The organism is Mesorhizobium sp. Root695, assembly GCF_001428185.1.
Classification (GTDB): Bacteria; Pseudomonadota; Alphaproteobacteria; order Rhizobiales; family Rhizobiaceae; genus Mesorhizobium.
On the sequence record NZ_LMHO01000014.1, the window covers coordinates 1 to 54,183 of the forward strand.

Sequence of the window (54,183 nt, forward strand, 5' to 3'; positions counted from 1 at the left end):
CGCCTGTCGCGCGGCAACGGCCCATCGAAATCGACAAAATTTTATTATCCGGCTAAAATATTCAACCTAGGGTCCGGACTCATAACCAGAAGCTGACGGTCGCGGCGATGCAGACTGCGGCGAGGAAATTAGTTTCGAGGCGGTCGTATCTCGTTGCGATCCGGCGGAAATCCTTAAGGCGGCAGAACATGCGCTCGATTGCGTTCCGGTCGCGGTAGAGGAAGGGTGAGAAGCAGTTTTTCCAGATGCGATTGGCCTTGGGCGGGATGTTGGCGAAGGCTCCCCGTTCGCTGATCTGGCGGCGGATGGCGTTGCTATCGTAGCCCTTGTCGGCATTGACGAGACCGGTTTCTGGCATCTGTCCGAGAAGCACCTCGCCCGCCTTGCAGTCCGCGACCTGGCCGCCGGTGAGCATAAAGGCGACGGGCCGCCACAGGCCGTCGGTCAGGGCGTGGATCTTGGTGGTGCGTCCGCCGCGTGATCGGCCGATGGCCTGATTGTGCTCCCCCCTTTACCCCCGGCCGCGCAACGATGCGCCCGCACGGCCGAGGAATCGATGAGAAGCTGGGCCGGCGGTCCATCCGCACCGGCAAGTGCATGGAAGATATCGCTCCATACGCCCTTGGCCGCCCAGCGCTGGAAGCGGTTGTAGAGTGTCTTTCTCGGGCCATACGCTGCTGGCGCATCGACCCAACGACCGCCGCTCTTGATGACATGGATGATGCCGCTGATGACGCGGCGGTCGTCCACCCGCGGCTTGCCGCGCGTGTCGGTGGGCAGGTGCGGCTTCAGCTTCGCAAATTGCGCATCCGTCAGCCAGAAATAGTCGCGATTCATCAATGACCTCCATCTGGAGACCGTGAATCACGATAGCCGCATCAATGGAAGCCCTTTATGGGTCCGGGCCCTAGGTCAGCCAGAAATAGTCGCGATTCATCAATGACCTCCATCTGGAGACCGTGAATCACGATAGCCGCATCAATGGAAGCCCTTTATGGGTCCGGGCCCTAATGCAACAAACAGAGCCGGCGCGAAGGCAAGGCCGATTGCCATGATAACGACGACGACGATGCCAAGTCTCTCCGTTCGTCTGACACGGTCCTCAATGTTGTCGTCCTCCGTTGAAAGGATGAGGTCGAGCGCGGACGAGATATCGGGAGCAGGGGTATTGTTATCATTGGCTGCTTGATTTGCGACGTCGCGGACTGTCGTTCTCTCTACAACGGCCGCCGTCTGCCTCGCCTCTAAGAATCTCAAGACGTCACCTCAAAGTCTGCTCCAGCGCCCTCCACGAGCGAGGTGCTCGGGTGCGGTCGTAACGTGATTGCCATGCTTCAGTTGCGGGGCAGGGACTTCAGTCGGGGGATCGCCGGACCTTAGCCTCACAGCGGAACGCAAATGCGTGCGTGCCATTGCTCGTCGCCTTCATGGTTCTGGTTTTTGGTTGCCGACGGTTTGGGATTGTGGCCGATCTGTTTTCCAGCCCCACCAAGGCGCTATCTTCGGACGCCCGGGAACATAATGATTGTCGCGCCGTCTTCGGGATCCAGGGGTTTATGCCCAGGTTCTTCATGGTAGAGGACCTGGCGTAGATCGCGCTGATCGACCAACTGTCCGCAGTAGGGACAGGAATAGAAATGGTCTTCTTCTCGTGCTGGCTCGGCGCCATGTCGCTTGCCGTGAATAGGCGGGCCAAGGTCTGAAAGCTTGGTCATAACGCGTCAACCCGGTTCATCGATCAGCGCCTTTTTCCGCTTGGGTGGGACGTAGCTCTGGACCAAACGCAGCTTGTGCAGATCAACCGTAACCATCGTCCCCAACGTGACCGTGACCTTGTCACCGTCAATCCGCGTAACGTGACCGGTTAGCTCGATCTGCTGACCCTTCACCAGGTTGGTGGCCGGATCGATTATCGAATGGGGGAAATTGTAGCTCGGGATCGAGACGCTGACGCGGTCTTCCGTGACGCGCTTCAGCACCGTCGCCATCATTGCTACTTCGTCGCCAACCTTTATTGCCATGCACTGATTCTGGCGCGGCGTCCGATGGCGTCAAGGATTAGCGGACGCTAAATTAATCTCTTTCGACCGCGAACTTGAAAACGTCCCGGCGGCACTGATCCACCACCCGGAACCAATGAGCCTGCACGGTTCGGATCACGAACGGCCCGGCCGTGACCTTGTTCATGGCCTCCAAAGCACTGGTTCCGTGGGCGATGTGTAGGGCCAGCAACTTTTCGCCCTGCATTTCGTCGATATGGTACTTGGTCGTCATGGCTTCACCGCCGTGTTCTAACCCTAACTTCATCGACCAGTAGAGGTTCCTCACGGCTCGATTGCCCGCCAAAAGTTCCGGAACTATTTTAGCCAAAGCTTATTTAACTGCCGGCTTGTGTGAGTTACGTGCATGCGTTTGAAGTTCGTCGCGCCGTTGATGCCGACCATGGTGGAGAAGCCACCGGAGGGCGACGGCTGGAGTCACGAAGTCAAGTTCGACGGCTACCGCTCGCAACTGATCATCGATGAGGACGGGACACGCATCTACACGCGCAAGGGTCACGATTGGACACGCAAATATTCCGACCTGGTGAAAGAGGCGGCGAACCTCGGCGCCGACAATGCTATCGTTGACGGTGAGATCATCGTTTTGAACGAGGCCGGCCTGTCCGACTTCCGCGAGCTGCGAAAGGCGATCACTAGGCGGCAAAATGACCTGTATTTCGTGGCCTTCGACCTTCTGCACCTCAACGGCCACGACCTGCGCGAAATGGCGCTGGAGGAGCGCCGCGAGATCCTGGCCAGCATGATCGAGCCCGGCAGGCGTATTCAATTCAGCGAGCCGCTGCCGGGCGAAGCCAAGGCCATCGTCCACCTGCTTGACCAGGCAGGGCTTGAGGGAATGGTATCGAAGCGGCGCGACAGCAAATATCGCAGCGGCCCGTCGACGAACTGGTTGAAGGCGAAATGCTACTCGGTCGACGAATACGAACTGCTCGGCGTCGAGCGTGAAGCCGGCAAGCCGGCCTTTGCCTTGATGGCCGATCGGGCGACCGGTCGCTACGTGGGATCGGCCTTCATCAATTCGCGCGGCGCGATCCGCGAGCGGCTATGGAAGCGTGTCCAGGAGCATGCCGGGCCGGCGCCGAAGGGGATGAAGCGGCCGGCGACGCAGTGGGTGAAGCCGGGCATCATCGGCCGCGTGAAGCACTTGCGCGGCGAAGAGGATCTGCGGCACGCTTCGCTGCAGGATTTCCGGGAGGAGAACTATGCCAATTCGGACAAAGGCAAATGAAGCCGGGATTTTCGATCCATCGGAGTTGGCTCTGCTCGGCAGGGTCTTTGAGCAATTGAAGCTACAAGGCCAGTCGCCGGAAGCGCGAGACGCCATCGCCTCACGGATCATTGCCAATTACATGGCCGGAATAAAGGATGAGGCCGAACTCGTCTTACTGTCGAGACAGCCGCTGGGGCGTTAGCCCAAGGCATAACAACTTGATCGTCGTCAAGGCGGTGGAACCTAATATCGATACCGAACTTAGCGGTCATGAGCACACGCGGAATCAACTTCCTCGACCAATGGCTGGCCAACAACGTGCCTGAGACGACGAAGGCGGATGTCATCTCGGTCGACGAACTCACGCACAAGCTGATCGCAGACGCGAAGTCGCTCGGCATCAAGCGGGTCGAGATCGACGAAGAGGTCGACAGTCTCTATAGGACCATCCTCGACGCGATTGTACATTACGATCCCGGCCTGCCTGAATAGCTACCGCGTAAAAAGGCCCCGCGCAGGGTGAATCGCCGGGGCCTTAGCCATGTACGCAACGAGTGTCCTGCATGAGACGCTGTTGAAGACCGTCCGGGAAGTCACCGAAAAGGAAAGCGAGTTCATCCGCTGGTTTGGTGGTGGTTCGGCCCAGCGTTTAGCGCCAGCCGATTGAAAACATTGCCGCATTGCGCGATTGTTGCCGACCGAAATTGAGTCAGCACGGTCGAGGATGACAGTGGCCTACTCGGCATCCTTTCGATCCAGACCACACCGGGCATCTTGGCCTTAGCCGTCGATATGACGACCGCAGGCGCCATCGCTAACGCTGTCAACGAAATCCGCTCGAAGCTCGCCCAGCACACGTAAAAAGAAAGCCCGGTTTTTAGCCGGGCTCTGGAGGTTAGTCGGGAACACCGAACTTGGGAGGACCTCGGCCCATCCGGCTAGCTAATGTTGCCTCTCCAGCATGACGGCTTCATGAAGACCTAATATGCTGATTAGCTAACTTAATGGAACGTCCAATGAATGTTACCGGAACCAAAACGGTAACGCCAGACCTTCGTTGACGAGGCGCAAGACTTTAGTCCTGCCATTATTTAGAAAGAAATATAAGAACGTTAGCGCCTTCCGAAGCTGAAGACCCGCTCAAAGGGCTTGGCGCAGTCGGCGACATATCCTGTGATAGATCGGCGAAGAGTTTGCAGGTTTTGTGCTGCGTGCGTAAACAGCAACACGACAAAGAGAACCACCACTGCTGACGCGAACCCGATAACTAAAGCCATCAGAGAAAACGTCTCTGATGTCGGGGATGTTCCCTTGAAAATGGCCGACACCTCGTTGGGCGGGGGCGTTGGGGGTAAAAGGCGCCGGCCAGGCGGAAATTTGTCCGCCGCGCCGCATGCATGCCCGATTTGTCAGCCTGGGGTTATGGTGTGATCGCGGAAGGACTCACCCGAACTAGGGTTCTTCATCCTCTTCACCCCAATGTCGCAGTGAGTAGGCACCAATCAACCAGGTGTATTGCATCTTACCGTCCGTCGACAGAGCGTTTGCAACGGAACACGAGCGCGTCACGGCCTCATCCAGAACAGCCAGTTCCAGTCTGTGAAAAAGGGGGCATTGAGTAAGCCGGTAGCGAATTTCTCTACCATTGGATATCGGACCATTTCGTCGACGACCTTATCTCTGACCCCGTGCCGGCTGATCATTGAAATGCCTGTGGATGCGAAGCGGGCCGCTGAGGCCCAAGGCATTTCTGGATAAGAGATCGATGAAGAAATTGGCAATTGGCACGATCTACAAATTTATGATGCAGGGATTGCGCTAGTGGAGCGATGGGAACCGAGTTCCGTAATCCACGTTTTTCCGAAGGTCATGCTGCATGACCCAACGACGGAGGAAACAATGAACATCAAGAAGCTTACAACAGGCGCGATGGCGCTTGCGATTATGACCGGTTCGGCTCTTGCCGCTGGCAACACATCTGCACTCGACGATCCGGCAAAGATGTCGCCGTTCTTCACCGATGCCGGCATGAAAACATTGAAGACGGAAAAGGATTTCAAGACAGCATGGGCGGCTATGAAACCCGATGAACAGAAAGCGGTGCTGAAGGATTGCGGCGATACCACGCTCAACAAGTCGCACGCAGATTTCTGCGCCATGGCAAAGAAGATGGGCGGCTGAATCTAGGCCGGACGTCGAAGGCGGGCTCAAGGTCCGCCTTCGACTATAGCAGAGGACGCGCTGCACTAGAGCATCATGAACCCTCTCATATTGCCTACATGAAGACGGTGCGAGAAGTGACCGGCAAGGAAGTCGAGTTCATTCACTGGTTTAGAGGCGGTTCGGCATCCGGTGGAATGGGAACATGAATTGGCGCGGTCGCCTGCGGCGTAGGTCAACAGGCTTAATTGCGGGATGGCATACGTTGGGCTAAGTCAATTACGCGGGGAGGAACCCGAGCCCCACCGCAATGGCCGGCACGGTGTCCGTCGTGCCCCAACGCCCGCCACCGCACCGGCCATTCCCCAACGTTGGCTACAGCCGATCGGAGACAGGAAGCCCGAGGTGTCGTCGTTGGCCCTAGGCATACGCCAGGGCGATGAATCCAATTCGAATGTTCGGGTTAGTTCTTCGTCGCCATCGCAGGAATCAGCCAGAGAAACATCTGAACGAACGAGCGGTTTATCGTTTCCTCAGGTGGCGCTCAAAAATCGCCAGCTTGTCTTCATAGCCAATCCTCACCTTCGTCTCGCAGCTTTCGCATTTGAAGCTGCCGACCGTTCTCAGCCAGGATCCCTTTCTCACCGTCGGATATGAACAGGCCGGACAGTGAAACTCGATCGCTACATCTCGCAGTTCATCGGACAAGGGCATGGCACTTCGTCTCTTCCACTCGGGCAACACCGGCGCTCAAAACGAATGGAAGAGCCGATGGTTTCGTCGGAATCAGCATTTTCATACAAGCGCTCGCACCAGCCAAGAAGATCGGCGACAGGTGCGGGTCGAAAAGATCAAGCCGACGCCGAAGAAGCGTTGACGGTGAGCGATGAAACATTAGGCGCCGCCTATGGTTTCTCCGGCGGCCGAGGCCACCCGCGTAGGCAAGACCATGACCGTTACCCGTGGGACGCCCGTGGCTGTCGTGAATGGGGCGACGGGCCTAAAATAGGCTTCAATCGCCGCCCAGCCTTGAAGGGGCACTGTTGCCGGACTTAGGGTTTTGGTCGCCTGGTACGCCATTGAACGCCGAGCCGTGGCTATATTCCGCCTGACTGTTCCATTGCGTTTTTGGCAGTTCGATGAACAATTCAAATACAGACCATCCCACCGCCATAACAAAAAGGGTAGTCGCGATGATTGGAAGGATGCCCATCCGTGGGGGTTTCTCTTCTGAACCATCGGGGGTTATCGAAATCACACTCTAGTCCTGCCACCAACCAAACGGATGCCGTGTTAATCGAGCACGCGTCGAAATGTTCCAAGGGCAAGCTAAAGGCTCCCTTTCGGAAGCGCCTGACGATTTCAGGCAACTTTTTGGAGGGCGGGCTCGTAAAGCAATTTAGTCGCCCTGTTATGTCCCTCATGCCGGGGCGGCTGGCTCGCTGAGATTTCGTTGGGGTTATTCTCGGCGAGCCTACGTCAATTTTCGATGATGCCTGCTTCACCGTCGAGCTTCGATCAGCCGCTTTAGTGACCGAAGAGTTGCGCCGCGCGACCATCCGGCTTCCAGCATTCAATCAACGATGGCCTGGAAGCCGGGCTGCATCGCCTCCTGGCAGTCGATGGCTCGGTCTGGATAATCGCTCGCTTCTCTTGGTCGACTGATCATCTCACCCCCGCCAAATAGCTGTCGCCGTGTTCGCGATGTTCGAAACAGAACCAGTGCGATGACTGTCTCGGCTTGGCAAATCCGAACGGCGCGCGCTTCCCGCATCCTTCAAACTCGCAGACGTGATTTTCGACCCGCCCGCCTCGCCGCGGCGCCGCCGTCATGCTTTCGGCGAGCTTAATCGGTTCGTCGCTCATAGCGGATTGATCGCCCCAACCAGGGCAGGGTGGTCATTCGGCTGCTTGTTGATCACGGTCGAATTGACGTCGCGGCCGACACGGTTGAATTGCAGCTGGCCGTCGATGTCGTGGCTGAGAATGTCTTTCAGGTATTCCTTCGGCGTCGCCGGATAGAGCCAGGCGTCATAGTAGGCTTGGTCGAGAATGAGCGGCTGCCGGTCGTGCAGGTTCCTCATCGGCTCGCCTGCAGGCTCGGTGATGATGGTGCAACTGGTTATGTCGAGGTTGGAGTTGTGCGCCCAAAGCCCGGCGAACGAAAAAGGCGCGTGGCCGGGCAGATAGATGTGCCACGGATCCTTCTTGCCGTCGGCCGGCGAGATCGTCCACTCAAAGAAGCCGTCAGCCGGGATCAAGCATCGTTTCGACTTGAAGGCATCCCGGAAGGCCGGCGCGGCGTCGATGCCTTCAATCCTGGCGTTGAACATGGCCGCCTTGGGCATTTCCTTTGCCCAGAACGGAACGAGCCACCATCGCCCCTCCCGCAGGCGGTGGTTGCCGTTCTCGCCGGCGGTGACGAAAGGCACGTCTTGCGTCGGCGCGATGTTGTATCGCGGCTCGTCATTGCGGCCGATTTCCGCCGGCCCCGTGAGCCGGTAGAGTCGGTGGATTTCCGACCACGTCAGATATCGGGTGTAGCGGCCGCACATGACATTTCCTTGATCGACAGGCTTCCCGATCCTTTGGTGTGGTTATCCTGCCGACAGTGAACGAAATGAGAACAAAATAGTCAAACGCCTCTTGACCGGACAGGAATATGTTCCTTATTCCTGATCTATCTGAGCAGGAAAAGGGCCATGGGAAAGCGCCAAAATGCGCCGATAGGCGAAGCTATGTCCGAATTGGAGTTGGCGGCACAGCAGGCCCTCGCTGCAGCCAGTGGCGATGCTGTGGTCGCCTTGCTGACGGCTCTGGCCAGGAACGCCGAACTTGAGCGGGAACTCGCTTTGTCACGGGCTGCGGTTTCGAATGGCTTTTCTCGCGGCTGGCACAAGGCGCGCCCCTAAATGGTGGACACTGCCGAAGACAATTTCCGGATCGAGGTTTGGGATCGGGAGGAGAAGACGCATCTCGAAACCATCTGTCGATCGCCGGACGCGGTGGTGAGCCAAGCGGCCTGGCACGCCGCCATCCGGCGCCGGCCAGGCATGCTGCTGATCCACTACAACAGCCGCCACGTTATGGAGAAGATCATTACCCCCGGCGAGGTGAAGGTTCCGCCGCAGACGATCATCGACGGCAGTATTCACGCCGGACTAGACGTCGCGCTGGGCGACCTGCGCAGCTGGCACACGCTGCGAGCGTGGTGCACGACCTGCTCGCATCATGCGGAAGTGAAGCCGGCAAGCTTGATCAAGCGCTACGGCAAGGAAGCTCTGTTCAGCTCGGTGGAGCGCGCTCTTTTCTGCACGAGTTGCAAAAAGGGAGGACCGGTTCGGATGGAGATACACAGCATGCCGCGAAACTAAGGGTGATGACCGACCGCTCACGACCCGGCCTGCGGCGGGTGTTTCTTGTATCGAGCCTCGCGGAAGTCGAGCAAGTTCTGAAACACCTCCAGTTGCCTCGCGAAATTGCGCGCTAGATATCGAACCAGCTTGGGGTTGTTCAGCAGTCGGTCGAAATAGCTCGTAGCGGCGATCAGGTTTAGCATTTCTGAGCCGTGGGTGCTGGCAGCGCTCAGATAGTCATGGCTGACCTCGGCAATGTCGGCTTCCATGGCGGCCATTTGCGCCGGGGAAATACCCTCGTATCTTTTTCTGCGAGCCAAGGGATTGGTGAGTTGTGATCGTGGGGTGAGCTCGATCAAGAGCCTCGCTACTCGGAATTCCACGCGGTTCATCGCCAGCATCAGCCGGACAATTTCAACCTGCCGACCCGGCACGACCTCTCGTAACAAGCCGAAAATCTTCAAGGGGGCGCCGAAATCGTTCAGCATGTCGAGAGCTTCGAGGCAGATGCCTTCGACAAGCGGCTCGTCGACGCGCGGAAAGGAAATCTGCCGGTCTTCGCAGATACCTGCTTTCACCCCGGCCTCTGGCGAATTTTGCATCAAGATCGAAGGAGCCGTTGCGAAGCCATTCGATTGAAGCAACCCTTGAAATGCGGCGATGCGCAGGACATGACGAAAGGCATCGACGACGCTTTCCATCTGGTGTTTCACCGCGTCGGCTTCCCTGATGAATTCCTGCATATTGTCGACTTGGCGCCTGAAGGTCTTCAACAAACCGGAGACACGCAGCGGGTTCATCGGCGCCCGCGAATCTACCGTCAGCCGAATGGCATGCCGATTGTTTGTGACGAAGTCGCGATGCCCGGCTTTCGTAGTTCTCATATATTTGCCGGCATTGGTTCTCGTCTCGCCATCTCAACCACAGGATCAAGCGAAGCGAAGAGGAAGGCATCAAGGCGCACGCCATTGTCGGCCTTGAGCATGTGAAGGGCAGACTGCGCTTCATGAGCGGGTGCGATCAGGAAGTCACGAACGGTCTGATTATCGGACTCCATCCTGATCAAAATCGTTACCTCTGGCCCGATGAGACCCCGCTTCCAGAACGGCCAGCGTGGAAAACCGGCGACGTTCATCCGATATTGCGCAGTCCAAATCGCCACGGAGAATTCATCATTGACACGCATAATCTTTGTTTGGGGATCGTACAGCGCTGAGCCACCGACCCCGTCGATGTCCGACATCAAGTTTTCGATTGTTTGCTGCCGAATCTGAATGAGCCGCCTTCTGATGTCGAGTTTCCGATAGTTCGCCGACCCGTCGTATCCGATCAACTGGTAGGCGGCGTTCATGCTTCCAAAGCGATGCGCGTAAATGCTGGCTGAATGACAGCCTGGAGCGGCATCAATGATTGGGCTCGACAGCCTTCCCCGTTCTTTCAAAAGCTTGGTCAGATCGGCCAGCAACTCTTCATCGGGTCTGAGGTAAGTGCGTGCCCGCCTGATAGCTTGCGCACGATCGAACAGCGCCCGGGTTACGAGCGGTTCGATGACGTTGTCGGCGCGAACAAATGCGCTTGGCGGATTTCTCAGCCGGTTTTGCAGAAGCCTGTGGGATATTCGGTTCCATACAATGTTGCCGACATATTTCTCGCTGGCCAGTATCGTGCCTACGCACGCTCCGGTCCAAGGCCGGCCAAACTCGGTGACCAAGCCGCGCGCGTTTAGAGCTGACGCAATTTCGACTGCCGTTTTTCCTTTTTTCACGAACTGGTTGAATATCCATCGGACGGTTGACACCTCATTTTCAGGCCCGGGGACGAGAACGACGCGGTCGCTGGCCAGGCCTTTTCGCTCATTATGATGGAGGATTGCCTTGGGATTTCCAGAGCCGTCGACGAGAAGGCGCCTCAACCCATAGCCTGCAGGGCCGCCTCCGCTGAAACCCAGTTTGACTATTCGGCTTTGACCTGCAAAGACCCTATTCGACAGCATTCGGCTGTACTCCGCAGCCATGCTGCGCTTGATGGCCTTCAGAACATCGGACCCAATGCTCCCATCGTTGACGAATAGCTCAGCGCAGAATTCGATCCGCACTCCGGCTCTTTGGCATCGGTATTCATATGAGGCGCTTTCATCAGTATTCTGAAAGCGTCCCCATCGGCTGACGTCATAGACCACGACAGTTTCGAAATCGGCCCGCCGGCTTTCGATATCTTCGATCAGCCGCTTCAAGCCCGGGCGCCCCAAGATGCTGAGCCCGCTTCGGCCTGGATCTTCATACGTGGCAACGATGTCGTAACCCATGACCTCTGCATAGTTACGGATCGCGTCCCTTTGATTGTCGATGGAGTAGATCTGCCTCTCCGTCGACATGCGCAGGTATTGAGCAGCGCGAGCCCTTCGCCTTTCAAACTCGGGGGGTGTGGTTGCTTTGTCCATCGCGCGGGCCATGGTACTCAGACCTGATAATAGGGGCCTGTACCGCCTGCTATTTGGTTAGGAAAGCATGTCGAGTTTGCTTCGAATGCGAGCCGTCGGCCGCATCCAGATATATATACCCGTGCGCAACTATATCGGCCGGTGAGATCAGCGGGTATGCCCGTTTCCTTTGCGCTTTGGAAACCATGGCTTTCAACTCATGGGAAACCCTGACTCACTTCGTGAGAGTGTGCGCCCCCGTTCCGCCGCAATGCGCCCGCACGGGACGATTGATAGGGATTTCAGACTTTTAAGGGAGACGTCCATGACCTTTCACAAAGCTATAGCCGCCCTGCTAGTGACCGCCGCACTTGCCGGCTGCCAGTCGCAGACCGAAGGCCAGCAGCGGGCCACCACCGGCGCGCTCATCGGCGGCGCCGGCGGCGCGCTCGTCGGCCAGGCGATCGGCGGCAACACCAAGAGCACGGTGATTGGCGCCGCCAGCGGCGCGCTGCTCGGCGCGGTCGTCGGCTCGGCCACTACGCCGCAGCGCCGCGGCGAAGAAATGTGCCGCTACCAGGACCGCTACGGTCGCGTCTACACCGCGCCCTGCGATGACCGGTATTACAACGGCAATTACTAAGCAGATCCAATGTGCCCTTCTCCCTTTGCGCGAGAAGGGCACAGGTCATCTCTGGGCATTCGACGATAAATAGAGCTGATGCAGAGGCTGAGAGGGTCACCATGACCACGACAAGCGTTGTAGGCACTTTTAAAAAAGCAGCAAAAAGGTGGCAAGCGCCTGCTCGGCTATGATCCCGGTAACTGCTGTCGCAACTCCCGGTCGGGCGGCTTACGGCCGTTCGACTACCAGGGACCGCTCCTGGGAACAATATTCGATCATCATCGCCGACACACCGCATGCCGCAATGCGGAACGTCCCCGCCATGACCAGGCCCGGCGTCAGGGCGATGGCAGCGGCACCGCGTTTCGGGTGCACGCGAAGCCGCACGACTACAACATAGGCCCGCCCGCGGCCCTCAATCAGCTGATGGCCATCGCTGAGGTAAGCGTCTTGCCGTAGGAATGACACCTCTGCGGCCCGATGGCGGCTGCGCGGATGTTGCGCCCCGTGGTGCCTTTCTCCCTCGCGAAGGTGAACAGAAGAGAACCAAAGTCGAGTGCAAGCTTGACGTGTGAGGAATATCGTCCTATTTTTAGATAGGGAGTGCAGAGAATCCGCTTAGCCCGGGTTGGGCGGGTTCGAGATTCACAAGCATCCCGGCCATTGAAGCGAGTTGGGCCAATGCAAAATCTGATCGATTTCTTCCAGACCAATTCGGCACTGGTGCTGGCCAATCCAATTGCATTTGCCTCGTCCGCCGTACTTTTCGCGAGCTGTGGCTTCACTGTTGGCCGCTACTTTTTGGCCGAGCGCATTGCAAACCTGGAGAGCAGGATCGCCCGGCGCGATGATCAGATTGAAGAACTCAAATCTCGGAGCGCAGCGAGCAAGTTGGAGATCCAGATGGTGCCTGTCGTAGGAACTACGGCGATCGGCGAAAATGAACGGCCGCCGTTGGAAAGGTGGCCGGACCGGCGCGGCAATGCGCTGGTTGAAGCCGATTGCGCGGGGTAGGGCGGAAAACTAGTCGCGGCAGCGAGACGCTGACCATTCAGGGAAGTTTCGATGACGGTTTCATTTGTGGCAATCACCTCACGTCTAGGATTGACCGCACGGGACAGCACGCAGGCTACTATCTCCGAAATCGAAATTCTACTTAGAGATGCCACCACTTCGTTGCGGCTTTAATACATCTTCTACCTTCCATAAGCCCAGACAGCAATGCGCGGGCAATTCTTACCCCCGCCGCTTTGAGCACAGTTCGCATCTCTCGCGCTCGCAGGAAGAGTTGCCAGATAGGTTGCTCCGCGCGAACCTCCAGCGGGCGTGCGCCTTGATTTCCGCTGAGGTCACGCCGATCGCGCCATTAGGTCCGTGCGGCCCTGCGGGGTCGACCTTTCCAACGTCTTGCATAAGAACGGGTTCGATATCGCTGACGACCAAGCACTGCGAGTTTGTCCATAGACGGCCGATATCTTCCTGAGACGTCGTCGCGGCCGAACGTTGATAAGCGTTTACCGTATATTTGCGGGTTCTCATGATCGCGGCGCCCGAAACGCCGCTTTTGCGGTCAGCTTGGCGCGAGTGCCTGTGCGAGCAGCGCCGCCGCCGGCGAGCGCGAGGCATCATCCGTCTCTTGTCGCATCGCCTGGGCGTCAAGGTGCAGCGACGCAGAGACGAGAGTGCCGCCAATTGGGCATGGCATCTTCGGCGGCTACACGACGGCAAAAGGCGCGATGCTTGATTTGCATGACAGCGGGCTGGAAAGTGTGCCAGCCGACCAAGCGGCAGCAGCGATCGACGATCCCGGCAGTGGATGACTGAAAGCGAGAAAATCGCGGCAGCGATTGTACGTCCAGAACCGGTGCGCTCGGCCAGTGGAGCTGCCCTGCTGACCAAGGACTATGAAACCACCGCAACCAACGCAGCTCGATCGCAACCCGTTCTGGCGGCGGAGCGTCTTGCCAATCTCATCAACAGGCCCTGCAGTAGCGCGGGCGCTTTCCGGCCTAGAGTGCGCATTCAAGGTGCGCGTGGTGTGGCTGAACCGTTGCGGCAGGATCGCACGAATAGGCCTATCTCGCAGCCAATGCTGGCCCTCTGCGGTGGCAGATGGCCTTCAAACTTGCCAGCCTAGATATTGCCGACTGCGAGTGCCAAAGGCCAGATAGTCAGACTGGCAACACAATCGGTCGGGATGCATACTGAGGCTTCGCCTTTTCGCTCCCCGCGCTGGTGTTAAGCCGTCCCCAAGTGAGAACTGCTTCGGTCACAAAGATCGGCCGAGATGCTAGTGGTGCGCCCTATGAAGGGCCGTCGAGAATTGTCCTCACCTTTTCCGCAAGGTCTTCAAGGCTGAAAGGCTTCGGCAAAAGCTGCGTTCCAGGATCGAGGATCCCGTTGTGAACGATGGCGTTGCGCGTGTATCCCGTGGTGTAGAGAACCTTAAGCTTGGGGCTGCCCTTGCGAAGGATATCCACCAACTGTCGGCCGGACATCTCCGGCATCACGACGTAGGTGAAGAGCAGGGACAACTGCTGTCCGGCTTCAATCATTTTGATCGCTTCGTTTGGGCCACTGGCTTCGACGACCGTATAACCAAGTTCGCGCAACGCTTCGGCTGAGACGGCGCGGACGCGATCCTCGTCTTCGACCACCATGACGATTTCGCTTGCCAGGCCGCCATCTATCGATCTTGATTTCGGCTCGAGAGAATCCTGCTCGGTGCTGCCATAATGCCGTGGCAGATAGATCTTGATCGTCGTGCCGACGCCCGGCTCCGAGTATATCTTCACGTTGCCGCCAGATTGCCGAACAAAACCGTAAACCTGGCTGAGGCCCAGTCCTGTCCCCTTGCCAACGCTCTTAGTCGTGTAGAAGGGGTCAAAAGCCTTGGCGAGAACATCCGCGGTCATGCCCGTACCCGTGTCGGTTACGGCAATCAGCACGAATTGACCGGCCGCAATGGCGGACTCGCGAGCGTATCGCTCGTCGACATAGGCGTTCGACGTCTCGATGGTCAGCTTGCCCCCGTTGGGCATGGCGTCCCGTGCGTTGACCGACAGGTTGAGCAAGGCGCTTTCCAGCTGACTTGGATCGGCCTTGACCTGCCAGAGGCCGGCACCGAAAGCCGTCTCCACCTTGATCGTCTCACCGAGCGTTCGCATCAAGAGATCGGTCATGCCGCCGACCAGGCGGTTGGCGTTGATGGGCTCCGGCTTAAGTGGTTGCTGTCGCGAAAAGGCCAAGAGCCGCTGGGTAAGAGCGGCGGCGCGATGCGCCCCATCCATGGCGCCTTCGACAAATCGGCCGACGTCTGTCTCACCCTTGGACAATTTGCGTTGAAGCAGATTGAGCCCACCAATAATGACCGCAAGCATGTTGTTGAAGTCGTGCGCAATGCCACCCGTCAACTGGCCGACCGCCTCCATCTTTTGCGCCTGCCGCAGCTGTTCTTCTGCCTTAGAGCGTTCCGCCACTTCGTCGATGACGCGCTGTTCCAGTGTTGAGTTGAGTGTCTGCAGTGCGGCTTCGGCACGCCGCCTTTCAGACAGTTCGCGTTCGGCTGACTGGAAGAGGCGGGCGTTGTCTATAGCCGTTGCGGCATGGCCGGCGATGCCCAACAGGGCCCTCTCGTGCTCAGGATGAAACTTGCGGGGCTCCGCGTGGCCAAAGAACAAACCACCCAGAACTTCGCCGGAGTTCGACACGACCGGCACCGCCAGATAGGAGCGTACCGGCAGATGGCCTTCAGGCATGCCCTTGCGCGGCGCATTCTTGCCGTATCGTGGATCCTTGAGAATATCGTCCGATCGAACGACGCCTTTCCCGAGGAAGGTTGGTTCGAACACAGCCGTCGCACGTGGCATGGGGTAATTCTGGAAGGCCGAGCGTGGAGCCCCTGACAGGGCATAGAGCATGTAGCTGCCCCCCTGATCGTCGAGCACGTTGTAGAAGAAAGCGCCAAACTGCGCTCCGGAAAGTTCGACGCCGGCATCGGTGGTGATTTGCACGATTTTGTCGAGATCAAGTTCGGCAGCGACCGCCGCTCCGGTATCGTTCATGATCTTGAGGTGTCGCTCGGCCTTTTTGCGATCGGAAATGTCGATCACAGTGCCGATAAATCGAACGGCCTTGCTGGCTTCGAAAATGGCATGGCCGCTCGCCGCCACCCAACGCTCTATACCGTCCTCCAGGCCAATGGTTCGGTACTCGATGTTAAAACCTTCAAGACTGTCTGGAGCGATTGCTCGCCTGACCGCCTCATCTGCCCGTCTCCGGTCTTCTGGATGTAGGCCGGCGAGGAAAGAGCCCTCGTAGGTAACCCCATCGTTCGACGTAATACCGAACAACGCCCGGCATTGTGCGTCCCACCGCAAATGGTCAGCGACCGGGTCGTAATCCCAGATGCCGATTGCGGCCGCCTGGGTAGCCAGGCTCAGGCGTTCCGCGGTCTCGGCAGCGCTTTGATCCGACCTCACCCTTTCTATATGCGCCCACGACCGCTCCGTTACCTCTGTGAGAAGTGCAAGCTCATTTTGCGTCCAGACCCGCGGAGCGCTGTCGTGGATCGCCATCAGCGCGGTCAGGCGCCCCTCTTTGACGAGGGGCATGCAGATAGTGGCAGCGATTCCAATATTCTGGAACGTTGCGGCTTCTTCTGGGGGAAGCTCGACTTGATTGTCATTGATGATCAGCGGCAAACCCTGATGGAGCCGAAGAACGGCGAGTTCGCCAAAGTCCCGGAGACTGTAGTAGCCAACGATGCTGGAAGAGCCTTGTCGGTGCCAATCTCCGCGAATCGTAAAATGGTCCTGGTCAGGCTCCATATCGGCATAGGCACAGATCGCGACGCCGAGATGCTCGCCAAGCATTCTGGTCGTGATCTCAAGCACTGCGTCCGCGTCCGTGCTTTTCGATGTTTCTTTCCCCAGTCCGTCGAGGAAGCGCAAGCGACCTTCATTCTGCCTCAACTCTGCTTGCGCGCGCCGCCTTTCGACTGCGGTGCGCGTTCGCTCTGCCATCTCGCGAACGAACTCGATCTCTTCCTCAGACCAGGATCGGGGCCTGTTATGATTAAGGTAGAGTAGGGCCACAAAGCCCCCCCTTTCGGTGACGGGCATGTTGATCAGGGATTGAGCGCTGATGGCTTTCAGTGCTTCTGGGTTCTGGCTCGTCCGCGGGTCTTTGTCCGCATCTTCAATGACAACAGTGATGCCGCGCTTGAGATCATCGATATACGTGCCGTAATCGCGAAAATGCAGCACCCCAGCCAGGCTATTGATGCCGGGGGCATTCCAGTCGCGTTCGATGGAGATGGTCTCATTCGCCAGATCGATCGTGCCATATCCGGCCCGGCTTACATCCAGCTCCCTGCCAATGATTTCGGCCGCCGCATAGGCCAGTTCGTCGGGGTCTTCGACCAGGCGCACAACGTCGCCAAGTTCGGCGAGGGCAGCGCTCCGCTTCCTCGCACGAAATGTTTCGGTGACGTCAAACCCTTCGCAGAATATTCCTGTGATGATGTTCCCGCCATCGTAGAGCGGTGCGTAGATGAACGTCAGGTAGCGCGTCTCTTCCGGACTATCCGCCGAGCGGCGAAATCGCACTGGAACGCCCTGCGCTTCAAATGTCGTACCGCTAGCGAAGACGTCGTCGAGCCGGTCAAAAAAACCTTGTCCCGCGAGGCTGGGAACGGCGTCTCGAATGGGCCTCGAGAGCCAATCACCGCTGTTGAAAACCTGGCGATGGGCGTCATTCACGAATTCAACGACATGGTCGTGACCGCGCATGATAATGATAAAGCCTGGTGCTTGTTCGAACAGATGGATCTGACGTTCAGCAGCGAGGCGTTCGCGCTTTTCGGCCAGGAATCGATCCGTGGTTTCCGTGCAGACTCCAAACAGGCCGCCGGTCGTCCCAATCTCCGGCTGCGTGACCGGGTTGTAGGAGAAGGCGAAATGGGTCTCTTCTGGCGCGCCGTGCTTGTCAATTCGGATCTCAATGTCGTCCATATGGACTGACTGGCCCTGGTAAACCAGGTCAAACATCGGTCCGATCGTCCCCCATGCCTCTGCCCATACCTGTTGGCTAGGCAGGCCGAGAGCGGTCGGGTGCTTGCGGCCAAGAATAGGGATGAAGGCATCGTTGTAGATGCGGTCCTGCCCCCAGACGACGAACATAGGCTGTGCGGAGCCGAGAATGAGATCGACGACTGTCTTCAGTTCTGCGGGCCATGAAGAGACCGGCCCGATGGATGTCGCGCTCCACCCAAACGAGCCGATACGCTCAGCCATTTCTCCGGCGCTGCGAAACGCGGCGCTCGCGCTGTCCTTGCTGGATGGTTCCAAGATATCCCCCGAAATGTCGAACCCGACAAAACGGTGCAAGCCGGTTTTGGTTGCACGGCGACGCGTCATGGCAGGAGGCGTCGCATTCAAGCGGAAGCGTTATCGACATCGCTTTTCAACTTTTTCCTTGAACGCACGTTGTCTCCTGAAACTGAGGAGACAACGATGCCGATTTTAACCAAGACCGACACGTCCAAAACGACGCGAAAGCAAAACCGCATACAACGCAAAGTCGACGCGGACGATCAAGCCAAGCCAAAAACGAAACCAGTTGGCGCCATGCAGGCCGGCGCGCGAAAGTACCCGGCACCGCCTTTTCCCAAGCAGCACCATCCAAAACCTGGCCATGAGGCAGAAATCAAGCCGGCCCCGCTATACGACGCGCCATTCTGGCGTGGCTCGGGCAAACTAGAAGGCAAGGTCGCGCTGGTAACTGGCGGGGATTCCGGCATCGGGCGTGCCGTTGCCGTCCTTTACGCTCGCGAAGGCGCCGATGTCGCAATCGTCTATCTTTCCGAGGATGGCGACGCGCAAGTGACGAAGCGGGCGGTGGAAGGCGAGGGGCGTAGATGCATCGCGCTCCGCGGTGATGTCGCCGACCGCTCCTTTTGCCGCAAAGCAGTAGCCAGCACGGTCAAGCAATTGGGAAGCTTGGATGTGCTCGTCAACAACGCAGCGTTCCAGGTGCATTCAAGCGACTTCGCCGACCTGAGCGAGGAGCATTTCGACACCACGCTGAAGACAAACCTATACGGCTATTTCCATATGGCACAGGAGGCGGTGGCGCACATGAAGCCCGGCTCCGTGATCGTCAACACCGGATCGATCACCGGGATCGACGGATCCAAGGAGTTGGTGGATTACTCGATGACCAAGGGCGGGATTCACGCTTTCACACGGGCCCTATCAGGCAATCTGATCGACAAGGGAATCCGCGTGAATGCCGTCGCGCCGGGCCCGGTCTGGACACCGCTCAATCCTTCTGAAAAGCCAGCGGGCGATGTTTCAAAGTTCGGCGCAAAAACGCCGATGAAACGACCCGCGCAACCAGAGGAGATTGCTCCTGCCTATGTCTTCCTGGCGTCACCGCAATGCTCCAGCTACATCACCGGAGAGATTCTGCCTGTGATAGGCGGCTATTGATGAATAGCGTTGCCACTAACGGTTTTGAAGTCATTGCAAGTTGAGCGACCCTTCATTGATTACCGATCTCGCCGACAGGGCGATGGAGGATCCCTTGGCGGAAGGTATTCGTCGCGTGAGATAGACGAGGAGGTTCAGGTTTTTGTCCTTATGGTGGAGGCGGGGGCAAACCAGAAAGTGGCCGCATCTAGAATAGCAGGCGCGCTGACACGACCCACCACACATAGTCGATCAAGGTGCGATGATTTGCCCTGTCAGTCTGCGCTCTTGCCTGAAGCTGCGTTTTTCGCATTCCTCGTAGGCGATGTTCATGGCCCCAAAAGAGCGCCTTCATGCCGCTGTTGGAAGTCCAAAACGCAATACGAAGGCCGATGAAGAAACCTGTGCCCAGTGCGCTGGGTTTTTGCCTGGCCAGGGCTTGCAGTTGACTACGAAATGAGGTCCAGCCCCCTGACGGAAGCAATCCGCCGAGAGATACGCCATGGTCGGCAGCCGAAACCGGGGCCGCAGCGCCAGCAGAAGGTAGAACGTAGCACCGGCCGCGACCAGGAGAACCCGGCCCTTGTTGAATTCCTCCCACAAGCGCCGCAATCTCCCTTCCCCCCATCAGAGCCGCCTTGCTCTCTTGCATTGTTGCGGCCGCGCGATTGGCCGCTTCTTCATCGATTAAAGATGCCTGTTTACTGGGCGGCCGCTGACGGCGCGTCGTCAGCGGAGGTGGTCTCAACGCGGACGCCGGAGTACATCGGCCGGCGGCGTCGGTGGGGTCGGTGCCGGTGCAGGCGCATCCATGGGGGGCGACAGAGCCGCACACGTCGGGGCTGGCGCCAATGTCGGCGGCTCAAATGGTATCAACGGCTCGGCGCCTCGGTCGAAGGAGGAAGTGGGGTCAATGCCGCAGCGGGTGCGAATATCGGTGTCACTGATGGCGTGAATGCAGGCCTCGGCGCAACAATGGGTGCAACCCCCGGGATGGGCGTAGACGGCATCAGTCCGACAAGCCTGACAAACCCCCGGCAAATCTATCGAGCCTCCCCACTCCGAGGCTCAAGGCGGCTGCCGCCCAGATGTAACCAGTCAGATGGCGCGCATCAAGAAGCGCTGCGTCGACGTTCTGGCCAGTTTGGTTCCCGATTACCACGATCTTCGGCAACTTTGCTAACTGATCGCTCGGCGCTAGCCGTTGAAGTCAAGCCACGGCGTTCTCACGGTAGTGGCTCAGCGGAACACATTATCGAGGACGACGGCGCGTCTCGATGCCTCTATGGAATTGACAAGCTGGCCGAACCAGCTTCATGGACGCCCGCCGCCTTCGGCGGCCGGACAGACGAAATCTGGGATCGACATGGAGTGCGACCTTGTCGACGATCCGATAGTAGACCATCGCTTCCACCCGACGGAGCATAGACGCAACAGCGAGGCGCTTGAGCCGCCGGCCGCCCAGCTGCTGCGGAGCGAGGAAACCTAACAGGCAATCTTCCATTCCTTTTGCCATCGGCCACGCACTGCGACCATCAGCGTGTCTTCTCTCGTCATGCCGGCCTGAAAGAGTCTTATCAACTCGGCCGCAACCCCTTGCGCATCCGACGTATCGGGAAGAATATTGAATTCAGCACAAAGGGCGTCGAAAGCCGACTTCAACGTCACAAGGTCGTCAGGGTAAAACCACTCGACGTATGAGCGATTAGGTCGTTCAAGCATCCGTCGCCTCCGTTTTAGTGCGAGCGTGCGATGGTCGTTTCCGAGCAACCGACCCCATCAACCGGCCGCTGACTTCTCGCAATGCGGCTGTTCGTCGGGCCTGTCATTTCACTTTGATGTAGCCAAGGTCGCTCCATATCTCCGAAGGAGAGCCAGAGTTCTGGAATCGATTTGCGATATGAAACTCTCGAGTTCGGTGGTGTCCCTCGCAGCGAAGGAAGCCAGCCCTGCTTGTGCCAGCAACGATTTGGACGGGATCGACCCGAGGTAGGCAGAACTAAATCAGCGCCAGATTGTAACGGCGCCGTGTGTCGTTCGCGTGGAGGGGGCTTTGGCGTGCCTTGACGGCGAATGCTCAAGAGGCAGCTGACTTTCTGACGTTGGTCGCCAATCCGGCCAGGCTTCTGATGCGGCACGGCCTCGCGAGTACGAGGTTCCCACGGCCATTAGCTCGCTGAGACCGTTAGAAATCTTCGGCGGCACTGCGTGACAGCCCCGCGGGGGATGGCCGTCACCTCTTTTTCAAAAGGGAACTATTGAAAATGCTGTCCGTTAAGGGGGCACGACAGGCATGCGGGGACAACGTGGATCAAGACGACGCTTCACCAATATCATCCGGCGTGCAAGGCCTCGACTATGTCCTGCGAGGCGGCTACGCCAAATTCCGTTCACATCTGATAGAAGGCAGGCCAGGTTCGGGAAAGACCACACTTGGTCTGCAGTTTCTGATCAAAGGTGCGGCGGATGGCGAGAAATGCCTCTATATAACGCTGTCCGAAAGCAAGCGCGAACTGCACTCGGTCGCAAAACGGCATGGGTTTTCTCTTGACGGGATCGAAATCCTCGAACTGGTCCCACCGGAACTGAGCCTCGATCCATCGCAGTTACAGACTCTGGTTCATTCGTCCGATCTTGAGCTCGGTGAGACCGTGCAGTCCGCGCTCGCCGAGATCGAGCGCATGAAGCCGGATCGCGTGGTGTTCGATTCCCTGTCGGAAATTCGCCTCTTGTCTCAGGGCTCGTTACGCTATCGCCGGCAGGTTCTGGCTTTGAAAAGCTTTTTCCTTCTCAACAATGCGACGGTGCTTCTGCTTGACGATCTCACGGCTGAACATGACGATCTCAACCTGCACTCCATCAGCCATGGCGTCATCCGGATGGAACAGCTTGCGCCGATCTATGGCGGAGAGCGGCGGCGGCTGCGCGTCATCAAAATGCGCGGCGTACAAATTCGCGGGGGCTTCCATGATTTCGTCATTCGACCGGGCGGCGTGATGGTATTTCCGCGCTTGGTTTCCTCCGAACATGAGATGGCCGAGCATGGATCGCCTGCTACCGGCAACGATTCTATAGACACGCTCGTGGGCGGCGGGCTGGACCGCGGCACCAGCACTCTCCTGATGGGACCTTCAGGTGTCGGCAAGTCGACCATCGCGTGCAGCTATTGTCATGCCGCTCTCAAGCGCGGCGAACATGTGCTGGTGCTGTTGTTCGATGAAACCAAGCGGATATTCCTGGCGCGCGCATCGGGCCTCGACATGGATCTGGGGCCGTTCGCCGACAAAGGAAGCTTGTTGCTGGAACAGATCGATCCGGCGGAATTGTCGCCCGGTGAATTGTCCTCGCGCATCCAGTCGGCTGTGGACCGCTCGAATGCAAGGATCGTCGTTATCGATAGCCTGACCGGATACCTCAACGCTATGTCGGAGGAGCAGCATCTTGTGCTGCAGATGCACGAGATCCTGACATATCTTAATCAAAAGGGCGTCGTGACGATCCTGTTGTTGGCCAATCATGGGCTGATCGGGCAAATGTCCGCCACCGTCGACATGACCTATCTCTGCGATTCCGTAATGCTTCTGCGATTTTTCGAAAGCGGCGGCCGTCTGAGACGGGCTATCTCCGTGGTGAAGAAGCGCGTCGGGCCGCATGAAGACACCATTCGCGAATTCAAGATAAGCGCAACCGGCCTGTCCGTCGGTGAACCATTGGAGGAGTTCCGGGGGATACTGACTGGCGTGCCCACCTACGAGGGTAAGCAAGGCAACCTGTTGCAAGATAAGGCATCATAATGCCCTCGGACAGCAGTGTGCTCGTATTGGCACCAGTCGGGCGCGACGCGAAGGTCGCGTCGGCTATCCTTACGGAAAACGGCATCAAGTCTCAGATCTGCGCGACGCTGGACGAGGCAGTTCCGCTCTTGGACCAAGCCCAATGCTTTTTGGTTGCCGAAGAAGCCTTGATAAGTTCTGATCGAAATCAGTTTGCATCCTGGCTCAACCATCAACCGGCGTGGTCCGATTTTCCGATCGTGTTGCTGACGATGCGGGGAACGGAGATGGACAAACGCCTCGCCTTTCTGGACCGCTATCTCATCGTTCTCGAGAGGCCCTTCCTGGCGTCGAGCCTGGCAAATTCGGTGCGCTCGGCTCTGCGTGCCCGCGCACGTCAGCTTGAGGTCAAATCATATATTGAACAGAAGCAAGAGGTCGCGGACCGGCAGAAACTGCTGATCAGGGAGCTCCATCATCGCGTCAAAAACACGTTGGCAAATGTCCGGGCGATGATGGGCGCAACCGCCAGATCGAGTGGCAACGTGGATGATTTCGTGCGCGATTTCTCCGCCAGGATCGTCTCTCTCGCCGACACGCATTCGATGCTGACCGATGACTATTGGCAGATGGCTTCGTTGCACAAGCTGCTGGAGTCGGAACTGCGCCACTACGACACGACCAACAAGTCGCGTGTAGCCCTCGAAGGGCCAAACGTCGCGCTGGTCGCCGATATCGCGATCCCGATCGGGATGGCTTTTCATGAACTCGCGTCCAACTCATCGAAATATGGCGCGTTGTCGCGCCCCACAGGGCGTATCGAAGTCCGGTGGTCGGTGAGCAATTCGCAAGACGAGCGAATGCTCAATCTGAATTGGCTTGAAAACGGCGGACCGAAGGTGGAGCAACCAAGGCGGCGCGGTTTTGGTACGACTCTGCTGGAGAAAGTAGTCGCGGTGCAGTGCCACGCCGAGGTTGAGTTAAACTATCATCCTGACGGCCTTCGGTTTGCAATGACCTTGCCGCTACGCGACACCAGGCTGGTCCCGGCCTACTGACCCCTGCAGGTGGAGCCCCGCTTCGGTGCTGGCCTATCAGCCCATCGCTGATACTGATGCCTTACGCGTAAAATGACATCGGATACAGGGAGGCTAGAGGCGGTCGAGAAGCTGCTCGATACGCCCGAACTCGCCACCTTTGTGATCGCAGTTTCAGACCTGATCGAGACAGAGCGCGCCCTATATGCCAACCCTGAGTTCGAAAAGCTCTCAGGCCTGAAGTCTGCCAGTCTGGCATGGAAAAACTGGACAGCGCTTTCGGGGACCGGAGTCCGTGAGCAGAAGGACAAGGCGCTGGCCGAGTGCGTTGTCAATGAAACTGATTTCGTGGGTACTTTCTGGCTGAAGCGCGGCGTCGACGGGCAGGCAGTCGTTGACGCCCACTCAAATTTGATAGTCGACGACGACGGAAAAACGTGTTTCAGACGGGTTGCCTTGGTGGACGTATCTTTTCACGATGAAGACGCGCCTTCGGTCGAGGAGCGTGTTCGCGAGAAGGATACCTGCTGCGGGAGCTGCAGCATCGGGTAAAAAACAATCTCCAGACGAGCACCGCACTCACTCGGCTGGAGACCCGCAATGCGGCGGAGCCCGGTCAGAAACGGTTCGAGAGGTTGGCCGAGCGCGTCGACGCTCTCGCGATTCTTTACAAGGCGCTGTCGAATGACGAGCAGAAGGATGAGGTCGATCTGGGTATCTACCTCAGTCAGATAGCATCCGCCGCAATGGCTTCGCATGCGGTCGAAGGTATACGCCTGAACATGAAGGTTGATACCTATCCAGTGTCGATCAGCGTTGCGATGCCGACTGGGCTGGTCGTGAATCAACTTGCTTACCAATGCACTCAAACACGGCTTCAAGGGACGAGAAGGTGGCACGATCACGCTTCACAGCGTGGTCGATGGCGACGGATGCCGCATCACTATCGCCGATGATGGCGTTGGTTTGCCGGAGGGCGAAACATGGCCGAAGCCAGGCAAGCTTGGTGCCCTCATCGCGCGCTCCTTGACCGAGAACGCCAAAGCACAATTCGAAGTTAAATCCAGCGCCACTGAAGGGACCAGGGTCACCGTCGTTTTCAAGCGATCGGCGGCGACGAGCTAACGATGTTCTATGCTGCGATTTGAGTGGCTTGGTCCAGGGCCTGATATCTTCTAACGATTGAATACTTAGTAATCTCCGCAAGCCGTCGTCAGCGGAGTGGCAGCTCTCGGGCTCGTTCGTTCCAGAACCGAACCATGTGCTCCCGGCCAAAAGCATAGTAGCTGTATGGGCCTCATATCTTTCAAAACGACCTAGCTAAGGTTCGAGCCGAGGTGACTGGGAGGCGACTTTTCGTTGGCTGAAAAGGTCGTTTCGTTGGTTCTGCACGACAGAGTTTCTGCTGGCTGCGTGTCACCATTGTTGCATTTGAAGACCGCGCCTAAGGTGAATCCTAAGCGATGGATTTTCGGTGTGCCAGGCGATAGCGCGCTGCCTTGGCGCGATTGCCGCAACCATCCATAGAGCACCAGCGCCGCGGTTTCGAGCGACTGTCATTGATGAAGAAGCCGCCACAATGGTCGGCCTCGCATTGCCGGATGTCGTTTCGCGGAGGAAACAGCACCAACAGGGCAGCCGCGGCCGCGGACCGGCGCAAGGGCAGGTGAATGGCCTCATTTGCGGAATCGGCCTTGAGCTTCAGAATGTCGCCAAGGCCGGCTGTGCCGCTTGCCCGGGTTATACCCTCCCGGACGTGACGCAAGGCGAGTTCGTTCGGCGCTATTTCGTGGTTCAGATTTCGTGCCGAAACAGTGAGCCACGATTTCAACACGTCGCGCAGCCTCAGGACTTCGAGATGCACGTTGCCGGCCAGGCTCCCATGACTTTCCGCCATGCGCCTGAGCGCATGCCCCTCGTCGTCAGACAGCAACTGGGCGGGAGCGCAAAACGCCAACATATCTTGATACGTCGGAATGAAATCGACCTCGCTCCCATCACGCCAGTGCAAGGTGTTTGCAAGGTCGAGCGCCGGCGCGCCGCCCAACATGCGCATGGGACCAAGCGGCGAGAGGTAGGTACGGACAAATTCGGTTGATTCCATCTCTGCAGTATGTAACCGTTTATACGGTTACTCAAGAGGGCTGGGAGGTTTCCATGAATGCCACCTTGTTGACGTTGGTGGCATGGTTCGCATTCTCGAGCCTGGCGCAAGCGGATGACGATGTGCTTTATCGCTCAAGCGTCATCGTCACTGGAGATCGTGAAGAAACACGCGTACCCGCCGTCCCACAGGGCTTCGAACTGGCGGCGCAAAAGTTGACGGGAAATCCTGATATCGCGCAAAATCCGGTGTTTGCGTCGTTGGCGATCCGGGCAACTGCCATGGTTTGGTCTTATACGTATCACGATCGCATGTTCGGTTTTCCCATACATGATGAGCAAGGAACACGCGACCGTCCCTTTGATCTCACGTTCCAGTTCGACCGAAGGCGGATGGACGATGCCATGGCTGCGCTGGGTGAGAAGCCGTGGCTGGGTCCGCGACCGAAGCTGGGGATCGTCCTCGAAGTCACCGATATGGCGCGTCGCTATATGCTCGCGGCAGACGGCGCCCACGGCTCCGACCTGCGCGCGAGCTTTGCGGATGCCTCGGCGCGCTTCTCGATACCCGTGATATTCGCCAAAGAAGCCGATCTTGCAGCGGCAGCGATCGCGCCTGGGAGGATAGACGAGTTGTCGGCGGAGAAGTTAATGACGCTAAAGTCCAGACTGGGCGCTGACGCGATCTTGGTCGGTCGTCTTGATTGGGAGACCAACGAGCCGGGTTGGCATGCCACTTGGCGGCTTCCTCTCAGTGCGAAAGATGCAAGCTGGGCGATCGCCGGCGTAAACTTCGATGCGGCCTTCCGCGCCGCGGTGGGAGGAACTGCCAAACGGCTTCGACCAACCAGCAACTAGGGCGGCAGGCATACGCGCCCCAAAGCTGGCCGGGCAACTGACGGGGTTCGTGCGCTGCTTTGTCAGCTACTCGCCATAGGTCGTACTATTGTCAGAAAACTGGCCATGGCCGCCGCCGAGATTGCGGACTGATAAGCAATCGCGTCAACTACGCAGCCTATGCCGCTTGGATAGTGTGGAGCATTTCCGGCTTGAGGTGCGTATAGCGCCGCAACATCTTCCAATCCTTGTGCCCCGTGACCAGCGCTACCTGTTCGATTGTAAACCCAGCTTCAAAAAGGCGGCTCGTTCCTTCGTGCCGCAAGTCGTGAAAATGAAGGTCGTGGATGCTCAGATCAGCACACCCTCGACGGAAGGCCGTTCCGACTGACCGATGGTTGAACGGGAAAATTCGATCATCGTCATTGCTTCGCTTTGCGCGCTGCTCCTCAACAATGGCCCACGCATCGTATCCGGTTGCCGCGAACAGCGGTATGCGCTGATTGTTACCTTTCTTGTTGCGGGGGTCTTTGCGGTCGCGGATGAGAATCATTCGTGTGCGAGAATCCAGATCGGACCAACGAGCCTTACAAATTTCCTCCTGGCGCATCGCGGTTGCGACGGCGAAACGTATGATCTGGCTAACCGGTGCAGCCTGACGAGGGTTTGCATCGAAATGAGCGGTCAGCCTGTCCAACTCATCCTGGGTGGGCCGCCTGTCGCGCTCATGCCCTTTGCCAACAAGGCCAAGCCTCTTTAGGGCGATACGCGCGAGATCAACTGGTTCGACTTTGACAGGAAGGCCGTGCACCGCAGCAGCGTGGGATAGAATGAGTTTTATCAGGCCGATATCGATGCCGAGGGTCACCGGTCCAGCGCCTTGGGCGGCGCGATCGCGACCGAAACGAATGAGCCGTTCGCGATCGAGAGCGGCCGTATTGCACTTTCCAAGATGCCTCTGCAGCATGTCGAGTGTCGCGGCCTTGGAGCGGAGAGGGGACTTGCCTACATCGCACATGTCGTCGATATGAAGGTCGATGAGTTCGCCGAAGGTTTTCAGGCGCGCCGTACGGGACTTGGTCGGCGTCTCACCGCGATCGACCTGGCGCTCGGCGTCGGTTGCCCAGCGTCGTGCGTCGTCTCGGCGCAGGAAGGTCTCGCTGACATAGCGACCTTTACGACGGACTTGGACGCGCCAAGAGCCGGACGAGAGTTTTGTGTAGGTGGCCATTTTTCGTGTGCGCTCCGTGTGCAGTGAGAGATCGAAACGTGGCGAAAAGGGTCGTATTCTGGCGTAAAGTGGCGTAGCCGCGCTTTCGACTAACGAATTGATGTTAAAGAAAAAATGCTGCAAAATCAAGAGCATAGACTGGCCGTGGCGCCGATGATGGACTGGACGGATCGGCATTGCCGATTCTTCCATCGCCAGCTGACGAGCCGTGCGCTGCTCTACACCGAGATGGTGGTGGCCGACGCGGTCATCCATGGCGCGCGCGAGCGGCTGCTCGGTTTCGATGCAGCGGAACATCCGGTCGCCCTGCAACTCGGCGGCTCGGATCGCGAAAAACTTGCCGAGGCGGCGCGCATCGGCGAGGCTTTTGGCTATGACGAGATCAACCTGAATGTCGGCTGTCCGTCAGACCGCGTCCAGTCGGGTACGTTCGGCGCCTGCCTGATGAAGGTGCCGGACCTCGTCGCCGGCTGCGTCGCGGCGATGAAAGCGGCGGTGACAATTCCCGTCACCGTCAAATGCCGCATCGGCGTCGACGACCAGGATCCGGAACCGGCCCTCGATGCGCTGGCGGATGGTGTTTTCGACGCCGGCGCCGACGCGCTGTGGGTGCATGCGCGCAAGGCGTGGCTGGAAGGGCTGAGCCCCAAGGAGAACCGCGACATTCCGCCGCTCGATTACAACAGGGTCTATCGGCTGAAGGCCAGAAAACACAACGAGTTCATTGGCATCAATGGCGGCATTCTGTCGATTGAAGAGGCTCGGACGCATCTCGACCATGTCGATGGCGCTATGCTTGGCCGTGCCGCTTATCACACGCCCGGCATTCTGGCCGGCGTCGATGCGGCTTTCTACGGTGCTCAGTCCGAGCCGTTCGATTTCGCCGCGCTGATCGATGTGATGGCGGACTATGCGGCACGCCATATCGAGCAGGGCGGGCGGCTTGGCCACGTCACGCGTCATATGGTCGGGCTGTTCCACGGTTTGCCCGGTGCGCGCCGCTACCGCCAGATCCTGTCCACCGACGCGACCCGACCCGGAGCCGGACCGGACGTGCTTAAGGCGGCTTTCGCCGCCGTCGATTTCGGTGGAGCAGCAGCCGAAGCGGCTTGAGCTTCGAGAATCAATCCCTGAGGATCATGCGGTCGCCGCGCACGTCGAAGCCCGACAGTGAACTGATGAAGTTCATGCCGAGCAGGGACTGGCTGAGCATGCCGGGTGCGGCGATCATGACCGGCATGTTCCTGCGCACGATACCGCCGATCGCAATCTCATCGGTTTTGACGGTCGCGGCGCGCGCCATACCGTTGGCGGTCGAAACCGGTATTGTATAATTGAGCGCCGCTGGATTGAACCCGGCGGCTTGCGCATCCTGCGACGTCAGCACGGTGCTGGTCGCGCCGGTGTCCACCACGGCTCGGATCGGGTTGCCGTTGACCAGGATGCGCGCTTCGAAATGGCCATTGTCCGCCTTGTCGAGCGTCACTGTGGCGTGACCGTCTTCGACGCCGAGGGCCAGCGGGCTGCCGGGAACAAGGCCAGCGGTCACGCGGCTGGCCACATCCTGCAACTCATAACGATACTGGTAGCCGGCGATCAGCGCGAGCACGATCGCCACCCAGGCGCCGAGGTTGCGGGCCATGGCGCCCAGGGGCCTGCCCGAGCGAAGCAGGCCTGCGCCGATGAGGGCGCCAAAGGCGCCGAGCCAGATCAGCCGGCTGAAATCATAATTTTCGACGCCAAGCGTGCTGCCGGCGGAATCGTTGAGCATCAGCAGGACTGCTCCCACCCCGATCGCGGCCATCAGTATCCAGAACAGTCGGCTCATCCGCGCCTCACGAAAGCGCGTCGCGTTCGCGCGCCATGCGGGTGCGGCGCGTTTCCCGGCGCGGCCGGCGCTCGACCGTTTCCAGCCGGGCAGGCAATTCAGCCATGACGCTGCGGCGCGTTTCCGGCGTCATCCCGATCCAGCCGCCGATTTCCTCGCGCGTGCGGCCGCACCCGAAACAGAAGCCGGTTTTCATGTCGATCGAACAGACCAGGATGCAGGGAGATTCGATGGCCGTCATGACTTTCTCTTGGGCTTCCGACCGGAACCCGGTGTTCCATCACCACATGGTGCAACGGCAAAGCCAATGCAAGCCCCCGCGATTGCGCCCTTCGCGGCCAGCTTTGCGTCAAATGCAGGACCATGATCCAGGAGGTTGTGCCAACCACGCAAGGCGGCTATGCCGCTCACCAACTCCAGGGAATGATTGCCAACGAGATGACCAGCGCGCTGCCTTTCGACGATTTCCGCAACCTGCTGGCCAATCTGCCGGCGGCCGATACGACAGCCAAGGCCCGCATGCGCACGCTGTTTGCCAAGGCCGACAAATCAAGCAATTCGCTTGGCCGCATCGAAGACATCGCCGCGTGGCTGGCCGCCTGGAGCGGGCGGGCTCCGCCCGCGGTGACAAGACCACTGATGGCGGTCTTTGCCGGCAATCATGGTGTTGTCAGGCACGGCATTTCGCCACGGCCGGTGGCGGCGACCGTCAATGCGGTCGAGCTTTGTGCTGCCGGAGGTGCTGCGATCAACCAGATCTGCATTGCCAACGATCTCGGGCTGAAGGTTTTCGATCTTGCCCTGCACATCCCGACCGCCGACATCACCGAAGACGCCGCACTGGATGAGCGCGGCTGTGCCGCCACCATGGCCTTTGGCATGGAAGCGATCGCGGGCGGTACCGATCTCTTGTGCCTGGGCGATCTCGGCGTCGGCAACTCCACCGTCGCCGCAGCCCTGTTTGCAGCGCTGTTCGGGGGCAGGGGCGTCGACTGGGTCGGCCAGGGGTCGGGCGCCGATGCGGCGATGCAGTTACGCAAGGCGGCGGTTGTCGATGCGGCGCTGGCCTTTCACGGTGGCCATCTCGGCGACCCGCTCGAGGCGCTGCGCCGGGTCGGTGGCCGTGAGTTCGCGGCAATCGCCGGCGCCATCCTTGCCGCGCGGATGCAGAAGATTCCGGTGCTGCTCGACGGGCTCGCTGCAACGGCCGCCGCAGCGGTGCTGCACGCCGCCAACCCTGCCGCGCTCGAGCATTGCCTGCTCGCCAGCCTGTCGCCAGAGCCCGCACACGCCCGCGCCGCCGAACGGCTCGGCCTGCGCCCGTTGCTTGATCTGGGCATCGGCCATGGCGAAGGGGTAGGGGCCGCTCTTGCCGCGGGCCTGGTCAAGGCCGCCGCGCTGACCAGTTCGGGCATGGCTGCGGCTGCGCGCGGCTAAGCACCTGGCACACTTGCATCTCAACGACTTCGCCTACCGCCGTCGCGCCGCAACCGCTGCTGTCGGCAGTGCGGGCAATTCCTCCATCACCCGGCTCAGCGGGAAGATGGCGATCGCCTCTGTCCCTTCGCGCAGCTTGGAATGAAGCTCGAACTCGCCGCCATGCATGGCAAGCAGGCCTTGCACGATCGGCAGGCCAAGCCCGGTGCCCTGCTCGGCGCTCTTGATGGCAATCGAACCCTGGCCGAAGGCTGAGAGCACTACCGGGATTTCGTCTTCCGGTATGCCCGGGCCATTGTCCTTGATCGAAATGTATTGCCCGCCGCCCGCCGTCCAGCCGACGCGGACGCGGATTTCGCCGCCGGTGGCGGTGAATTTTATCGCATTCGACAGAAGGTTGAGCGTGATCTGCCGCACCGCCCGCTCGTCGGCGAACAGGCGGGGCAACTGATGCTCGAAATCCTGGACGACGCGGATGTCCTTGTTGCGCGCCCTCAGTTCCATCATGTGACAGCAATCCTCGACGATGTTCAGCAGCATCACCGGCTCTTCATTGAGCTGGTAGCGGCCAGCCTCGATGCGCGACAGGTCGAGGATCTCATTGATCAGGTCGAGCAGATGCTGGCCGGATTCATGCACGTCGTGGGCGTAGTCGCGATAGGTGGGATTGCTCATCGGCCCCAGCACCTCGTTCGACATCACCTCGGAAAAGCCAAGAATGGCATTGAGCGGCGTGCGCAGTTCGTGGCTCATCGAAGCGAGGAACCGTGATTTCGCCAGATTGGCGTCTTCCGCCCGCCGCCGCGCCTCGTCGGACATCGATTTCGCCGTCTCCAGCTCGGCGATCAGCGCATCCTTTTCAGAGCGGAACGACAACACCATCAGGGACGAGCGGTTGAGGTGGCGGGACACATAGGCAAAGAAGGGCAGCGACACGACCAGCAACCCGGCCATGATTACCTCAACCGGCATCCACAGTTTGAACCCAACATAGGCATAGAGCGCCACCGGAACGGCAAACGTCGCCAACAGCGCCCCGCCCAGAGATGAGGTCATCACCGCGGTCGCCGCCATGGCGAAGAGCAGCACCACGGCCTTGACCAACTGGAACTGGTCGATCTGGCAGGCGCCGCAGCCAAGCCAGACGAACCAGGCCCAGCCGAGGCCGCAAAGGAAATGGCAGATCAGGAATTCCCGTCGTGTTTGCAAAGGGTTGAGGTCGGAAGCTTCAGTGCGCTCAATGCGCCGCGCCATGAAGGCGACGACGGTGTAGCAGGTCAGTGTGAACAGCGCCCAGAGCCCGATCTCGTTGCCGACGCCGGCCAACCGGCCAGCAGCCGCGATCGCCAGGATGAGAAGCGGGATGGCGATGGCGCCGCTTGTCATTGCGCGGGCGTGGAGCTTCAGCAGTTCGCGATCGAAATCGGGATTGCCGGCCTGCTGCGAAAGACGGTCACGCGTCTTGCGCACCGCGCGCGCCACATCGCTGTTGCGATGAGGTTTCCTGCGGTCCACAATGAACTTGTCCGCTGTGTTCGAGCGTTGCAAGGGCATCAAAACTTCAATTTATACGAGCAGCGGTTTCCAAGTGTTAAGCTACGTTCGAATGATTAACCAACCGTTTGCCATATGAGCCGATCCTGGTCGCCGAGGCCGCGCCGGCGATACGTTGCGCCACCCAGAAGCCTGTGGCGCCGGCTGGTGGATTACGGGCTTACATCAATCATTCTCGGGCTGCTGATCCTGCTGGCGGCCCGCCTCGACCGGGTTGAAACCCGCAAGACGCAGGGCGTGGCAATCATCAATGACGGCGATTCGATCACGCTTGGCACTGAGCGCATCCGCATGCGCGGCATTGATGCTCCGGAGTATACGCAGACTTGCCGCAGGAACGGTGCCGACTATCCCTGCGGCACGCTTGCGCGTCAGTCGCTTGTGCGCCTGATCGCCGGCAAGCCCGTCTCCTGTACCGGCTGGCAGCGTGACCGTTATGGCCGGCTGCTCGGCGACTGCACCGCCGGCGGCAAGGATCTCAACCGCGCGCAGGTCGAGGCGGGCTGGGCGGTTGCCTATGGCGATTTCGAGAGCGAGGAAGCCACCGCCCGTACGGGAAAGGCCGGCATCTGGTCGGGAACATTCGACCAGCCGCAAGACTGGCGCGACAGCCATCACGGCGAAGTCGTAGAGAGAAAGCACGGCACGCTGGCGTCGATCGGCGATGCCGTGCGCGAGATTTTTCGCTTCTGGTGATACCCGTCCTGGAACTGGAACCGAGAACGAACGGAGGATAGAATGAAACTCTTCGACGGTGGGCGGGCGCCCAACCCAAGGCGGGTCCGCGTTTTCCTGGCCGAGAAAGGCATCGAGGTTCCACAGGTGCCCATCGACATGGGCGCGCTGGAGCACAGACAGCAGGCGGTTAGCTCGCGCAATCCCTTGCAACGCCTTCCGGTGCTGGAACTCGACGACGGCACCGTCATCACCGAATCCGTCGCCATCTGCCGCTATTTCGAGGAGCTGCATCCGGAACCCGCTTTGTTCGGGCGCGGCGCGCTCGGCAAGGCGCAGGTCGAGATGTGGCAGAGACGGATGGAGTTCAATTTGCTCAGTTGTGTCGCGCAGGCCTTTCGCCACATCCATCCGGCCATGAAGGAATGGGAAATCCCGCAGATCCCCGAATGGGGTGAGGCCAACAAGCCGAAGGCCGTGGAGTTCCTCGGGCTGCTGGACGGCGAACTGGGCAGCCGGAAGTTCATCGCCGGCGACAGCTATTCGATCGCCGACATCACTGGCCTGATCGCCGTCGACTTCATGAAGCCGGCACGCATCAAGGTGCCGGATGAATGCGCGAATGTGTTGCGCTGGCATCAGGCCGTCTCCAGCCGTCCGAGCGCATCAGCCTGAGAATGACTGTCGAACTCGAAAGCTTGACTGCCACGGTCCGCGCTTGCCGCATCTGCGTGGAGAACCCGGTCGGCAAGCCGTTGCCGCACGAACCACGCCCGGTGTTGCGACCATCGTCCAGCGCCCGAATCCTGATCGCCAGCCAGGCGCCGGGGACCAAGGTGCATCTATCGGGTATGCCGTTCACCGATGCCTCCGGCGACCGCCTGCGCAGCTGGCTGGGCGTGACGAGTAGCGAATTCTACGACATCGAAAAGTTCGCCATCGTGCCGATGGGCTTCTGTTTTCCCGGCCAGGACGCCAAGGGCGGGGACCTGCCGCCGAGGCGCGAATGCGCGCCGGCCTGGCGCGCGCCCTTGATGGCCTTGATGCCACGGGTCGACCTGGTGCTGACGATCGGCATCTACGCGCAATCCTGGCACATGGGTGCGGCGCGCCGGCCTTCACTGACGGAAACGGTGATGGACTGGCGCGCCATCTGGGAGAATTCCGTCGGCCTGAAAGTGCTGCCGCTGCCGCATCCGTCGTGGCGCAACACCGGCTGGCTGAAGAAGAATCCATGGTTTGAAATGGATTTGCTGCCTTTTCTGCGTTCGGAAATCCGCTATCGCCTTAGTTGACCTTTCAGCAAGAAATCACTCGCTTTTTGCCCGATCAGCAGAATTTCTTTCTTGTGAAAGGCCTGGATAAGGCAGAGTATAGGCAATCTATTCCCTTGGGAGCACGATATGGATCGCCTCGATAGAAAAATTCTCCGTCTCTTGCAGGAGGACGCGACACTCGCGGTCGCCGATGTCGCCAAAAAAGTCGGGCTGTCGACGACGCCTTGCTGGAGACGCATCCAGAAGCTCGAGGAAGAGGGCGTCATCAAGCGGCGCGTTGCCATTCTCGACCATGAAAAGGTCAATGTGCGCGTCACTGTCTTCGTGTCGATCCGTACCAATTCGCACAGCCATGAATGGCTGCGGCGTTTCTCGGAAGTCATCCAGGAGTTTCCCGAGGTGGTCGAGTTCTACCGCATGAGCGGCGACGTCGACTATCTCCTACGCGTCGTGGTGCCCGACATTGCTGCCTATGACGCCTTCTACAAGCGGCTGATCGCCAAGATCGAAATCCGTGACGTGTCGTCGTCCTTCGCCATGGAGCAGATCAAGTACACGACCGAAATCCCGCTCGACTACATGGTGCTGGACAAGGAATCGGGTGCCAACGCCGCCTGAGCTGGACCTCATACAAGATCGTCCCGCTTAGTTCTTCTTTTTGTTGAGGAAACTCCAGGGTGAGTTTACCGGCAGCGTGATCGTATCCGGCACTGTGTCGACGCCCACCACGTTTGCCTTGCGCACGCTGTAGCCCGACTGGATGACGCTGACGCCGTCGAGGATGAACAGCTGGCTCTTCTCCATGTCCGGCTTCAGCGCCCCGGTGACGGCGACCGGCTGGTAGGCTTCCGACATCTTGTAAGGGTGAGCCGGCGTGACCAGAACGATCTGGTTGGGCGGCGGCGTCGGCATGTGGCTGCAGGCACCCGTCCACGGCACCAGCAGGAACTGATAGACGAGATCACCATCGCGATCGACCGGCAATGCATAGCCGGCCAACTGAATGCTTTTGTCCTGCAGATTGACGGACAGCGTCTCGCCACGGTCAGGCAATTTTGCCGCGATCATCGGCAGTCCGACGTTTTCGGCGGCGGATTGCGTAGCCGGGCGCAGATCCTTCCAGAATATATGCGCGGTCTCGCCCGAGGCATCAGCGGCAGCCGACACCAACAACGCGGCTGCGAGCACTATGGTTGATCTGACATATTTGCTCATTGGCCGCGTCCTTTGAATTTGGAGTAAAGACTCCGCCAGCAACGACGTCAACGCTCGAGCCGCATCACATGTCGGCGAGAACCGGCCACCCCAGTCTCCCGGAACCCACGAGCCACGAACATGTCGCGAAAGCCCATGAAACTGTAACTCGGCGACGCCTGATCGATCGGGTAGGCCTCGATCGTGCTGGCGCCCTTGGGGAAGGCGTGATTTATCGCCGCGTCGAACAGCGCCGCCGCCAGCCCGCCGCCGCGCAAGGCTCTCGGCACATAGAAGCAGACGATCGACCATACGCCGGTCTCGCTGTCGTCCTGCTGCCGGGAGAGCCGGCGATAGGTCTCGCGTGGCGCGACCGAGCACCAACCTACGGTTTTGCCTTCAACGTGGGCGACGATGCCGACGGGCGTATCGGCCTCGATGAGCGAAAATGATGGCCCGTTTCTTCTCGTCGTTCGGGACATGCTCGCGGCTGGGAAGGTTGCGCCAGGCCATGCACCAGCAATATTTCGGCCCGCCCGGCTGCTCGAACAGGTTTTCGAAATCGGCGCGCGTCGATCGCGTCACCTCCGAGAAGCGGATTTCCGGTCCGTCAGCTTTTCGTGGCGGCGATCCGCGCGAGCGTCTTGGCATTGGTCAGTTCCCTCACTGCGTCCTTGCCGATCCAGCGCGCCGTCCTGTCGGTCGACTGCGCCAGTCGTTCGGCGACAGCAAGGGCAGCGCCGTGCATATTTATGGATCGTTTGCCGATCGACCGGAGCGCCCAGTTCACGGCTTTCTTCACGAAATTGCGGCTGTCGGTGGCATGCGCTTCGATGATCGGCAGGAAGGCGAGAAAGGTCACGTCCGGCTCCTTCTTCCGGTGAACGACAGACCAGGCCATCATGGCAAAGGCCGTGCGTCGAACGAATTCCCGCTCGTCGGCCGCGAATTCGGCGATCAGTTCTTTCCAGGCGTCCGTATCGACAAAGAGGTCCGAGACGCCATCGACGATGTCCCAGGAGTCGAAACTGGCCGCCCATCTTCTTGCATCTTCAGCAGAAAACCGCTGCGGGTCAGCCGTGACGGAAGCGATGAACTGCGCCTCCATGATATCAGTCGCCCACAGCTCGAAGGCGCGCTCGTGGTTGCGCTTGATCTTCCTGGCAATCTGTCGCTGCACGCCGTGCGAGACACCGAGCGCGCGGTCGATCTTGATACCGTAACGCACCATGCCGAGGCGGTTCTCCTCCGAGCCGATGGCGCACAAGTGGGCGACAATTTCCCCGGCACTGGACTGAGGCGAGAGTTCTGCCACCGCAGAAACCTATTTTTCGAGACGCGCCAGCAGCGAAGACGTGTCCCAGCGCTTGCCGCCCATCGCCTGCACATCCTTGTAGAACTGGTCGATAAGTGCGGTCACCGGCAATTTGGCGCCGTTGCGGTCGGCTTCGGCCAGGCAGATGCCAAGGTCCTTGCGCATCCAGTCGACGGCGAAGCCGAAATCATATTTGCCGGCATTCATCGTCTTGTGGCGGTTCTCCATCTGCCAGGAACCGGCGGCGCCCTTGGAAATCACCTCGATCACCTTCTCGATGTCGAGCCCGGCCTTCTTGCCAAAATGGATGCCTTCGGCCAGACCCTGCACGAGGCCGGCGATGGTGATCTGATTGATCATCTTGGTGAGCTGGCCGGCACCGGCCGACCCCATCAGGCCGACCATGCGGGCAAAGGCATCGATGACGGGCCTGGCCCTGTCGAAAGCGTCCTGCTCGCCGCCGACCATGACGGTCAGCACGCCATTCTCGGCGCCGGCCTGGCCGCCGGAGACCGGCGCGTCGAGAAACGAAAAACCGCCAGCTTGCGCCGCCGCCGCCAGTTCGCGCGCAACCTCGGCCGAGGCCGTGGTGTTGTCGATGAAGACCGCCCCCTTCTTCATCGATTTGAAGGCGCCTTCCGGACCCGTGGTCACCGAACGCAAATCGTCGTCATTGCCGACACAGGAGAAGACAAAGTCCTTGCCCTCGGCGGCCTGCGCCGGTGTCACCGCCACACTGCCGCCATGCTGGCCAACCCATTGCTCAGCCTTAGCCTTGGTGCGGTTGTAGACGGTGACGTCGTGGCCGCCCTTGTTCTTCAAGTGCCCGGCCATCGGATAGCCCATCACACCAAGACCGAGAAATGCAACAGATGCCATGAGCCTGCCCTTCAGAATGGAAACGAAATTTGCTGCGAAAGCTCCAGAGCAATTCCAGGAAAAGTGTGAAGCGGTTTTCCATCCGGAATTGCGTCAAAACAAGAAGATAGAGCGGTTCGGCGTTTCTATAAATCGACGAACCGTTCTAGGCTCTGCGCTCAATTCGTCAAGACGCGCATGGCCAGATCGACTGGTGCAGCCGAACTGAAAATGGTCAGCGTTTCAGGTGAATGGTGATCCGCCGCTCGATCCATTCGATGCCATGGCGCAAGATCTCGACCATCACCAGATAGACAAGGGCGACCCAGATATAGGCCTGAATATCGAAGGAGTTGGCGAAGGCGAGCTTTGCATTGCCCATCAGATCATAGACCGTGATGATGGCGACGATGGCGGACGCCTTGACCATCAGGATCAGTTCGTTGCCGTAGGGCCGCAAGGCGACGATCAAGGCCTGCGGCAGGATGATCTTGCGCAACGTCTGCAATTTGTGCAGGCCAAGCGAGGCCGCGCCTTCCCATTGTCCTCGTGGCACGCTCTCTATGGCGCCGCGCAGGATCTCGGCCTGGTAGGCGGCCGTGTTGAGCGCAAAGGCAAAGACACCGCAGTTGAACGCGTCCTTGAAAAAATCCCAGAGGCCAACCGACTGGAGTTCGATGCGGAACGAGCCCAATCCGTAGTAGACCAGATAGGTCTGGACCAGCAGTGGCGTGCCGCGGAAGAAATAGACGTAGCAATAGGCGAGGCCGGACAGGATCCGGTTGCTGGACATACGTCCATAGGCAACAGGCACCGACAGCATCGCGCCGAGCACCATCGATATGGAAACCAGCGAGAGCGTTACCCCAAGCCCGCGCAAATAGGCCGGCGCATATTTGGCGAAGAACTCGGCGTTCCAGGCAAAATAGAGATAGCTGACGATGCCGAGGCCGAACAAAATCCACAGGCAGACCAGCGCATAACCGACGATACGCCTGCGCGGCCAGCCGCGCGCCCGTGGCGGGGGCCGTTCGACCATGGTGGCTGTGGCGCTCATCGCTGGGCCTCCCGCCGGCCAAGCGAGCGCAGAATTGCGCTGGTGGCGAAGGACGACATGACGGCCAGGCCAAGAAAGACCAGGGAGGCAACGCCGAAGAACAGAAAAGCGTGCTTGGTGACGCGGGCGGCGATGCTGGCATTGCGCAGCGTCTCGGCCAGGCCGACGACCGATACCAGAGACGTGTCCTTGAGCAGGCTGAGCCAGCAGTTCTCCAGGCCGGGAAACGCGATGCGCAGCAGTTGCGGCACGATCACCTTGCGCATGGTCAGCCAGTTCGAAAGACCGATGGCATAGCCACCCTCATACTGGCCTTTGGGAATGGCGCGGAAAGCGGAAAGGAAAACCTCGCTGGCATAGGACGAGAAGATCAGCGCAAGCACGATCATGCCGGCAACGAAGCTGTTGACGTCGATGGTGGCGTCCGGCCGGAAATACCTGACGAGATGCTGCAGCAGGATCGGCATGCCGAAGAAGAACAGGAAAAGCGTCACCAACTCCGGCAGGCCGCGAAAGACCGTGGTGTAGATGTTGGCGGCAAGGCGCAGCGAAGGTTCTTCGGACTGCTTGGCGAGTGCAATGAAAAAGCCGATCGCCAATCCGATGGGCAGGGTGGCAAGCGCAAGCGCAACGGTGATCAGTGCGCCATAGGCAATATCGTCAAGCCAGCCTTCGGGTCCCCAACTGAGAAGTGTCCATATGCTCTGGGCTGGCATTGACCGGTCTTATCTCCACGTGTTCCCGAGACGAATAAAAAGACGGCGGGGAAATTCCCCGCCGTCTTGACCCTGGTTTATCAGGACTCGGCGCCGTAGACGTCGAATTTGAAGTACTTGTCGTTGATTTCCTTGTATTTTCCATTGGCGCGGATGGCGTCGATCGCCGAATTGAGCTTGTTGACCAGGTCGGTCTCGCCCTTGCGCACGGCAATGCCGGCGCCAGGCCCAAAGATCTCGACCGGTTGCGGCGAAGGCTGGCCGAGAATCTTGCAGCAGGCGCCATCAGGCGAATCCAGAAACTGCTGCAGCACGACGATATCGTCCTCGATGGCATCGAGGCGACCATTGGCGAGATCTGCCTGCTCCTCGGGGCTGCTCGGATAGCCCTTGACGGTGCTGTCGGTGTAGGTCTTCGAGGCATAGTTGAAATGCGTGGTGGTGGTGGCGACGCCGATGGTCTTGCCGGCGAGATCTTCCTTGGTCACGCCCTTCAGCGTGCTGTCCTTGGGCACGGCGATCGCCGACGGCGTGTTGTAGTATTTGTTCGAGAAGTCGACCTTCTCCTTGCGCTCCGGCGTGATCGACATGGAGGCGACGATGGCGTCGAATTTGCCGGCCTGGAGGGCGGGAATGATGCCGTCCCAGTCCTGGGCGACGAAGGTGCACTTGACCTTCATCTCATCACAAAGCGCCTTGGCAATGTCGATGTCGAAGCCCACGAGTTGGCCGTCTGACGTCAAATTGTTGAATGGCGGGTAGGCGCCTTCGGTGCCGATCTTCAGGGTCTTTTCCTGGGCTTGGGCTACGCCGAGCGTCAGCAGCGCGGCCGATGCGGCAAGCGCGATACGCAGTGAAATACGCATGATGGTCCTCTCTTTATGATCCCGGCCGTCGTTCCGAACGGCTCTATGGGGCGGTGCTTTTGACCGCCCGCTGGCGCGATACTCCCACTCTTTCCAAGAAAAAAGCAACTGCAAAACCACAAAAATGGGCAAGGCTATTCTGCCGCTGCGTCAACGCTCAAGCAACGAGCCCCGTGGTGCGCTCGATGAAGTCGGCTATCGACTTTGCATCGTCGAGGTCGAACACCGGCAGGTGCTCGCCTTCAACCGCAAAATCGGCGGCGACGGCGACGATGTTGGGATCACCCGCCGAAAGCGGCGTGCGGTCCTTCGCTTCCAGCCGGCGGGTTTCGACCTTGCTGTGGGTTTCGCGCTTGTAGCCTTCGACCAGCACCAGATCGCAAGGCGCAAGCCGCGACAGAATAGCCTCCAGCGTCGGCTCATCCTCACCGCGCAACTCATGCATCAAAGCCCAGCGGTTTCCGGACACGATCGCCACTTCGGTGGCGCCGGCCTGCCGATGGCGGAAGCTGTCGGCGCCCGGCTTGTCGATGTCGAAGTCATGATGGGCGTGTTTCACCGTCGACACTTTCCAGCCGCGCCAGACAAGTTCGGTGACCAGTTTTTCGGTCAATGTCGTCTTGCCGGAGTTTTTCCAGCCGGTGATGCCGAAGACGCGTCTGTTCATGGTTTCATGCTCTGCAACAGACGCTTGGCCCGGACAAGGTCGTCAGGCTCGTTGATGTTGAAGAAAGGATCAATCGGGTGGCCTGCCGATTGCAGAATCGGGAATTCGACATCGACAAAACCGTTCCGGTCGATGAAAGCCGACACCCGCCTGTTGTCCTCGTCGACCAGAAAGTGCCGCAAGGCGTCGCGGCAGTCCATCGGCCAGAGCGCGAAGGTCGGGTGCCGCTTGCCGGCCGAGCAAGCGACGGCAATCGCAGCGGGGCGTTGATCCTTGGCGGCAGCCAGCCGTTCGACGAGATCCGGCGGCAGGAAGGGCGTGTCGCCGGCAGCGGTGACAATCGCCTTGCAAGCCGTGTTGGCAACAGCCCAGTCCAGGCCAGTCAGGATTCCGGCAAGCGGCCCGGCAAAGCCGGTCACCGTGTCGGCAAGCACCGACAGGCCAAAGCGCGAGAACCGTGCCGGGTCGCCATTGGCGCTGAGCGCCAGGGGGGCGATCTGTGGGCTGAGGCGCGAGACGACCTGGTCAAGCACGCAGCCGCTGCCAAGCGGCAACAGGCTCTTGTCGCCGCCGCCCATCCGTCTTGATTGGCCACCGGCCAGAATGATCCCCGCAATGTCTCGCTTCATGCCATGAAGCCTGTACGCCAGCCGCCGGAAATCACAAGAACCTTCAAGTGACCTGGCTAGATTCCGTCGGGCACCATGGTCGGTCCCGTGCTTTCGGCAACGATCTTTCGCCGGCCGACGATCCGCTCGCGGTAGAGCGCGTAGAGGCCGGAGCCGATGATGATCGTGGCGCCGACGATCATCGGCAGATCGGGAATATCGGCGAAGATGAATAGGCCAAGCAGGATCGACCAGATCAGGGCCGTGTAGCGGAACGGCGCGATGAAGGAGATGTCGCCCGCCCGCATCGCCATGATGATGAACTGGTAGCCGATCAGCACCAGCACCGCAGCCAATGCCAGCAGAGCCGTGCCATTACCCGTCATCGGTGTCCAGCCGCCCATCGGCGACAACAGCGCCGCACCGACAATTGTCATGGCCAGCGCGGTGGCGGTCGACACCAGCAATGTCGGAATGGCCTTGGGGATCCGCTTGGTGGCAAGATCGCGCACCGCACAACAGGCGACGCTGGCCAGCGCCGACAGCGAGTAGATGCTGAACCCTTCGAAACCAGGCCGCACGATGATCAGCACGCCGGCAAATCCGATGGCGATGGCCAGCCAGCGTCGCCATCCGACAGTCTCGCCGAAGACAAGTGCCGCCCCCATCGTCACCGCCAGCGGCAGCGCCTGCAGCACCGCCGAAACATTGGCGATCGGCAGATGGGCGAGGGCGACGAGAAAACTCACCGTGGCGCCGGCCTCGCCGAACACGCGCAAGGCCACCAAAGGCTGCAGCATCGAGCCTGGACGGGCGAGCGCGCCGCGCTGCCAGGCGAGCAAGCCGACGAAAAGCGAAGCGAAAGCGCCACGGATCAACATGACCTGCGCCATGTTCATCGACTGCGACGAGTATTTGGTGATGGCGTCGTTGAGGCAGAAGCCGGCCATCGCCACCACCATGAACAACGCGCCGCGAAGATTTGGAGACAGGGGCAAGACGACTACCGGTTCCGCTTCGCAGCAAGCCTGTAACAGCCGGAGATGAAACAGCAACAGCAAAGGGCTGGGCCACAGGGTTGTTTGTGGCCCAGAGACTCCCTGCAATGGCGGCAGAGCTTACTTCTTCGGCGTCAGCACCTCGGTGCCATTGCCTTCCTTGCCGGCGATCGTCCACAGGCCATGCAGCGAGCCGTCGTCCATCACCTTGTAGACGACAAGGCCGATATCCTTGTCCATGACATAGCCGGCGGAGAAGGCGTCATCGTTGCGCATGCAGATGCCATCGGAAGATGAGCCGCCCGTCTCCCAGTGGATCGTGCAGGTCGTTCCGCTGGTCAGCGCGATGGTTGCCTCGCCGCCATAGGGTGATCCATCGAAGTTGGTGCCGGCGACGGTATAGGTGCCGCCGATCGACTGGGCTGCCGCGGGCACGGCCGCGAGACCAAGCAATGCAAGAGAAAGAACGAGTTTGTGCACGATGTATATTCCCCCCGAGTTGGATGAAAACCGTCCCAGAGCGAACGCTAGGCCGGAACGGGCGCACGGTAAATCAGGTGACCATCGCGGATACAGATTAGTTCGCCGTGTGGCCGAAAATGCTCATAGAGCCCCGAACCCTCACGGCCCCTTGAGACTGCCGGCGATGGCACCCACCAGCGGGTCGTATTTCGACTTCAGGGCCGGCGGGTAGTCGACCCACACCGTGCGGATGACACCATCTTTGCCGAACAGGCGCCGCTCGTAAAAGATCTTTCCATCCTTCAAGCCCGACAGCACCGCCCAGTCCTTTGCGGCCTTGCCGTAGGTGACCTTGTAGCCCGGTTCCTGGCTTGCCTTCTCCGCTGCGACAAAGCCTTTCGGCGTGTCGTCGTCGACGTTGAGGATGCCCGAGCAGATCAGGCTGGCACCATCGGCGCTTAGCCACACCTGTCCGTCGCCATTGTCCGGTTCAGGCTGGCGATCGGTGAAGACATCGTCGGGAAAGGTGCAGACGGTGCCGAAGCGCTCGTTCACATAGGTGAACGGCGCGGCAATTGCGGTGCTCGCCGCGAGCGCAGCGAAAAACGTCCCGATTGAAAAGAACCGCCGCATGTCTTGCCCCCAAGTCGATGACCGCACGGCAATTCTTGGGCAGATCGGCGGCAAGGTCAGCCGCCAGTGACGCTCATATGGCGCGATACCGATGGGCGGCTGGTGCGGCGGTCGATGATGAAGTCATGGCCTTTCGGCTTGCGGCCGATCGCTTCGTCTATTGCCGCGGCGACCAGCTCGTTGCCTTCGGAGGCTCGCAAGGGCGCGCGCAGGTCGGCGGCGTCCTCCTGGCCGAGGCACATGTAGAGCGTGCCGGTGCAGGTCAGCCGGACGCGGTTGCAGCTTTCGCAGAAATTATGCGTCATCGGCGTGATGAAACCGAGGCGCCCGCCGGTCTCGGCGACATGGACGTAACGGGCGGGGCCGCCGGTCTTGAAGGGAATGTCGGTCAGCGTGAACTGGCGTTCCAGCGACGCGCGCAGCAGCGACAGTGGCAGGTACTGGTCCGTGCGGTCGCCCTCGATCTCGCCCATCGGCATGGTTTCGATGACCGTCAGGTCCATGTGGCGGCCATGCGCCCAGCGCATCATTTCAGGCAGCTCGGCGTCGTTGAAATCCTTCAGCGCCACCGCGTTGAGCTTGACCTTCAGCCCGGCCGCCTGGGCGGCATCGATGCCTTGCATGACCTTGTCGAGATGGCCCCAGCGCGTGATCTTGTGGAACTTGTCGGCATCGAGCGTATCGAGTGAGACGTTGATGCGCTTGACGCCGCGATCGGCGAGTTCGGCGGCAAAGCGCGACAGCTGCGAGCCGTTGGTGGTCAGCGTCAGTTCTTCCAGCGCGCCGCTGTCGAGATGCCGCGACAGCTGGCGCACCAGATGCATGATGTTCTTGCGAACCAGCGGCTCACCGCCGGTCAGCCGCAGCTTCCTGACACCCTTTTCGATGAAGACCGTGCAGAGTCGGTCGAGTTCTTCCAGCGACAGCAGGTCTTTCTTCGGCAGAAAGGCCATGTCCTCGGCCATGCAATAGGTGCAACGGAAATCGCAGCGGTCGGTGACCGACACTCTGAGGTAGCTGATCGTGCGGCCGAAAGGATCGATCATGTCCATGCTTCAAGCGCTTCCCGTGGCCGTGAACGGCGTCGTTGTATACCGCTATGTGATACGATACGGCCTGCCATTCAAGATAGCGCCTCTCGATCTTTGGTAACATTCCTGCGCCGACATCGCATGTCGGTCGGCTCAAAGAGCCTTTTCCCGTTTGGCGAAGCGGCGTAGGGAAGGGTGGACGACACGGGATCGAACATCATGACCGCACCGAAAGAACTCCGGGTCTCGAAGGACCGTAAACTGCTGTCCGTCACCTTTCCCGATCATCAGCCGTTCGAACTGCCGGCTGAGTTGTTGCGGGTCGCCTCGCCATCGGCCGAAGTGCAAGGCCATTCGCCCGAACAGCGGGTGACGGTTCCCGGCAAGCGCAATGTGGCGATCCTGAAGATCGAGCCAGTCGGCAACTATGCTGTCCGCATCACCTTCGACGATTTCCACGACACCGGTATCTTCACCTGGAATTACCTGCACACGCTCGGCCATGAGAAGGATGCACGCTGGGACGCCTATCTGGCCGAGCTTGCGGAAAAGGGCTTGAGCCGGGACCGCTAGGGTAAGGAGATAGAGCATGATGTCGTCCGAAAACCGCTCACACTTTTCGGCATCATGCTCCCGACGCCGTCGTCAAAGCGTCATCGATGTGGAGTAGCGCCGGCAAGGTTCGGAGACGAAAACATGTCCGTCATCACCACGGTCGAGCAGCTCGAGGCGCTCTATGGCGTTCCAGGCGAGGCTTCCCTGGTCAAGGAACTTGACCACGTCATTCCAGAGTATGCCGCCTTCATCGAAGCCTCACCCTTCGTCGCGCTGGCAACCAGTGGCCCTGAGGGGCTGGACTGTTCGCCGCGCGGCGATCTCGCCGGCTTCGTGCGCATCCAAGATCCGAAAACGCTGATGATGCCGGATCGTCGCGGCAACAACCGCGCCGATTCACTTCGAAACATCATCCGCGACCCGCGCGTCGGTCTGCTGTTCCTGGTGCCTGGCTCTGGCACGACGCTGCGCGTCAATGGCCGCGCTCTTATCACCAGGGATACAACGCTGTGCGCGTCATTCACGGTGGACGGCAAGGCGGCCCGTTCAGTGACCGTCGTCGATGTCGATTCGGTCTATTTCCAATGCGCCCGCGCCATTGTCCGTTCCGAACTCTGGAACCCGGCAAGGCACGTCGACCCGAAGTCGCTGCCGACGCCCGGACAGATCCTGGAAATCACCAGCCGCAAGAATATCGACGGCGAGACCTACGACAAGGAATGGCCGGAGCGGGCGAAGAAGACGATGTGGTAAGTCTGGGCTGAAGGGCCGTTACGCCTCCTTCAGCACCTCATAGATCTTGCGCATCTGCTCGCCGATCATGTCGCACTGTTCCGGCGTCGACTGGCTCATCGCCTTCTCGATCAGCGCCATATGCACTTTCAGCGCCTGCATCAGCAGCGCCTCGCCGGCCTCGGTGAGTGCAAGCCGCAAGATGCGCTTGTCCTTTTCATCGCCTTCGCGGCGCAGCAGCCCACGCGCCTCCAACTGCGGCAGCAGCATGGTGATGTTGGAGCGGCCGACGAGCAGCTTGCGGGCAAGGTCGTGCTGCGACATGCCGGGATGGCGGTAGAGGTTCATCAGAACGTCGAGCTGCGCCGGCTTCAGGTCGAGCGGCGCGAGCTTCACCGCCAGCGTGCGCTCCAGCACATGGCAGGCACGCGCCACCGCGACCCAGTTGCGAAAACGCGGGTTGTCCCAAGGTAGCTCTTGTTTATTGTTCATCTTTGAACTATTATGTTCATGCTTGAACGTATGGATGGATTCTCACTATGGCATCATTCGGGCTGAAGGTCATCCGGGGCGTGTTTGGTGCGGCCGAGTGTGTCGCGCCACGCCTGACCGGGCGCGCGGCGTTCGAATTGTTCTGCCGCACGCCGAGCGTCAAGGCGCTCAGCGATGGCGAACGCCGCGCCATCGACCGTGCTGCCGAGTTCATGACCGAGGCGCGTCATCACCGGCTGAAGACCGCGACCGGCTGCGTCATGGTGCACGAGTTCCGGCCGGAGCCGGGCAGGGCGGCCGCCGGCACGGTGCTGGTCGTCCATGGCTGGCGCTCGCGCACCGAATATATGCGCGCATTGATCGAAGGCTATCGCGCCGCCGGCTACAGGGTTGTTTCGCTTGACCTGCCAGGCCACGGCCAGTCGCAGGGCCGGCGGTTGAACATGGTCAATGCGGTGGATGCGGTGCGGGTTGCCGGCGAGTGGTTCGGTCCCTTCGTGGCGGCGGTCGGTCATTCCTTCGGCGGCGCCGTGGCCGCCAATGCCATCGCCGGCTCGGTCAAGAACATTCCGCCGCTGGCGGCCGGATGCCTGGTGCTGATTGCGGCGCCCAGTTCGCTGCCGGCAATCTTTGCCGACTTCAGCCGCATGCTCAATGTCGGCCCGCGCTCGCAAGCCGCCATGGCGGACCGGGTCGAACATCTTTCCGGCCGGCCGCTGCACGAATTCACCGGCGACCGCCAACTTGCCCACGCGCCGGTGCCGACCCTGGTCATCCACGCACCGGACGACCGCGAGGTCTCGGCCGATCATGCAAGGCGCTACGCCGGTGCCGGCGGCCATGTGCGGCTTTACTGGGCCGATGGGCTCGGCCACCGCCGTATCCTTGCGGACAAGGGTGTGGTCGAACGCGCGGTCGGCTTCGTGATGCATCGAGAGCCGTCGCTGCTGCATTGAGCGGCGGTCGACCTATTTCTTCTTCTCGCCTGGTTCGACCGGCAGTCCGGCCGCCTTCCAGGCGGTGTAACCGCCAAGGATGTGCTTGACCGGCGAAAGCCCCATGTCCTGCGCCGTCTTGGTGGCCAGGGCCGAGCGCCAGCCGCCGGCGCAGAAGAAGACGAAGCTCTTTCCCGAGGCGAAGAATGGCTTGTGGTAAGGGCTTTCAGGATCGATCCAGAATTCCAGCATGCCGCGGGTGACATGTTTGGCGCCGGGAATCCTGCCGTCGCGTTCGACCTCGCGAGGGTCGCGCAGATCGACGAAGATGGTGTCTTCATCGTCGAGCAGCCCGGCTGCTTCCTCCGGCGAAACCACCTCGATCTCGGCGTTGGCCTCGTCCAGCAGTTCGCGATAACCCTTTTTCACGCTCTCGTCCCTCCCGACCTTGTTGGCCCCAGTGTTGCTGGCAAGTCCGGATTTCGAGCACACCGGCCGGCGTTTGTCACGCCGCGTTGATACCGGCCATTGTCTTCCAGGCAGCCAAGGCCCCGGCCACGGTTGCCAGCAGGGCAACGTGCGATGCACCGTCGCGCGCCTGGATCGACATGCCGTGCTGAACCGTGGCGAAGAAGGTCGCGGCGGCGGCGCAGTCGAAATCCGCCGGCAGTTCGCCTTCGGCGACGCCGCGCTCTAGACGCTTCCGCAGGGCGCTGTGGTTTTCGGCGCGGCGGCGACGCAGATCGTCGCAGATGGCGCCGCGGCTTGAGTCCTGATGCAGCGCGCCGAGCGCGATCAGGCAACCCTGCGGGCGATCGGTCTGCGCATAGGCTTTCGCCGTCAGGCACAGAAATTGTTCGATCGCCAGCCGCGCGGTCGGTGCTTCCTCAAGCGCCAGCCAGATGTCGGCCCCCTCGGTGCGCGAATAAAGCTCCGTCGCCTCGAGGAACAGCGCCTCCTTGCTGCCGAAGGCGGCATAGAGGCTGGGCGAGTTGATGCCCATGGCGGCGGTCAACTCGCTCATCGATGCGCCTTCGTAGCCACGGGCCCAAAAGACCTCCATCGCGCAGCGCAGCGCCGAGGTTCGATCGAAGGTGCGGGGGCGGCCTCGTTCCGACATGATGCTCTTTTCTGTGTTGATCGATACATAATTCAGTTGACGCCGGCGGGCAAGGCTGAGAGATATATATGTATCGATCATTACAAAAAGGAGAAATCGATGTCATCCAACCAACTGGGCGGCAAGGCCGCGCTCGTCACCGGCGGCAGTCGCGGCATCGGTGCTGCGATCGCGCGACGGCTCGCGGCCGACGGCGCCAGCGTCGCGCTGACTTATGTGCATGGCGAGGAGCAGGCCCGCTCTGTTGTCGCCGAGATAGAGGCCAAGGGTGGCCGCGCCATCGCGATCAAGGCCGACAACCGTGATGCCGTGGCCATAGACAAGGCCGTGGATGACGCCGTGACGGCGTTCGGCCAGCTCGACATCCTGGTCAACAGCGCCGGCATCTGGCGTGCCGCGCCGATCGATACGCTGTCGCTCGCCGATTTCGATGAAACCATGGAGGTTAATCTCAGAGCCCCGTTCATCGCCTCGAAGGCGGCGGCCGCGCATATGGGCGAGGGCGGCAGGATCATCTCGATCGGCAGCAATCTTGCCGAGCGGGTCACCGACACCAGTCTTGGCGCCTATTCAACCAGCAAGGCGGCGCTGGTCGGCCTGACCAAGGCGCTGGCGCGCGACCTCGGTCCACGCGGCATCACCGCCAATGTCGTTCATCCCGGCTCGACCGACACCGACATGAACCCGGCTAACGGCCCGCATGCCGAACACCAGCGCCAGAAGATGGCGACACCGCGCTTCGGCAAGGCCGAGGACATCGCCGGCATGGTCGCCTGGCTGGCAGGCCCGGAGGGCCGTTTCGTCACCGGCGCCGCGCTGACCATCGATGGCGGCGCCAACGCCTGATTGCAAGGCATTTCGCGGCTGGAGCGCAAACACCCGCTCCAGCCGTCACGATGTTGTGAAACCGTTCTGCAACAGGCGTTCCAAAATTTATGAAAGCTTAACGAAATCGGTATGAATCAGTATAGTCGCGCCTTACATCCGCCATGCGGTGAGCGGGACGATCTAGCGTGCGGAACGGGAACCGGTTGCGGCCGGAGCGGGTGATCCATGAAATTCCTCGGAAACAAAGCAACCGTGGTGCCGCTGATGGCGATCACGGCAACCCTCGCTTTCGGTGTGCCTCAGGCAGGCGCGCAGGGGCTCTTCGACATGCTTTTCGGCGGTGGCGTCAAGCGCGCGCCGCAAGGCGAGTTTCCGCCCCCGCCACCGAAACACAAGCCGAAGGCGCCGGCCAGCGGCGGCGGTGGCGGTGTGAGAATCAGCAGCCCGTCCTACTACACCTATAAGGCCGACCGGCTGGTTCGCGTCGACTTCTCGGCGTTGGCCGCGACACCAGAGCCGGCGGCACCGCAGGACGCGGCTTTCGTTCCGTCGGCCACGGGCGCCGCGTTTCGTGATGCGGTTGCCAGCTTGGGCGACTACGAACTCTTCGCCGAGCCCGACATCGCCAAGGCGCTGATCGCCTATTACTCGGCCAATCCGGATTTCATCTGGGTGACCGGAACCAGCCTCAACAGCCGTGCGCAGGACGCGGTGCGCGTCCTTGGCGAGGCTTCAAGCTATGGCCTCACGCCCGCCGACTATACGGTCGAAGTGCCCGCCGCCGGTACATCGACGGCCGACGCCAACGCGCAACTGAAAGAGCTCGTCCGGTTCGAGATGGCGCTGTCGGCACGCGTGCTGCGCTATGCCCATGACGCCCAGAACGGCCGTGTCGAGCCCAACCGCATGACCGGCTACTATGATTTTCCGGCCAAGCCGCTCGACTTGCAAGGCGTGCTGAAGACACTGGCGCATACCCAGGAAGTGCGCACCTATCTCGAGTCGCGGCATCCGCAGAATGCGGAATACCAGGCGCTGCGCGTCGAACTGGAATCGCTGCAGGCCAGTGCGGAAAACGAGATCGTCGTCGACCCCAAGCTGCTGCTGAAGCCGGGCGAAATCAGCCCCGAACTGCCGAAGCTGCTGACCCTGATTGCGCGCAATCTCGATGACGAGATGGGCGGCGCCTATGGCGAGGTCCTGTCGAGGCTGGCCACCAGCGAAGTCTATGACCCGCAACTGGTTCCAGTCGTCAAGGCCGTGCAGCAGAAGGCAGGCATGAAGGGCGATGGCGTCATCGGGCCGCGCACCGTTGCGTCGCTGGCCGGAACATCCAAGGCCGACAAGCTGCTGAAGGTGGAAGTGGCGCTGGAAGAGCTGCGCTGGCTGCCCTCCGATCTCGGGAGCCCGCGTGTCTTCATCAACCAGCCGGCGTTCACCGCTAGCTACATCGACAATGGCGAGGAGAAGCTGAAGACGCGTGTCGTCATAGGCCGGACCACCAATCAGACCGCTTTCTTCTTCAAGGAGATCAAGCAGGTCGATTTCCATCCCTATTGGGGCGTGCCGCAGTCGATCATCGTCAACGAGATGCTGCCCAGACTGCGCAACGATCCGGGCTATCTCGACCGGGCCGGCTATGAGGTGACCGATTCGCGCGGCAAGCGCATTCCTTCGTCGGCGGTCAACTGGGGCGCCTATGGCGCCAACATTCCTTACAGCGTGCGCCAGCAGCCGAGCGAGGCGAACGCGCTGGGCGAGCTGAAGATCCTGTTCCCCAACAAGCACGCGATCTACATGCACGACACGCCGCAGAAATCATTCTTCCAGCGTGATATGCGCGCGCTCAGCCATGGCTGCGTGCGGCTGCAGGACCCGCGCGGCATGGCGGCCGCGGTGCTCGGCACCTCGGTGGACGACATCGCCGAGAAGCTGAAGCACGGCCACGCGACCGAGAATGTGACACGCACGATCCCGGTCTATGTCGCCTATTTTACCGCCTGGCCCGACATGTCCGGCAAGGTCGAATATTTCGGCGACATCTACGACCGCGACTCACGGCTCAAGCAGGCCCTGGACGCCACGGAAGCGGTACGTTCGCCTTCGAGCTGATTAAAGCGCTTCGCGTCGACGCGCTTTAAAGTCTTTGTTTTGGGCGTGTCGTTGTCCCAAAACCGCTGCGCACTTTTGGGCGACACGCACTAACGCTCCAACAGCGGCCGTTGAAAGCCGGCGTCTCGCCCGGCGATCAGCCAATAGATCAGCCCGGCGACAAGGCCGGCAGCGGCAATAATGCCGATGTCGGCCCAGCGTTCCGGATCCATGTCCTCCGGCGCGCTTGGCCAGATCAGGGCGAAGCCGCTGACCGCGGCAGCGGCGCCGAAGACCATGTGCAGCAGGAAGTTGCGCAACGAGAAGAACTCGGCGATCAGTGCGAAGATCAGCGTCTGCAGGGCGGTCACCACAATCGTCAGGAAATAGACGAACATGCCGAGCGGCGGCACCACCAGGACCGCGATCGGCGAAACGCCCATGACGTCGAAATAGTCGGGCGCGTTGGGCAAGGAACTGAGCGCGCCATAGATCGCCGCAACGGCGATCAGACCTGCCAGCACCGACACAAAGTAGCCGGCTAATATCATCAATATACGCATCAGTATGTGCTTCGCAGTCGCCATGCCATCCCCCAATGCGGCGTCTAGGCGACAGTCAGCCATCAAAGCGAGACTGACGCAAGGGGAGGTGCCCCTTGGCAAGTCGCGGGACACGAAGCGGGCTGGAGCGGCGCGTTTCATGGAAACGCAGAACCGCTGCAGCTCCTTGTTTGAGGCAATTCCGGACGGAACCGTCTTACACTTTTCCTGGACGTCCTTTAAACCCGTCGTCTGTGGGGACCCCTATTTTGGCTCGGCCGTCACGGGATCGTAGGTGATCTCGACCTTCGCCTTGTCCGACGTGTAGTAGGTGACGGTGTAGGCGCCACTATCCCAGTCGACCTCTTTCACATAGCGAAAGCCGTCGCGTCGCTCGACCTTGGCGATGATCTCCGACAATTTCTTGGCATTGGGCGGCGGCAACGGAGCATCGTCCGCGGCCAATGCCGGCCCACCGGCGAGAAGAACGGCGACGCTGGTCGCCAGCAGAAATCTGGACATGGCTTTCCCTCAATTTTCCTCGGACAGAAACTCGCTGGCGTGCCGGTTTGTTCCGCAGCTGAAATGCATGACCATCCAGTCCGCCGATTTGCAGTTAACCGGAAAAAAAGCCATGCGCCAAAAAACCACGATGCGCCACTTCACTATTCGTGGCCATAGGATGTTGGCGGGTCATTGGGTGCTATATGCACACGCGTCATGTCGTTGCCCCCTGACGATGTCCCCAACTGATGTGGAGCGCATCACGCTGAGCCCTTGCTTACCTGTTCGAGGGGCCGCCGCCCGCTTAACTTACGCGGCGCGTCGTTGAGCGGGGTGGAGACCTGAACGGGTTCGACGAGGGTCGACGGCGGTCACGATGCCGTGGTGGTGATCGCAGTAGACGCGATCCGACGAAGTTGGCCCAGCACAAAAACGGTAACCGCCGGGTACTGACCGGTCTTCGCTCACCGGGAAGCGGCACTGATAGAGGCCTAGCTGAATGAGGGGGACGTCTCTCGAAGCTGGTCTGATATTTTCACGCATGGTTTTTCAGGTTCCTGGTTCATGGCCATTGCCGGCTGACGGCCGCGGTGCGGCCGCGTCAGGGCGAGCTTCTCTCGTTTTGGAGGGCTGTGGATCAACATATGGTGTTGGTCGCAGCGTCAATGAAGCCCGACGCCCTGCTTTCGGAAGCCAATTGTTGCGACTTAAGGCCACACTTACCGCTGGGAGGGCGAGCTGCCGGAGCGAATACATTTTGTCAGCAGACAGTGTGGTCGCGTCCCAGGGCCTCTCTCCGAACCGCTGCGCCGGTGCTATGGTGTGCATGCATGATCAGACAGCAGGGATACGAGGCATGCCCGAAGTCACCCGCCGTACACTTCTTGCGTTCACCGCCGTGGCCTCGGTCATTGAACCGACG

At 60.1% G+C, this 54,183-nt stretch carries 61 protein-coding genes and 1 pseudogene (1 of these 62 only partly in view); 28 read left to right on the forward strand and 34 right to left on the reverse strand.

Features of this window, described 5'->3' with window-relative positions:
- Positions 1-79: 79 nt before the first annotated feature.
- The 3 genes from ASD99_RS32235 to ASD99_RS15690 form a co-directional block, all read right to left on the reverse strand.
- Positions 80-837, reverse strand: a protein-coding gene (locus ASD99_RS32235) for an IS5 family transposase (protein ID WP_156388993.1) whose coding sequence is annotated in 2 segments (ribosomal slippage) — positions 80-498 and positions 498-837 — 759 coding nt in all. Because the reading frame shifts where the segments join, the coding sequence is not laid out codon by codon here.
- 884 nt (positions 838-1,721) lie between these two features.
- Positions 1,722-2,021 carry a hypothetical protein gene (locus tag ASD99_RS15685; RefSeq protein WP_057144208.1) on the reverse strand — a complete coding sequence of 100 codons (300 nt, stop codon included), beginning with the start codon at positions 2,019-2,021 and terminating at the stop codon, positions 1,722-1,724.
- 52 nt (positions 2,022-2,073) lie between these two features.
- On the reverse strand, positions 2,074-2,328 hold the full coding sequence (locus ASD99_RS15690) for a hypothetical protein (protein ID WP_162256703.1): 255 nt from the start codon (positions 2,326-2,328) through the stop codon (positions 2,074-2,076).
- A gap of 78 nt (positions 2,329-2,406) precedes the next feature.
- Here ASD99_RS15690 and ASD99_RS15695 point away from each other — a divergent pair, with 78 nt between their 5' ends.
- The 6 genes from ASD99_RS15695 to ASD99_RS33340 all read left to right on the forward strand — a co-directional run bounded on the left by ASD99_RS15695 (position 2,407) and on the right by ASD99_RS33340 (position 6,310).
- On the forward strand, positions 2,407-3,291 hold the full coding sequence (locus ASD99_RS15695; protein ID WP_057144210.1) for an RNA ligase family protein: 885 nt from the start codon (positions 2,407-2,409) through the stop codon (positions 3,289-3,291).
- Complete coding sequence (locus ASD99_RS15700) at positions 3,266-3,475, forward strand: hypothetical protein (protein ID WP_057144211.1); 210 nt, start codon at positions 3,266-3,268, stop codon at positions 3,473-3,475. The genes ASD99_RS15695 and ASD99_RS15700 overlap by 26 nt, the downstream gene beginning before the upstream one ends.
- A gap of 68 nt (positions 3,476-3,543) precedes the next feature.
- Entirely contained in the window at positions 3,544-3,765 is a 222-nt protein-coding gene (locus ASD99_RS15705; RefSeq protein ID WP_057144212.1) for a DUF768 domain-containing protein, read from the forward strand.
- 49 nt (positions 3,766-3,814) lie between these two features.
- Positions 3,815-3,940: a hypothetical protein gene (locus tag ASD99_RS35140; protein ID WP_274533699.1), complete on the forward strand. Its 126-nt coding sequence runs from the start codon at positions 3,815-3,817 to the stop codon at positions 3,938-3,940.
- Between the two features lie 1,232 nt (positions 3,941-5,172).
- Entirely contained in the window at positions 5,173-5,454 is a 282-nt protein-coding gene (locus tag ASD99_RS15710) for a hypothetical protein (protein ID WP_057144250.1), read from the forward strand.
- Between the two features lie 691 nt (positions 5,455-6,145).
- Entirely contained in the window at positions 6,146-6,310 is a 165-nt protein-coding gene (locus tag ASD99_RS33340; protein ID WP_156388995.1) for a hypothetical protein, read from the forward strand.
- Positions 6,311-6,445: 135 nt separating this feature from the next.
- Here ASD99_RS33340 and ASD99_RS33345 read toward each other — a convergent pair whose 3' ends face one another.
- From ASD99_RS33345 to ASD99_RS15720, 3 genes are all read right to left on the reverse strand, one after another.
- The gene (locus tag ASD99_RS33345; protein WP_156388996.1) at positions 6,446-6,691 is read right to left on the reverse strand and encodes a hypothetical protein; all 246 of its coding nucleotides are present in this window, start codon (positions 6,689-6,691) and stop codon (positions 6,446-6,448) included.
- Positions 6,692-7,098: 407 nt separating this feature from the next.
- Entirely contained in the window at positions 7,099-7,299 is a 201-nt protein-coding gene (locus ASD99_RS33910) for a hypothetical protein (RefSeq protein ID WP_057144213.1), read from the reverse strand.
- A complete protein-coding gene (locus ASD99_RS15720; RefSeq protein WP_057144214.1) occupies positions 7,296-7,988 on the reverse strand; it encodes an SOS response-associated peptidase in 693 nt (230 codons plus the stop codon). Before ASD99_RS15720 ends, ASD99_RS33910 begins: the two co-directional genes overlap by 4 nt.
- Positions 7,989-8,135: 147 nt before the next feature.
- Here ASD99_RS15720 and ASD99_RS15725 point away from each other — a divergent pair, with 147 nt between their 5' ends.
- Positions 8,136-8,345, forward strand: coding sequence for a hypothetical protein (locus tag ASD99_RS15725; protein WP_057144215.1), 210 nt, complete (start codon positions 8,136-8,138; stop codon positions 8,343-8,345).
- Positions 8,346-8,807 (forward strand): hypothetical protein, encoded by a 462-nt coding sequence (locus tag ASD99_RS15730; protein WP_057144216.1) that lies wholly within the window; start codon positions 8,346-8,348, stop codon positions 8,805-8,807.
- Positions 8,808-8,824: 17 nt separating this feature from the next.
- Here ASD99_RS15730 and ASD99_RS15735 read toward each other — a convergent pair whose 3' ends face one another.
- Both ASD99_RS15735 and ASD99_RS15740 read right to left on the reverse strand, forming a co-directional pair.
- The gene (locus ASD99_RS15735; RefSeq protein WP_244497766.1) at positions 8,825-9,673 is read right to left on the reverse strand and encodes a plasmid partitioning protein RepB C-terminal domain-containing protein; all 849 of its coding nucleotides are present in this window, start codon (positions 9,671-9,673) and stop codon (positions 8,825-8,827) included.
- Entirely contained in the window at positions 9,670-11,229 is a 1,560-nt protein-coding gene (locus ASD99_RS15740) for a recombinase family protein (RefSeq protein ID WP_057144252.1), read from the reverse strand. Before ASD99_RS15740 ends, ASD99_RS15735 begins: the two co-directional genes overlap by 4 nt.
- A 304-nt stretch (positions 11,230-11,533) precedes the next feature.
- Here ASD99_RS15740 and ASD99_RS15745 point away from each other — a divergent pair, with 304 nt between their 5' ends.
- The 3 genes from ASD99_RS15745 (at position 11,534) to ASD99_RS33350 (ending at position 13,653) form a co-directional block, all read left to right on the forward strand.
- A complete protein-coding gene (locus tag ASD99_RS15745) occupies positions 11,534-11,851 on the forward strand; it encodes a YMGG-like glycine zipper-containing protein (RefSeq protein ID WP_057144217.1) in 318 nt (105 codons plus the stop codon).
- A 663-nt stretch (positions 11,852-12,514) separates the two neighbouring features.
- Positions 12,515-12,847 (forward strand): hypothetical protein, encoded by a 333-nt coding sequence (locus ASD99_RS15755; RefSeq protein ID WP_057144219.1) that lies wholly within the window; start codon positions 12,515-12,517, stop codon positions 12,845-12,847.
- Between the two features lie 668 nt (positions 12,848-13,515).
- Complete coding sequence (locus tag ASD99_RS33350) at positions 13,516-13,653, forward strand: hypothetical protein (protein WP_156388997.1); 138 nt, start codon at positions 13,516-13,518, stop codon at positions 13,651-13,653.
- Positions 13,654-14,136: 483 nt separating this feature from the next.
- On the opposite strand, the gene ASD99_RS15760 is transcribed toward ASD99_RS33350, so the two are convergent.
- Positions 14,137-17,346, reverse strand: coding sequence for a GAF domain-containing protein (locus ASD99_RS15760; RefSeq protein WP_057144253.1), 3,210 nt, complete (start codon positions 17,344-17,346; stop codon positions 14,137-14,139).
- A gap of 1,002 nt (positions 17,347-18,348) precedes the next feature.
- On the opposite strand from ASD99_RS15760, the gene ASD99_RS15765 reads away from it, so the two are divergent.
- Complete coding sequence (locus ASD99_RS15765) at positions 18,349-19,326, forward strand: SDR family oxidoreductase (protein ID WP_057144220.1); 978 nt, start codon at positions 18,349-18,351, stop codon at positions 19,324-19,326.
- Positions 19,327-20,790: 1,464 nt separating this feature from the next.
- Here ASD99_RS15765 and ASD99_RS15775 read toward each other — a convergent pair.
- The gene (locus ASD99_RS15775; RefSeq protein WP_057144222.1) at positions 20,791-21,027 is read right to left on the reverse strand and encodes a hypothetical protein; all 237 of its coding nucleotides are present in this window, start codon (positions 21,025-21,027) and stop codon (positions 20,791-20,793) included.
- A gap of 542 nt (positions 21,028-21,569) precedes the next feature.
- Between ASD99_RS15775 and ASD99_RS15780 the strand changes: the two genes are divergently transcribed.
- From ASD99_RS15780 to ASD99_RS15790, 3 genes and pseudogenes are all read left to right on the forward strand, one after another.
- Positions 21,570-23,099: an ATPase domain-containing protein gene (locus ASD99_RS15780; RefSeq protein WP_057144223.1), complete on the forward strand. Its 1,530-nt coding sequence runs from the start codon at positions 21,570-21,572 to the stop codon at positions 23,097-23,099.
- A complete protein-coding gene (locus ASD99_RS15785; RefSeq protein ID WP_082583301.1) occupies positions 23,096-24,136 on the forward strand; it encodes a sensor histidine kinase in 1,041 nt (346 codons plus the stop codon). Before ASD99_RS15780 ends, ASD99_RS15785 begins: the two co-directional genes overlap by 4 nt.
- 72 nt (positions 24,137-24,208) lie before the next feature.
- Positions 24,209-25,240: pseudogene (locus ASD99_RS15790) on the forward strand (histidine kinase dimerization/phosphoacceptor domain -containing protein).
- Between the two features lie 331 nt (positions 25,241-25,571).
- Here ASD99_RS15790 and ASD99_RS34300 read toward each other — a convergent pair.
- Positions 25,572-26,219 carry a CGNR zinc finger domain-containing protein gene (locus ASD99_RS34300; protein WP_082583302.1) on the reverse strand — a complete coding sequence of 216 codons (648 nt, stop codon included), beginning with the start codon at positions 26,217-26,219 and terminating at the stop codon, positions 25,572-25,574.
- Between the two features lie 53 nt (positions 26,220-26,272).
- Here ASD99_RS34300 and ASD99_RS15800 point away from each other — a divergent pair, with 53 nt between their 5' ends.
- Positions 26,273-27,076 carry a DUF2066 domain-containing protein gene (locus ASD99_RS15800; protein ID WP_082583303.1) on the forward strand — a complete coding sequence of 268 codons (804 nt, stop codon included), beginning with the start codon at positions 26,273-26,275 and terminating at the stop codon, positions 27,074-27,076.
- Positions 27,077-27,233: 157 nt separating this feature from the next.
- Here the strand turns inward: ASD99_RS15800 and ASD99_RS15805 are convergent, their stop codons facing one another.
- Positions 27,234-28,286 (reverse strand): site-specific integrase, encoded by a 1,053-nt coding sequence (locus ASD99_RS15805; protein ID WP_057144227.1) that lies wholly within the window; start codon positions 28,284-28,286, stop codon positions 27,234-27,236.
- A 114-nt stretch (positions 28,287-28,400) separates the two neighbouring features.
- On the opposite strand from ASD99_RS15805, the gene dusA reads away from it, so the two are divergent.
- Positions 28,401-29,399: a tRNA dihydrouridine(20/20a) synthase DusA gene (dusA, locus tag ASD99_RS15810; RefSeq protein ID WP_057144228.1), complete on the forward strand. Its 999-nt coding sequence runs from the start codon at positions 28,401-28,403 to the stop codon at positions 29,397-29,399.
- Positions 29,400-29,409: 10 nt separating this feature from the next.
- Here the strand turns inward: dusA and ASD99_RS15815 are convergent, their stop codons facing one another.
- On the reverse strand, positions 29,410-30,114 hold the full coding sequence (locus ASD99_RS15815; protein ID WP_057144229.1) for a TIGR02281 family clan AA aspartic protease: 705 nt from the start codon (positions 30,112-30,114) through the stop codon (positions 29,410-29,412).
- A 7-nt stretch (positions 30,115-30,121) separates the two neighbouring features.
- Complete coding sequence (locus ASD99_RS15820) at positions 30,122-30,355, reverse strand: DUF1289 domain-containing protein (protein ID WP_057144230.1); 234 nt, start codon at positions 30,353-30,355, stop codon at positions 30,122-30,124.
- A gap of 197 nt (positions 30,356-30,552) precedes the next feature.
- Here ASD99_RS15820 and ASD99_RS15825 point away from each other — a divergent pair, with 197 nt between their 5' ends.
- Positions 30,553-31,551 (forward strand): nicotinate-nucleotide--dimethylbenzimidazole phosphoribosyltransferase, encoded by a 999-nt coding sequence (locus tag ASD99_RS15825; RefSeq protein WP_057144254.1) that lies wholly within the window; start codon positions 30,553-30,555, stop codon positions 31,549-31,551.
- Positions 31,552-31,584: 33 nt separating this feature from the next.
- On the opposite strand, the gene ASD99_RS15830 is transcribed toward ASD99_RS15825, so the two are convergent.
- The gene (locus ASD99_RS15830; protein ID WP_056587663.1) at positions 31,585-33,105 is read right to left on the reverse strand and encodes a sensor histidine kinase; all 1,521 of its coding nucleotides are present in this window, start codon (positions 33,103-33,105) and stop codon (positions 31,585-31,587) included.
- A gap of 75 nt (positions 33,106-33,180) precedes the next feature.
- On the opposite strand from ASD99_RS15830, the gene ASD99_RS15835 reads away from it, so the two are divergent.
- The 4 genes from ASD99_RS15835 to ASD99_RS15850 all read left to right on the forward strand — a co-directional run bounded on the left by ASD99_RS15835 (position 33,181) and on the right by ASD99_RS15850 (position 35,675).
- Positions 33,181-33,801, forward strand: coding sequence for a thermonuclease family protein (locus ASD99_RS15835; RefSeq protein ID WP_057144231.1), 621 nt, complete (start codon positions 33,181-33,183; stop codon positions 33,799-33,801).
- A 42-nt stretch (positions 33,802-33,843) separates the two neighbouring features.
- On the forward strand, positions 33,844-34,455 hold the full coding sequence (locus tag ASD99_RS15840) for a glutathione S-transferase (RefSeq protein WP_056587670.1): 612 nt from the start codon (positions 33,844-33,846) through the stop codon (positions 34,453-34,455).
- Positions 34,395-35,075: a uracil-DNA glycosylase family protein gene (locus tag ASD99_RS15845; protein WP_056587674.1), complete on the forward strand. Its 681-nt coding sequence runs from the start codon at positions 34,395-34,397 to the stop codon at positions 35,073-35,075. Before ASD99_RS15840 ends, ASD99_RS15845 begins: the two co-directional genes overlap by 61 nt.
- 108 nt (positions 35,076-35,183) lie before the next feature.
- Positions 35,184-35,675 (forward strand): Lrp/AsnC family transcriptional regulator, encoded by a 492-nt coding sequence (locus ASD99_RS15850; RefSeq protein WP_006205209.1) that lies wholly within the window; start codon positions 35,184-35,186, stop codon positions 35,673-35,675.
- Between the two features lie 27 nt (positions 35,676-35,702).
- On the opposite strand, the gene ASD99_RS15855 is transcribed toward ASD99_RS15850, so the two are convergent.
- The 13 genes from ASD99_RS15855 to moaA all read right to left on the reverse strand — a co-directional run bounded on the left by ASD99_RS15855 (position 35,703) and on the right by moaA (position 45,483).
- The gene (locus tag ASD99_RS15855) at positions 35,703-36,272 is read right to left on the reverse strand and encodes a DUF3299 domain-containing protein (protein ID WP_057144232.1); all 570 of its coding nucleotides are present in this window, start codon (positions 36,270-36,272) and stop codon (positions 35,703-35,705) included.
- Positions 36,273-36,319: 47 nt separating this feature from the next.
- Positions 36,320-36,733: a GNAT family N-acetyltransferase gene (locus ASD99_RS15860; protein ID WP_244497768.1), complete on the reverse strand. Its 414-nt coding sequence runs from the start codon at positions 36,731-36,733 to the stop codon at positions 36,320-36,322.
- Between the two features lie 128 nt (positions 36,734-36,861).
- Positions 36,862-37,566, reverse strand: coding sequence for a DNA alkylation repair protein (locus ASD99_RS15865; RefSeq protein ID WP_057144233.1), 705 nt, complete (start codon positions 37,564-37,566; stop codon positions 36,862-36,864).
- A 9-nt stretch (positions 37,567-37,575) separates the two neighbouring features.
- Complete coding sequence (locus ASD99_RS15870) at positions 37,576-38,445, reverse strand: NAD(P)-dependent oxidoreductase (protein WP_056587688.1); 870 nt, start codon at positions 38,443-38,445, stop codon at positions 37,576-37,578.
- Between the two features lie 214 nt (positions 38,446-38,659).
- A complete protein-coding gene (locus ASD99_RS15875; RefSeq protein ID WP_056587691.1) occupies positions 38,660-39,481 on the reverse strand; it encodes an ABC transporter permease in 822 nt (273 codons plus the stop codon).
- Complete coding sequence (locus ASD99_RS15880) at positions 39,478-40,197, reverse strand: ABC transporter permease (RefSeq protein WP_056587693.1); 720 nt, start codon at positions 40,195-40,197, stop codon at positions 39,478-39,480. The genes ASD99_RS15875 and ASD99_RS15880 overlap by 4 nt, the downstream gene beginning before the upstream one ends.
- An 80-nt stretch (positions 40,198-40,277) precedes the next feature.
- Positions 40,278-41,063, reverse strand: coding sequence for an ABC transporter substrate-binding protein (locus ASD99_RS15885; RefSeq protein WP_056587696.1), 786 nt, complete (start codon positions 41,061-41,063; stop codon positions 40,278-40,280).
- Between the two features lie 157 nt (positions 41,064-41,220).
- Positions 41,221-41,730 (reverse strand): molybdopterin-guanine dinucleotide biosynthesis protein B, encoded by a 510-nt coding sequence (gene mobB, locus ASD99_RS15890; RefSeq protein WP_056587699.1) that lies wholly within the window; start codon positions 41,728-41,730, stop codon positions 41,221-41,223.
- Positions 41,727-42,359, reverse strand: coding sequence for a molybdenum cofactor guanylyltransferase MobA (gene mobA / locus ASD99_RS15895; RefSeq protein WP_056587701.1), 633 nt, complete (start codon positions 42,357-42,359; stop codon positions 41,727-41,729). Before mobA ends, mobB begins: the two co-directional genes overlap by 4 nt.
- Before the next feature lie 56 nt (positions 42,360-42,415).
- Entirely contained in the window at positions 42,416-43,336 is a 921-nt protein-coding gene (locus ASD99_RS15900) for a DMT family transporter (RefSeq protein WP_056587710.1), read from the reverse strand.
- Between the two features lie 120 nt (positions 43,337-43,456).
- Positions 43,457-43,816 (reverse strand): hypothetical protein, encoded by a 360-nt coding sequence (locus tag ASD99_RS15905; RefSeq protein WP_056587712.1) that lies wholly within the window; start codon positions 43,814-43,816, stop codon positions 43,457-43,459.
- Between the two features lie 141 nt (positions 43,817-43,957).
- Positions 43,958-44,431, reverse strand: a complete 474-nt coding sequence (locus ASD99_RS15910; protein WP_056587716.1) for a hypothetical protein — start codon at positions 44,429-44,431, stop codon at positions 43,958-43,960.
- Positions 44,432-44,487: 56 nt separating this feature from the next.
- A complete protein-coding gene (gene moaA / locus ASD99_RS15915; protein ID WP_057144234.1) occupies positions 44,488-45,483 on the reverse strand; it encodes a GTP 3',8-cyclase MoaA in 996 nt (331 codons plus the stop codon).
- Positions 45,484-45,681: 198 nt separating this feature from the next.
- On the opposite strand from moaA, the gene ASD99_RS15920 reads away from it, so the two are divergent.
- Positions 45,682-46,035 (forward strand): gamma-butyrobetaine hydroxylase-like domain-containing protein, encoded by a 354-nt coding sequence (locus ASD99_RS15920; protein WP_056587844.1) that lies wholly within the window; start codon positions 45,682-45,684, stop codon positions 46,033-46,035.
- Between the two features lie 123 nt (positions 46,036-46,158).
- Entirely contained in the window at positions 46,159-46,770 is a 612-nt protein-coding gene (locus ASD99_RS15925) for a pyridoxamine 5'-phosphate oxidase family protein (RefSeq protein ID WP_057144235.1), read from the forward strand.
- Between the two features lie 18 nt (positions 46,771-46,788).
- Here the strand turns inward: ASD99_RS15925 and ASD99_RS15930 are convergent, their stop codons facing one another.
- Positions 46,789-47,241 (reverse strand): MarR family winged helix-turn-helix transcriptional regulator, encoded by a 453-nt coding sequence (locus tag ASD99_RS15930; protein ID WP_056587725.1) that lies wholly within the window; start codon positions 47,239-47,241, stop codon positions 46,789-46,791.
- Positions 47,242-47,288: 47 nt separating this feature from the next.
- On the opposite strand from ASD99_RS15930, the gene ASD99_RS15935 reads away from it, so the two are divergent.
- Positions 47,289-48,197, forward strand: coding sequence for an alpha/beta hydrolase (locus tag ASD99_RS15935; protein WP_057144236.1), 909 nt, complete (start codon positions 47,289-47,291; stop codon positions 48,195-48,197).
- A gap of 12 nt (positions 48,198-48,209) precedes the next feature.
- Here the strand turns inward: ASD99_RS15935 and ASD99_RS15940 are convergent, their stop codons facing one another.
- Both ASD99_RS15940 and ASD99_RS15945 read right to left on the reverse strand, forming a co-directional pair.
- Positions 48,210-48,605: a rhodanese-like domain-containing protein gene (locus ASD99_RS15940; RefSeq protein ID WP_056587731.1), complete on the reverse strand. Its 396-nt coding sequence runs from the start codon at positions 48,603-48,605 to the stop codon at positions 48,210-48,212.
- A gap of 76 nt (positions 48,606-48,681) precedes the next feature.
- Entirely contained in the window at positions 48,682-49,296 is a 615-nt protein-coding gene (locus ASD99_RS15945) for a TetR/AcrR family transcriptional regulator (RefSeq protein ID WP_056587847.1), read from the reverse strand.
- A gap of 99 nt (positions 49,297-49,395) precedes the next feature.
- Here ASD99_RS15945 and ASD99_RS15950 point away from each other — a divergent pair, with 99 nt between their 5' ends.
- Complete coding sequence (locus ASD99_RS15950; protein WP_056587734.1) at positions 49,396-50,142, forward strand: 3-oxoacyl-ACP reductase family protein; 747 nt, start codon at positions 49,396-49,398, stop codon at positions 50,140-50,142.
- 207 nt (positions 50,143-50,349) lie between these two features.
- Entirely contained in the window at positions 50,350-52,236 is a 1,887-nt protein-coding gene (locus tag ASD99_RS15955; RefSeq protein WP_057144237.1) for a L,D-transpeptidase family protein, read from the forward strand.
- 89 nt (positions 52,237-52,325) lie between these two features.
- Here ASD99_RS15955 and ASD99_RS15960 read toward each other — a convergent pair whose 3' ends face one another.
- The 3 genes from ASD99_RS15960 to ASD99_RS35455 form a co-directional block, all read right to left on the reverse strand.
- Complete coding sequence (locus tag ASD99_RS15960) at positions 52,326-52,802, reverse strand: hypothetical protein (RefSeq protein WP_057144238.1); 477 nt, start codon at positions 52,800-52,802, stop codon at positions 52,326-52,328.
- A gap of 219 nt (positions 52,803-53,021) precedes the next feature.
- Positions 53,022-53,279: a PepSY domain-containing protein gene (locus ASD99_RS15965; RefSeq protein ID WP_056587744.1), complete on the reverse strand. Its 258-nt coding sequence runs from the start codon at positions 53,277-53,279 to the stop codon at positions 53,022-53,024.
- 291 nt (positions 53,280-53,570) lie between these two features.
- Entirely contained in the window at positions 53,571-53,804 is a 234-nt protein-coding gene (locus ASD99_RS35455) for a GcrA family cell cycle regulator (RefSeq protein ID WP_156388998.1), read from the reverse strand.
- A 313-nt stretch (positions 53,805-54,117) separates the two neighbouring features.
- Between ASD99_RS35455 and ASD99_RS15970 the strand changes: the two genes are divergently transcribed.
- Positions 54,118-54,183: the start of a hypothetical protein gene (locus ASD99_RS15970; protein ID WP_057144239.1), read on the forward strand. 288 nt of this gene lie beyond the right edge of the window; only the first 66 of its 354 coding nucleotides appear in the window; its start codon is at positions 54,118-54,120; its stop codon lies beyond the right edge, outside the window.

Coding starts and splice junctions, on each gene's coding strand:
- ASD99_RS15685 (WP_057144208.1), bottom strand. CDS start 2,021: ATGGCAATAAAGGTTGGCGACGAAGTAGCAATGATGGCGACGGTGCTG.
- ASD99_RS15695 (WP_057144210.1), top strand. CDS start 2,407: ATGCGTTTGAAGTTCGTCGCGCCGTTGATGCCGACCATGGTGGAGAAG.
- ASD99_RS15700 (WP_057144211.1), top strand. CDS start 3,266: ATGCCAATTCGGACAAAGGCAAATGAAGCCGGGATTTTCGATCCATCG.
- ASD99_RS15705 (WP_057144212.1), top strand. CDS start 3,544: ATGAGCACACGCGGAATCAACTTCCTCGACCAATGGCTGGCCAACAAC.
- ASD99_RS35140 (WP_274533699.1), top strand. CDS start 3,815: ATGTACGCAACGAGTGTCCTGCATGAGACGCTGTTGAAGACCGTCCGG.
- ASD99_RS15710 (WP_057144250.1), top strand. CDS start 5,173: ATGAACATCAAGAAGCTTACAACAGGCGCGATGGCGCTTGCGATTATG.
- ASD99_RS33340 (WP_156388995.1), top strand. CDS start 6,146: ATGGCACTTCGTCTCTTCCACTCGGGCAACACCGGCGCTCAAAACGAA.
- ASD99_RS33910 (WP_057144213.1), bottom strand. CDS start 7,299: ATGAGCGACGAACCGATTAAGCTCGCCGAAAGCATGACGGCGGCGCCG.
- ASD99_RS15720 (WP_057144214.1), bottom strand. CDS start 7,988: ATGTGCGGCCGCTACACCCGATATCTGACGTGGTCGGAAATCCACCGA.
- ASD99_RS15725 (WP_057144215.1), top strand. CDS start 8,136: ATGGGAAAGCGCCAAAATGCGCCGATAGGCGAAGCTATGTCCGAATTG.
- ASD99_RS15730 (WP_057144216.1), top strand. CDS start 8,346: ATGGTGGACACTGCCGAAGACAATTTCCGGATCGAGGTTTGGGATCGG.
- ASD99_RS15735 (WP_244497766.1), bottom strand. CDS start 9,673: ATGAGAACTACGAAAGCCGGGCATCGCGACTTCGTCACAAACAATCGG.
- ASD99_RS15740 (WP_057144252.1), bottom strand. CDS start 11,229: ATGGACAAAGCAACCACACCCCCCGAGTTTGAAAGGCGAAGGGCTCGC.
- ASD99_RS15745 (WP_057144217.1), top strand. CDS start 11,534: ATGACCTTTCACAAAGCTATAGCCGCCCTGCTAGTGACCGCCGCACTT.
- ASD99_RS15755 (WP_057144219.1), top strand. CDS start 12,515: ATGCAAAATCTGATCGATTTCTTCCAGACCAATTCGGCACTGGTGCTG.
- ASD99_RS15765 (WP_057144220.1), top strand. CDS start 18,349: ATGCCGATTTTAACCAAGACCGACACGTCCAAAACGACGCGAAAGCAA.
- ASD99_RS15775 (WP_057144222.1), bottom strand. CDS start 21,027: ATGCTTGAACGACCTAATCGCTCATACGTCGAGTGGTTTTACCCTGAC.
- ASD99_RS15780 (WP_057144223.1), top strand. CDS start 21,570: ATGCTGTCCGTTAAGGGGGCACGACAGGCATGCGGGGACAACGTGGAT.
- ASD99_RS34300 (WP_082583302.1), bottom strand. CDS start 26,219: ATGGAATCAACCGAATTTGTCCGTACCTACCTCTCGCCGCTTGGTCCC.
- ASD99_RS15800 (WP_082583303.1), top strand. CDS start 26,273: ATGAATGCCACCTTGTTGACGTTGGTGGCATGGTTCGCATTCTCGAGC.
- ASD99_RS15805 (WP_057144227.1), bottom strand. CDS start 28,286: ATGGCCACCTACACAAAACTCTCGTCCGGCTCTTGGCGCGTCCAAGTC.
- dusA (WP_057144228.1), top strand. CDS start 28,401: ATGCTGCAAAATCAAGAGCATAGACTGGCCGTGGCGCCGATGATGGAC.
- ASD99_RS15815 (WP_057144229.1), bottom strand. CDS start 30,114: ATGAGCCGACTGTTCTGGATACTGATGGCCGCGATCGGGGTGGGAGCA.
- ASD99_RS15820 (WP_057144230.1), bottom strand. CDS start 30,355: ATGACGGCCATCGAATCTCCCTGCATCCTGGTCTGTTCGATCGACATG.
- ASD99_RS15825 (WP_057144254.1), top strand. CDS start 30,553: ATGACCAGCGCGCTGCCTTTCGACGATTTCCGCAACCTGCTGGCCAAT.
- ASD99_RS15830 (WP_056587663.1), bottom strand. CDS start 33,105: ATGCCCTTGCAACGCTCGAACACAGCGGACAAGTTCATTGTGGACCGC.
- ASD99_RS15835 (WP_057144231.1), top strand. CDS start 33,181: ATGAGCCGATCCTGGTCGCCGAGGCCGCGCCGGCGATACGTTGCGCCA.
- ASD99_RS15840 (WP_056587670.1), top strand. CDS start 33,844: ATGAAACTCTTCGACGGTGGGCGGGCGCCCAACCCAAGGCGGGTCCGC.
- ASD99_RS15845 (WP_056587674.1), top strand. CDS start 34,395: ATGCGCGAATGTGTTGCGCTGGCATCAGGCCGTCTCCAGCCGTCCGAG.
- ASD99_RS15850 (WP_006205209.1), top strand. CDS start 35,184: ATGGATCGCCTCGATAGAAAAATTCTCCGTCTCTTGCAGGAGGACGCG.
- ASD99_RS15855 (WP_057144232.1), bottom strand. CDS start 36,272: ATGAGCAAATATGTCAGATCAACCATAGTGCTCGCAGCCGCGTTGTTG.
- ASD99_RS15860 (WP_244497768.1), bottom strand. CDS start 36,733: ATGTCCCGAACGACGAGAAGAAACGGGCCATCATTTTCGCTCATCGAG.
- ASD99_RS15870 (WP_056587688.1), bottom strand. CDS start 38,445: ATGGCATCTGTTGCATTTCTCGGTCTTGGTGTGATGGGCTATCCGATG.
- ASD99_RS15875 (WP_056587691.1), bottom strand. CDS start 39,481: ATGAGCGCCACAGCCACCATGGTCGAACGGCCCCCGCCACGGGCGCGC.
- ASD99_RS15880 (WP_056587693.1), bottom strand. CDS start 40,197: ATGCCAGCCCAGAGCATATGGACACTTCTCAGTTGGGGACCCGAAGGC.
- ASD99_RS15885 (WP_056587696.1), bottom strand. CDS start 41,063: ATGCGTATTTCACTGCGTATCGCGCTTGCCGCATCGGCCGCGCTGCTG.
- mobB (WP_056587699.1), bottom strand. CDS start 41,730: ATGAACAGACGCGTCTTCGGCATCACCGGCTGGAAAAACTCCGGCAAG.
- mobA (WP_056587701.1), bottom strand. CDS start 42,359: ATGAAGCGAGACATTGCGGGGATCATTCTGGCCGGTGGCCAATCAAGA.
- ASD99_RS15910 (WP_056587716.1), bottom strand. CDS start 44,431: ATGCGGCGGTTCTTTTCAATCGGGACGTTTTTCGCTGCGCTCGCGGCG.
- moaA (WP_057144234.1), bottom strand. CDS start 45,483: ATGGACATGATCGATCCTTTCGGCCGCACGATCAGCTACCTCAGAGTG.
- ASD99_RS15920 (WP_056587844.1), top strand. CDS start 45,682: ATGACCGCACCGAAAGAACTCCGGGTCTCGAAGGACCGTAAACTGCTG.
- ASD99_RS15925 (WP_057144235.1), top strand. CDS start 46,159: ATGTCCGTCATCACCACGGTCGAGCAGCTCGAGGCGCTCTATGGCGTT.
- ASD99_RS15930 (WP_056587725.1), bottom strand. CDS start 47,241: ATGAACAATAAACAAGAGCTACCTTGGGACAACCCGCGTTTTCGCAAC.
- ASD99_RS15935 (WP_057144236.1), top strand. CDS start 47,289: ATGGCATCATTCGGGCTGAAGGTCATCCGGGGCGTGTTTGGTGCGGCC.
- ASD99_RS15945 (WP_056587847.1), bottom strand. CDS start 49,296: ATGTCGGAACGAGGCCGCCCCCGCACCTTCGATCGAACCTCGGCGCTG.
- ASD99_RS15950 (WP_056587734.1), top strand. CDS start 49,396: ATGTCATCCAACCAACTGGGCGGCAAGGCCGCGCTCGTCACCGGCGGC.
- ASD99_RS15955 (WP_057144237.1), top strand. CDS start 50,350: ATGAAATTCCTCGGAAACAAAGCAACCGTGGTGCCGCTGATGGCGATC.
- ASD99_RS15960 (WP_057144238.1), bottom strand. CDS start 52,802: ATGGCGACTGCGAAGCACATACTGATGCGTATATTGATGATATTAGCC.
- ASD99_RS15965 (WP_056587744.1), bottom strand. CDS start 53,279: ATGTCCAGATTTCTGCTGGCGACCAGCGTCGCCGTTCTTCTCGCCGGT.
- ASD99_RS35455 (WP_156388998.1), bottom strand. CDS start 53,804: ATGCGTGAAAATATCAGACCAGCTTCGAGAGACGTCCCCCTCATTCAG.